Genomic DNA, 47,079 nt, shown 5'->3' on the forward strand with positions numbered 1-47,079 from the left:
ACCTTCACCGCGGGCGGCGCGGGCGACTACCGCCTCCGCCTGATCGACCCTGCGGGGAACACCCGCACATTCACCGGCGCAGTGCAGGCGGCGAAGACCGAGACGAACCGGTGGGACGGCAAGTCGGACGGCGGGGCGCCTCTGGCGGGCGTGGTGCGGGCGGTACTCGAGTACGACTCTACGGCCGACGGGAAGTTGTCCGGCCAGCTCACCGTCGCCACTCCCTATCTCGTGGGAGCGGCCCAGCGCGCGGCCTCCGCCACCGCGGGCTCGGTGGCCGCGGTGAACTCCTCGCTCACGACGTACGAGAGTCTGTCCAAGGCCGACACCGATGCGGCAGCGATGGAGGACGCGTACGTGCGGTATGCGCGGGAAGAGTTTGAGTGGAACCGCGTCGAGCCGCGCAAGGGATTCTTCGATTGGCCGAAGTTCGACCAGGCAGTCTCGGTCGCTCGTGCGCGCAACATCGACATCATCGGCAAGCTCGTCTACACGGCCGACTGGGCCACGAGTGCCCCTGCCGGCACTCCGAGTTCGTCCGCGCGGTACTACCCGCCCGCAGACTATGCGGATTATGTGAACTACGCCGTCGCGACCGTCGAGCGCTACAAGGATCGCGTGAAGGTATGGGAGATTTGGAACGAGCCGAACATCGAGCAGTACTGGAAGCCTTCGCCGGACGCGTCCGCCTACGCGCGTCTGTTGAAGGCGACGTACGCAGCGATCAAGGAGGCCGACCCGGATGCCATCGTGCTGACGGGCGGGCTCGCGGGATACTCCGAGCAGTACTTGAACAGCCTGCGGGACGCGGGGGCGATCGACTCCTTCGACGGAATCGGGTTGCACACCTACGTTCAAGGTGCACCGGAATCGAGCACGATCGATAGCTGGATCTCGGCCGCGCAGTCATGGATCGCTCGGAACGCCCCGGGACGGTCGTTGTGGATCACCGAGACGGGCTGGTCGACGTGCACGAGCTGCGGCTCCGGAGCGGGGGTGAGCGAGGCGGATCAGGCCGCGTACCTCAGCAGGTCGATGATCGACGCTGCCGCGCACGGGGTGGCGGCGTACGCCTGGTTCAACCTGGTCGAGATCGGGGGCAGCGCCAGCAGGCTCGACAACTACGGACTGATCGAGCAGTCCGGGAGGAAGAAGCCGGCATACTCTGCGCTCGCTCGGACCGGTGCCGGGATGGCCGGTTCCGTCGCCGCCGGCACCGCCTCACCGAGTACGGGCACATCTACGGTTCTCAGTGATCTCGCGAAGACGACCGACGTAAAGTCCAAGTCGCTGGGCACAGGCGCAACGTCGAAAGTGTCCGCCGTGACCACGCGCGTGGCAGGTTCGGGGGCGATCGCCTTGGACTACAACTACAAGGCCTCAACCGCGGAGGGCACCGCCCTCACCATGAACCTGCCCGTTTCGGGAAGGCCGAGTGCCGTGTCGGTCTGGACATACGGCGACAACAGCAATAGCTCGATCTACATGAAGATCACGGACGCCAAGGGCGAGATCTTCGAAGGCAAGGTGGGTAACGCGGGACCGGAGGGATGGTCTCGGCAGACACTCTACTTCGACGGGCTGAATCCCAGCTACAAGAGCTATGGATCCAATGTCGATAAGAAGATCGACTACCCCATCACCGTCACCGATGTGCACGTGTTCAAGTCGTCGACCTCCAAGACCAGCGGTCGCATCATCTTCGACGACGTGACTGCGCACTACGGCACCAGCACTCGCGGAGTGGTCTTCTACGGTCGGAACTTCGTGACCCAGGCCCTGTACCGACCGGACTTCTCCACGACGAGGGTTCCCGTCGCCAACACGACCGCATACATCTACGATCGCGGAGCCCTGCAAGCCGTGTCGGTGGACTCGTCTCTCGGCGCGGAAGTGACCGTCTCGTCGGCCCCGAAGTTCCTGGTGTCGTCGAACCGGGTCAATCCGTCGTCGGTGAAGCCCGGTAGTTCCGTCTCGCTCCGCCTCCTCACCGGGGATCGCACCACGATCACCGTCCAGATCTACACGAAGAGCGGCAAGCTCGTCCGAACCATCGTGGACTCCCGCTCCTACCTCTCCGGAGCGCGCGAGATCGCCTGGGACGGAAAGGTCACGGGAGGGGCCGTCGCGACCCCGGGGGACTACCGATTCCGGATCAGCGTGTCCGGACCGGACGGTCGGAGCGTCGCCTGGGGACGCCCCTTCACCATTGCCGGGTGACGCCCTTTCGGGCGACGACGGAGCCATCGGCTCGTTCCACGAGGTACGGACCGCCGTCGCCCGATTCGACCTGGTATGACGCCGTCCGCGCGCCCTCGACCTGGTTGTCCTGAACGATGATGTTCCGCGTGTTGTCCGACACGAAGACGCCGTAGATCATCTGCCCCGGCTCACCGGAGATCGTGTTGCCCTCGACGAGGACCGACTGCGCAGCCTGGTCCCGCAGCTTGCTGATCGCGACACCGCAGCGCCAGTAATCGGGGCTTCCCGAGCGCTGGGCGACGTCCGAGATCTTGTTCTCCCGCAGGACGACCTGCTGGACCCCCTCGATCTCGACGCCTGTCTTCCCTGTCGGACCGATGGTGTTCTGCGTCACCTGGACGTCGACGACGCCACCGCGTCGATCATGGAGATGGATGCCGAAGTCCCGCTTCGACGTGATCGTGTTCCCGGTGACGGTACCGGACCGGGCACCGCTGCCGAAGTAGATCCCGACCATGTCGGTCGACAGGGTGTTGTTCTGGATCGTGACGTCTGTGGCGTCGTCACCGGCCACCATCACGCCGGTGTCATAGGAACTCTTCACGGTGTTCCCCTGCACGAGGACGTCCTGGCCGCGTACGTAGATCGCGGACGGTGAGGGAGCCTGCCCTTTGGCGACCTTGTCGATGGTGTTGGAGGTGATCTTGATGTCCCGCGCGCCAGATTCGACCCGGACAGCGAAGTCGACGATGTCGTCGAACGTGCAGGAGTCGATGACGACGTTCGACGCCGAGCGCCCGGACTCGGCGTAGACCCGGACCGCGTGCTTCATGCGGATGAACGTGCACCCGCTGATCGTGACGCCGGAAGAGCTGTCGATCTGGAGCGAGACCCCTTGCGTGGACTGAACGCCGCCATCGAACGTGACGCCCGTCACCTTCACATTGTCCACGCCGTTCGCGAGGACGAAGGGAGCGTCCGTGCGGTCAGCGAGCTTCAGAGTCGATCCATCCGCGTGCCCGGCCAACTCGACACCGGGCCGCAGCCTGATCGTGGATCGGACGACCTGCGTTCCGGCCGGTAACTCGACCCGCCCTCCTTGAGGGGCGGAACGGAGGAGCTGATTGAGCTCGTCGGCGTAGTCCGGAGCGCCGTCATCCGGGTCGGGCGCGCACGACGCGAGGAAGACCGTGAAGGCCGCGACCCCGGCGAAGGCCAGGACGGCACGCCGCGGGACGCGGTGGCTCAGCGCGTCGGGTTCGTCGACCACACCGCACCCGCAAATCTCCGGAACCTCGCAGCCCGTGCCCTCATGGCCGCCCCCTTCTCGCCCGCCCGGCGTGCCTTCGCCCCGAGGAGAAGAGCCCGTGACCCGAGACCCGCCGAGAAGATGGCTCTCCAGAGGAAGCGGCGCACGGGCCCCGCGGAGAAACGCCAGACGTAGAAGTCGAAGGTGTTCTGCGCCCAGAGGGTGGAGACCGACGAGCCCGCAGCGTTGACGGAGGCGGCGATCTCATGGGTCGCGACGACATCCGCGTCCAGCACGACGCGGTAGCCCTGACGGAGCACTCGGTCCGCCAGCTCGATGTCCTCCCCGTACATGAACCACCGCTCGGAGAGGAACCCGACGGCCTCCCGCGCGTGGGGAGCGAGATACAGGGCGCATCCGGAGACCCACTCGACGTCCTGCGTGTACGAGTGGTGCCGGCGATACAGGTGGCGTCCACGGAGGAACGGCACACGGGGGAAGGCCCGCGCGAGCCCGGTGAAGTGAGTGAAGAGAGGCCACAGCCGGGGCTGCTTCCCCGCCGCTAGGGTCGGCACGTGCGGCCCGCTGTCGACGAGAGGAGCGATGATCCCGATCGTCGAGTCGGCTTCCGCGGCGCGCACGAGGCGGGCGAGGTCGGCACCCGTGATGCGGGCGTCGGGGTTCAAGAGGAAGATGCCACCGGCAGCCGCGGTCGCAATACCGCGGTTCACGGCACGCGCGAACCCGTCGTTCGTCTCGCTCTCGATGATGCGGGTCACCAGCCCCTCGGCCTCGAGGCCGCGCGCGATCGACACGGAGTCGTCCGAGGAGCGATTGTCGACGACCACCACCTCGACGTCGTCGGACGCGCCGAGCGTGCGAAGGCATCCCTCCAGGTCGTCGGCCGAGTTGTAGCTCACGAGGATCACCGTGGTCACGGACACGTCTGTCACTTCCTTCACTCTTCGTGCCCGGCGACACGGAAGATCTCTGCGGCGACCTGTGCGCGGTACTGCTCGCGGGAGAAGCGCTCGGAGACGCTCCGCCGCCCTTGGTCGATGAGCCGCTCGCGCAGTATGTCGTCGGTCCGCAGCATCTCGAGTCGGGATGCCAGCTCGTCGGGGTCGTCCGCCGGGACCACCAGCCCCTCGCGTCCATCGCCGACGATCTCGACCAGCCCCTGGACGTCGGAGACGATCACCGGAACACCCGCCGCCAGGCCCTCTGCAGCGACGGTCCCGAAGGGCTCCGCACGAGAAGGGACGACCAACGCGTCCGCCGTGGAGAACAACGGTGGGGCGTCGGCCACGAACCCGGTGAACGTCACCACGTCCGACCCCAGGGAGAGTTCACGACAAAGGTCGCGCAGCTCGGCTTCGTACCACTCGTACCCGGGGAAGACGGCCCCGGCGAGCGTCAGTCGCACATCGGTCCCGTCTCGACGCATCCGCGCCACGGCACGGACCGCGACGTCCGTACCCTTGCGGGGGCTCAGGCGACCGAGGTAGAGGATGCGGAACGTGCCCTCGGGGGAGGGCTCATGTCGGACCGCGTACGCGGACCAGTCCTTGCCGTTGTAGATCACGCTGGTCCGCGTGCGCACGGAGGGGCAGTCGAGGAAGATCTGGCGCGCCGTGAACTGGCTGTTGGCGATCACCGAGTGCGCCAGGCGCAGGGGAGACAGGAGCGCGCGCCGCACGAGTGCCGGCGGATCGACCTCCGCTTCGCGCACGTGGAAGACCACACGTTTCCGGAGAAGACGAGAAGCGAGTGCCCACCACGGCTGCACGATCGTGTTCACGTACACGAGGTCGGGTCGCACGCGACGGATGACCCTCACCATCCGCGGCCCTCGCCGCACCAGGTCGAAGACGAGCCGGGCGAAGCCGGACGGTTTCAACGCCGACTTCCGCAAGACGGGGACGTCGCGGACGAGGACGTCCGCCCCGGCCGCCTGGAGCTCGCCTCGAAGAGGACCGTCGACGGGGAGCACGACGGTGACATGGGCCCCGCGATCGCGCAGACCCACGACGGCTTCCAGCGCCATCCGATCGCTCCCGTAGAGCTCGGCTGACGGGTGGCAGAGCATTACGCGCATGTGGCCCCGATCCGACATATCGAGGCATCGGCCTCTCCGCGGGTCAGCTCGACGGCAGAACTCCGTGGCACTGAAAAGGAAATGGGATCCGACCCCCCATCGGCCTGTTCTTTTCGCACAAACACCCCTGAACGATTGATTGGACAGGCGCCCGTGCCTACGTCGATCGTATCGGAGAATGCAATGAAGGACCGGTCGAGCGCTTATCCTGGAGAAAGCACGATGCGCAGGGGTCTGGCTGATGCCCCCGGGGAAGGCACCACGGTGACTCGTTCGATTATCACTTCTGCCGCGGCAGCAGTGGTGCTCGTCGCGCTCGTTCTTTTCTTGGGCCCGATTCCGGTTCTCATCGGAATTCTGGGAATCACCGGCGTCATCGTGGTGCTGCGTTTCCCCCTCGCCGGGATCTACGCCCTGATCGTGCTCCTTCCTTTCAATGCGCTGGTGTCACAGGTCGCACCCGGCGTGGTCGGAACCGCCTACGGCGTCATCAAAGACGCCGTCATCGGCCTTCTCCTGATCGCCGCTCTCGTGAACAGGCGTTTCAACCGCGCGCCCACGAGCATCGCCGTCCTCGTCGGCCTCCTGGCCCTCCTGCCTCTCGTGAGCGGCACGTTCACCCCGTCGCTCGAGCAGGCTCTCTACGGATGGCGCAACGATTACGAGCCGCTGCTCCTGCTCGTGCTGGTGCCCGCGTTCGTCGAGGTGCGCCACGTGCGCCGGATGCTGATGACCATCATCGCGACCGCGCAGATCAGCGCCGCGCTCGCGGTCGCCACGTGGACGCAGGGGGTTCAGTGGCTGCTGGACATCGGTCGCCTGCCGGTGCCCGCGGGGCAGCGCTTCCCGACCTCCCTCTTCTCTTCCGGCAGCCTGACACCGCGAGCGTTCAGTCCGTACGTCGCGCCGAACGAGCTCGCAGCGGCGATGCTCATCTCCATCGCCGTGGTGTGGTGCGCGCCGGGCCTGCGTACCTCACGTCGCCTGTTGCTGACCCTGTTGCCCGCCGCCGCCGTTCTCCTCACCGAGTCCCGGAGCGGGTTGTTCGGCGCCGCCATCCTGGGAGCGGTGCTCCTGGCTCGTGCCCTCCGCAAGTCCTCGCATATCCTCTCCGTCGGCTTCCTGCTCGTCGCGGGCGTGGCGACCGTCGCCGCCGCGACGCTGTACATCGGCGGCGCCCTCGAGGAGGAGACCGACACGTCCTTCGGCGGTCACGCGGCCAGTCTGCAGGAGGGGCTCGCGCAACTCCTCGTCCACCCGCTCGGGATGGGCCTCGGAGTCGTCGGCCCCCGATCGCTGCAGTTCGAGACGAACTACCACGTGGAGAGCTACTGGCTCCTCATCGCGCTCGAGGCGGGGCCGCTCATCCTGGCGATCTTCCTCATCCTGCTCGGGGTTCTCGCCAGCCGCGCGGCGCGGTCCCGAAGCATCGTGGGGTTCCTCCCCGCCGCCGCGCTCAGCGGGACCCTCGTCTCCCAGATCGTGCTCCCGACCCTCCAGGAGAGCCCGGTCAGCTTCCTGCTCTGGATCTCCATCGGGCTCGCGACGGTCGTCCAGGTACAGGAGAAGGTGGACCCCGCGTTCACTCTGGGTGAGCACTCCCCCACCTTCGAGCCTCGGCGGCGTAAGGCGCTCTCCGCGCAGAAGAAGCCGCAATCGGTGTGACCGCCTCGCACAGACCCCGAGTGCGCGCACCTCGTCGTCCGAGAGAGAGAAGAACCCCGTGAAACTGTCCGTCGTCATTCCGACGATCGGCCGCCCCGAACTCGCGCGGGCCGTCCGAAGCGCTCTCGAGCAGACGACACCGGTGCACGAGGTCATCGTGGCCGCCGACACCGTGGATGAACTCACCCTTCCCGAGGATGACCGGGTACGCGTGGTTCGCGTCGGTCCGGGCGCCGGAGGGAACGTCGGGCGTCAAAGCGGCATCCGCGAAGCCACCGGGGATCTGATCGGTCTTCTCGACGACGACGACGAGTGGGCGCCGACGAAGGTCGAGGTCCTGACCCGCCTCGCCGCGCAGACGTCCGGGCCCTGGATCGCCACCTCCCGCGTGCGGATGAAGCGCACGAACGGTGCCGAGCTCATCCAGCCGGCCTTCCCCATCCGACCGGGCGAGGATCTCCGCGCGTACATGTTCGCGAAGCGGTCGCCGCGGAGCGGCCACGGATTCGTCCAGGCCTCCACTCTGATCTTCCCCCGGGAACTCGCCCTGGAGGTCCCCTTCGACGAGAACCTGAAATTCCATCAGGACGTCTCGTGGCTGACCTCCGTGGCCGCGGCCCATCCCGACCTGACGGTGTTGCAGTCCTGGGAGCCTCTGGCGAGCTACTACGCGACGGAGGGATCCGTCTCGAAGCGGATCGCTCCGGAGGGATCGATCGCCTGGGCCCGCCGCTTCCTCGCCGACCAGCCACGGCTGCTCGGCGACTTCATCCTCACCCAGTCCCTGGGTTTCGCCCGGCGTAACGGGTCGGTCGGCTCCATGGTCCGGACCGCCGTCTCCGGCATCCGTTTCGGACGCCCCGGCCCCGCGGCGATCGTCTACGCGATCGGCGCGACGGCCAAACAGACCCTCCAGAGCAAAGGCAAGTGAATGCGCCGCATCTATGTGCGAGGTACCGGCCAGGAAGACAACATCGGAGACGTCATCCTCCGTCGCGCCTTCTTCGACGAGCTCTCCCGTGCGGGAGAGCTTCACATCCTCCTCGGGGACGCGAGCGCAGACTTCCTGGCGGCGCTCGATCTGCGGGACTCCGATGTCGTCTATCGCGATGTCGATGACTGGCGACGGTCGGCCTACCGCTCGGTGCTCCGGCGGGACACATGGTGGGTGGACAAGCCCGGCGAACTGCTGCTCGAGGAGGACATCTACAAAGGACAGCGGCGTCTGCTCCCCCTCATCCTCGCCGTCCGCGCGCGAGGCGGACGCGCTCTGCGACTGGGGATCGGTCAGCGCAAGCCCAATCCCGCGGTGATCGAACGCTTCCGGCGCCTGTACCGCCTGTCCTCGATGGTGGCCTGGCGCGACGTCGACTCCCGCGAGCACTTCGGTCTCGGCGAAGTCATGCCCGACTGGGGATTCCTCCCGGGCGCCGATTCCGGAGCCCGGCGTCGGCATCGTCTGGTCGTGTCCTACCGGGGCGACCGCGAACCGCTGTCCGGCGAGACGATCACCGCCATCCGAGAATTCGCCTCGCGCGAGGGCCTCACCGTGACCGTGATCACCCAGGTGGCGAGAGACTCCGCTCGCAGCAAGGAACTCCACGCGCAGCTCGGCGGCGACCTCGTCGACTGGGAGACCGTCGACGGCCATCGCGCCCAGGAGGATCGCCTTCGCGACATCTATCTCGAGACCGCTGTCGCCCTCAGCGACCGCCTGCACGTCTTGATCGTCGCGGCCGCGGAAGGCGCCGTGCCGGTCAACCTGATCGCCGAGCCGGACACCAAGGTGGGGCGGCACTTCGACGCCATCGGATACCACGAGATGACGGTGGCATCCGCGAACCGCGGCTCTGCGGAGATCCTCGACGACCTCGTCGCTCAAGCGGCGCGCACCGACGAGGCCGTCGCCCAGGTGAGTGCAGCTCGCGCCCGGATCCGGGACGTCGCCCGCCGCGCTCTGGCGATCGCCCCTTGAGCTCTGGCCTTGGTCGACGCGCCCTCGGCGGCGCCGGCGCGACACTGCTGTGGCAGGGGGTTCGACTCGGACTGCTCGCCGTCTCGATCGTCGTCCTGGCGCGCCTTCTCGACCCGCAGGACTACGGGTACCTGGCGATGGTCACCGCCGTGATCGGTCTCGGCGAGCTCCTGCGCGACATGGGTCTGTCGATGGCGGCCGTCCAGGCGAAGACCCTCTCCGCTTCGGAGAAGAGCAATCTCTTCTGGCTCAACAGCGCGATTGGACTCGTCCTCGCCCTCGTCGTCTTCGCAAGCTCGTGGGGCATCGCCCTCATCTACGACGAGTCGGCACTCGTATCGATCACGCAGATGCTGTCGGTCACCTTCCTGCTCAACGGCGTCGCGGCGCAGTACAAGGCGCAGATCAACCGCGACATGCGGTTCATGACGCTGGGCCTGACCGAAGCGCTCCCCCAGGCGATCGCACTCGTCCTGGCCATCATGCTGGCGGTAAACGGTTTCGGGTACTGGGCTCTCGTGGCGCAGGCTCTGGCGGTAGCCCTGCTGGCACTCGTCCTGGACATGATGCTGGCTCGTTGGCATCCGTCCCTGCCGTCACGCACAACCTCGATTCGACGCTTCCTCCGCTTCGGTGGCGCACTCGCGGGGACCCAGGGCATCGCGTACGCCGCGAAGAACATCGATACGGTCGCCCTCGGCGTCCTCTTCGGGTCCAACGTCGTCGGCCTGTACAGCCGTGCCTTCCAGCTCGTCGTCCTGCCGCTGAATCAGCTCACCGCACCTCTCTCCCGTGTCGCGGTGCCGGTGCTCTCGCGGATCCAGGACGACCGCGCCCGGTTCATCGAGTACATCCGCACGGGTCAGCACTTCACGGTCACCCTCGCCAGCGTCTTCTACGCGGCCCTCGTCGGCTTCGCGGAGCCGATCGTGCTGCTGGTCCTCGGCGAACGATGGCTGGCCGTCGCTCCGATCCTCCAGGCCCTCGCCCTGGTGGGGGTGTTCCGGGCTCTCGGCCAGGTGCCCTACTGGATCTTCGTCTCGCTCGGGCTCACCGGCAAGCAGCTGAAGATCTACCTGGTCACGCAGCCGATCGTCGTCGTCTCGATCCTCGCGGGCGCCCCGTGGGGGCCCGTCGGCGTCGGTATCGGCGGTTCCGTCGGATACTTCCTGTTCTGGATCATCCAGATGTGGTGGGCGGGGCGGACATCGGGACTGCCCGCCTGGTCGCTCACCCGGTCGGGACTGCTCACCGCGCTGCTCTCGGGTGTCCCCGTCGCCGCGGCCGGTTACATCAGCACCGTCGTCTTCTCCGGGCCCGCGGCGCTGGCCATCGGCGTCACCGCGGCCGCAGCGTGGGTCGCCGGCATCAACCTCCTGATCCCGGCCAACCGGAACCGCCTGCGCACGATCAAGGCGCTGGTGCGCAAGCGCTGACGCCTCGACCGGGAGGAGAACCGCCGTCAGGATGTCGGTCGCTGGTACTCCTGCACGTGGCGTCCGCTCACGGCACCGATCCAGCCGAGACCCCGGGTGATCTGCGCGGTGTCGCGCAGTCGCAGCCCTTTCCCGGTCGCGAGGGCCACGGCTGTCTTCGCCGTTCCCACGAGGATGTGACCGACGGCGCGCACCGCGAGCTTCCACGCGGGTGTCGAGCGGAGCATCAGGCGCCCGGAGACGTTGTTGATGCGGATGTAGCGGCGCATGATCCATCGGAAGCGCAACCGGTCGGGTGGAACGAGTTCGGTCACCTCGGCGGACGGCGCCCAAGCGACCTTCGCGCCGGACGAGGCGATGAGCCGGGTGAAGAAGTCGGTGTCACTCCCTCCCGTGGCGGAGAAGCTCTCGTCGAAACGCGGCGATCCCGCACGCCGGTAGGCATCGAGCGAAAGCAGGGTGTTGTTCGTGGCGGGAGTGCGCGACGTCAGTCCCTCCGCCTCCGGTGAGCGCTGGATGTATCCTCCGCGCTCGATCCAGCGGGGCGCTTGCGGCGGGAAGATCGTGCGGACCGGTCCGCAGACGATCTCCGCCCCGTACCGGTCCGCCACCTCGAACAGGGAGCTCATCCACCCCGCGGGGACGACCTCGTCGTCATCGACGAAGACGATGTGCGTGGCATCCGGCGGCAAGTGGTCCAGGCTCGCGTTGCGAGCGGCCGCGATCCCCGGCTTCTCCTCGATGACGTAGTCGACGTTCAGGCGACTTGCCCGCGCGACATTGCCCGCTGATCCGCTCGCGTCGTTGTCGACGACGATGACCCGCAGATCGTGAGCACCTTCCAGGGCCTCGATCGACGTCAACAGGGCCTCGAGGTCGTCGGGCCGCTTGTAGCTGGCGATCGCGACGGCGATACGGATCGGGGGGACGGACACGTCTACTCCTCGGGCGGTCGGGTTCGGCGCAGAGACCGGGGCGGGGTCAGGCCACGCTCAGTCGACGAAGCGCGTCGAGGTAGGCGCCGTTGACGCCCTGCCAGGTATAGGACTCACCCGCGCGACGTGCCGCCTGCGTCGACGCCGCCTGCTGCTGCTCCGGTTCGGCCATGAGCGCGCAGACCGCCTCGGCGATGGATGCCGCGTTCGGTTCGCAGAAGTGGGCGCCGTTGCCGAGCACCTCGCGGTTGTAGACCGTCGCCCGGGCCACGATCGGGGTGCCGGTCGCCATCGCCTGCACGAGGGTCGGGTTGGTGCCGCCCACACTGTGCCCGTGGAAGTAGACACCCGCGTGCTGCCAGAGAGCCAGGAGACGTGCGTCGTCGCTTATGTGGCCCAGGGCGTGGACGTTCGGGTTGCGTTCCGCGAGGAGACGCGCCTGCTCGTCGAGAGGACCGCCGTAGCCGGATGATCCCACGATCACGACCGGGTACTTCTCGGCGATCACCTCGGCGGCGTCGAGGAACTCGGGGATCGTGTTCTCCGGGACGAACCGGGCCACCGCGAGCACGTATCCGCGATGCGTCAGCCCCGGCTCGACGGGCAGGTCGGGCGGAACGTCTCCGCCGTAGGGGATGAACACGCCCTCACGCCGGAACTCCGTGTTCCAGCGCCGTTCGATCTCTCGCGAGTCGAAGACCAGGTCGTCGGCGAACCAGGCCGTCATGCGCGCGCCCGTCTTGAAGATGAACTTCGCGAGACGGCCCCACTTCGCGCGGTCCCACTCGATGCCGTCCACGTTCACGAGGGTCTTGATACCGCGCGCCTTGAGCAGGGGAAGGAAGAAGCCGTTCGCGACGTTCATGACCAGGGCCACGTCGGGCTTCGTCCGTGCGGCGTGGATGCTCGCCGTGAGCCCATACGACAGAGTGCTGAGCGACTTGCTCTCGATACCGCGGGTGACCTCGGTCCGGACCCGCGCGTCGCGCTCCGGGTCGTCGGTTTTCGTCGAACCGGAACGACCGTAGACGGTCACGTCCCATCCCTCGCCCGCGAGGAACGGAGCCAGCTTCCGCACCGCCGTCTCGAAACCGCCGTAGTAGCTCGGATAGCCACGCGTCCCGATGATTGCGACTGATGAAGCCATAGGCGTGCGCGCTCCCGCTCGTCTGAAAGGATCTTCTTCCGATATCGGAAAGGTCCATTCAGCCTATCGCTAGGAATCCGGACTAGCGGGCATCGCTCGGGCGAGGCGCGACATTGTTCCGGAGAGAGAATCGCCCTCCGTAACAACCGCCGGTTTCATTCCGGAAAACCCGCGAGGAAGGCATCGCATGAGGCGTCGATCGAGACGGAAGTGTCATTCGCCGTCGGGGTGTGACGCAGGTCGAGCGGTCCCAGCGGCCCCGACGGGAGCTGCACCGTGTAGGACACTGTGCGATTCTCGTCCTGGCCGAGCGTCACCATGCGGCTCTCCCCGATGTTGTTGTTCTCGACCCCGCTGCGGGAAAGCGAAGTAATGTCGCCGTCGCCGGGGTCCATCGCCGTGATCGTCGCCCCCGGAGGGGCGAAGAAGAGCGTGTTCAGCATCATCGTGGTCTTCGGGAGTCCGTAATCGCTGTTGCGGAAACCGAGAGTGTACGCATTCGTGATGTCGTCCGTGATGCCGTTGTGCATGTTCATCGACACATTCACCGTGCGATCGGCCGCATTGCACGTGGCCGACACCGCGGTGGTCAAGTGGTACTCCAGCTTGCCGATCGAGAAATCGTTCAGGTAGATCCCCACCTGCGTCGACGCCGCATTGTCCGACCGCAGACCACCGTCGAGCCCCACCTCGGTCACGAGGGCCTGAGCCTGCTCGTCGGTGAACCACAGATTGATGCGCTGCTCCTGAGCGCTGCGCGTGAGCTGGTCGAACATCGCGATCGGGTTCCATTGGCCACCGGCAAGGCGGGAGAACACGGTCGAGGACACCGTGGCGAAGAACTCGTCCGACGAGCGACCGTTGTCGCCGGCGTCGCCGAAGCGCTGGTACGCGTCGCTCAACAGCAGCTTGACGGCGTTCTCGGAGGTGATCTGCTCTCCCGACGGGAGATCCACCGGCCCGAGGACCTCGAGCATGTGCGCGAGCACCACCGGGTCGATAGACATGACCCCGTCAAACTGCGAGCCGTCGGTGCGGTTCCAGAGCGATTCGAACAGGCGCGCGGTCGTGGGGAAGTCCGGGGTGAAGGTGTAGTCCTGCGAGTAGCGCGTGAACGTGTCCGGGTAGAGGGCCAGGGTGCTCTCGGGCAGGTCGAGTACCGAGCGACCCGCCTGACCTGCGGCGTAGAACGCCATCGAATCGGACTGCTCCTTGAGCTCGATACGGCCGTTGTCCACGACCATGACGCTCGACGCGGCCGGGTTGCCGCCCGTCGCGCGGATCTCGGCGTTGTTCTGGAACACGACCAGGTAGGTCTTCGGGCCGTCCCCACCGGCGGCCGCGAGCAAGGAGGGGAGGTACTTCTGGACGAGGGTCAGCGAGGGAGCCGCCTGGTCGACGATCTGCGCGACCTGGTCGAGCGGCTCGGTGACGATGGGGAGCAGGTTTGTCCGGTCGATGCCGTCCGTGACGACCTTGGCATCCGTGAAGGCGCTCGTGATCTCGGGAAGAGCGCCCTCCGCTTGGCGGAAGGGCTCGAGGTTGATCCCCCCGCCCTCGACGGCGAGCGAGGAGAAGTCGGATGCCGAGAGGAGGGCAACCGTCGGGGGCAGAGCCCGACCGGTCAGCTCCCGCGTCATCGCGGTGAGCTCCTGCACCGCCTGGGTGTTGTCCTTGACGAGGGGGACCGAGGAGGCGAGATCCCACAGCGGCCCCGCCGAACCGGCATCCGCTCGTTCGGTCATCTGGAGCACTTCGCCCGAGACCTGATTGAGCCCGTCGATGTCGCGATTGGCCACGATCTGGGGGACGAAGGACAGTTTCGTCTGCGCGCCCAGCAGATCGGTACGCACGACACCCGCCTGCTGCATGAACGCCAGCGCCACGACGCCGACCGCGCAGGCGGCGAATCCGAGGACGCCCAACGTCCATCCGACGATCGCGCCGGCGACCCTCCCTCGACCGGACGTGCCCGGCTCCACGGATTCCCGACGTCGGCCGCGACGCGTGTCATCCTCGGGCGCTGCCGTCATGCGCTACCACCTTCGATCGGAGTGGTCGGGTCGGGGTTGGGAATGGACGGCTCCGTCGGTTCCGGGTCCGGGGTCGGCTCGGGCTGCGTGGGCTCCGGCGACGGCTCGGGGTCCGGCGAGGGAGCAGGCTGAGACGGCTCCGGCGAGGGGGTGCCCGGGTCGGAGGAGTCCGAGTCGGGGTCGCGGCCGTTGTCGGTACCGCCGTTCGGGTTGCTCGGACGGTTCGGCGTGGCCTCCCGTTCCGCCTCCTCGAGGGCGACGATGCGCGCGTTCTCGGCGCGCAGAGCGTCGACCGCCACGGCGTACGCCGGCATGTCGGAGAGGCCGTCGCCGCCCGCCTGCTGTGCGCTCACGATCCGTGCGGCAGCATCGGTGACCGCTGCACGGAAGGCGGATCCCGCCGAGTCGTTCGCGGCGACCAGCTTCGCCGCCTCGGACTGGATCGCCGCCCCCAGCGAGCCCAGCGCCGTGCGGTAATCGGACAGGGCCGTGACGACCGACGACCGTGCGTCGCGCGCCTCGGAGATCAGGGGCGGAAGCGTCTCGCGCGCCAGACGCACGTCGTCGATCGCCTGCCCGACATCGTCGAGCGACTTCTCATCGATCGAGTCCCGCTGATACGCGGGAACCGAGACGGAGACCGCGGCCTGAGCCTTCTGCGCCAGGACGGCTCGCGCGTTCTCCGCCGCTGCCAGGGCGGCGCCGTCGACTCGCCCCTGGAGGGCGGCCAGCACAGGGGCGCTGGTCTCGGCGAGCGAGGCGGCCTCCGATGTCGATCCCGCGTAGAGGTCGACGGCGGTCTGGAGGACCTTGGTCTCGTTGGCGAGTTCGGCTTCGCGCTCACGCAGGCTGACCATGGCGTCGTCGGCGGGATTGGCCGTCGCGCGTAGGAACACCGCGAACGACGCGGTCCCGACCAGTGCCACCACCGCGATCGCCGCGACCGCGACGCTGAGGTAGTTGACGGGGCCCGCTTTACGCCGCCCGCCGAAGAGGGGGCGCTTCCCGGCCTGTGCCAGGTCGGGCGCGCGCCAACCGGCGTCGTCGAGCTTCTCCGCGGACCGCGAGCCGACCATCGCCGACAGGTCCGCCGCCGACGACGACGCGACGGCGCGCTCGGCACCGCCGACGAGCGCGGTCAGGTCGGAGGACGAGGACGACGGGGTGCCGTCATCGGGTCGCGCGCCCACGAGTGCCGCCAGATCGGAGGACGCGGTCGCGGATCGCGGACGCGGCGGACCCGCGAGTCGAGAGAGGTCGCCGGCCGACGTCGCCGAGACAGCGGTCGATGCACCCACCAAGTCACGAAGGCCGGCCGAAGACGTGGGCGCGGACGATCCCACGGGACCGGCTCCCACGAGAGCCCGCAACGCCGCAGAACTCTTCGACGAACCCTGATTCTCGCTTTCCGTGCTTTCGCGTTCCTCGGTCGGCCCGAACAGCGTTCGCAGATCGTTCATGGCGTCTCCTCGGCGCCATTTCCGGCGCCGTTCTTCGGATGTCGTAGGCTAGTCGAGGGGGCGCCGTGATGGCGCGGAGTGCCTCGGGAAAGAATAGCCCGAGAATCTGCGCGATCTCGCCGGGCACCCGCTCACCTTCTTACTGGCGAATGGACGAGGCTTGGAACTGCGCGATTATCTCCGGATCCTTCACCGCAATTGGATCCTCATCCTTGCGATGACGATTCTCGGCGGAGCAGGAGCCTTCGGGTACTCGCTGCTCCAGACCCCGACCTATGAGGCGAGCAGTCAGCTCTATGTGTCCGTGCGTTCGGACAGCTCGGGGATCAGCGAATTGGCGCAGGGTACGAGCTTCGCGCGCCAGGCGGTGGTGAGCTTCGTCGACGTCGTCGACAGCGCCGTCGTCCTCGACCGGGTGATCGACGACCTCGATCTCGACACGACCGCACAGAAATTGGCCGGATCCATCTCGGCCTCGTCACCGCAGAATTCGGTCATCATCACAATTCGCGCCACCGCGGCGGATGCGGATATGGCCGCGGCCATCGCCAATTCGGTGGGCACCAATTTCGCCGACGTCGTGGTGAACCGCCTCGAGAAGCCCGAAGGAGAGGCCGCCAGCCTCGTTCGCGTGGAGACCATCGCCCCGGCGCTCGTGCCGACCTCGCCCTCGTCGCCCCACACCCCCCTGAACGTCGCTCTCGGATTGATCGTCGGCTTGGCGGCCGGCCTCGGTATCGCCGTCCTCCGCTCTGTCCTGGACACCCGCATCCACTCGCTGCACGACATCGAGGCGGCCACGGAAGCGCCGGTCCTCGGTGGTATCGCGCTGGATCCCGACGCGAAGAAGCGTCCTCTGATCGTTCACGCCGACCCGCGCAATCCCCGAGCCGAGTCGTTCCGAAGCCTGCGCACGAACCTGCAGTTCGTCGACGTCGACGGCGCCTCGCGCTCCTTCGTGGTCTCGAGCGCCGGCCCCGGCGAGGGAAAGTCCACGACGACGGCCAACCTCGCCATCGCCCTCGCCGAGACGGGTGCCCGCGTCGTGCTCGTCGACGGCGACCTCCGCCTCCCCCGCGTGGCCGACTACATGGGTGTCGAAGGCGGCGTGGGTCTGACCGACGTCCTCATCGGCCGCGCCGAACTCGTCGACGTCCTCCAGCAGTGGGGAACGGGCAAGCTCTTTGTCCTGCCGTCGGGGCGGACGCCCCCCAACCCGTCCGAGCTGCTCGGCAGCCAGGCGATGCAGAGGACGCTCGCGGCGCTGTCGGATGCCTTCGACTATGTGCTCGTCGATGCTCCCCCGCTCCTTCTGGTCACCGACGCGGCGGTCATCTCGCGCTTCACGAGTGGCGTGCTCATGGTCGCCGCCTCCGGGACGACGAAGAAGCCTCAGCTGACCGCCGCCGTCGAGAAGCTGCAGGCCATCGGCAGCCGCCTCTTCGGAGTGATCGTGACGATGCTGCCGTCCAAGGGCCCCGACAGCTACGGCTACGGCGCCTACTCGTACAGCGCACCTGAGGAGGCCACCTCCTCTCGCGGGGGCGGCGAGCGTCGTTCGCGGCGCGACCGGACGGACGAGAAGTGACGTTCTCCATCCTGTCTATCTGCACCGGCAACATCTGCCGATCGCCCATCGCGGAACTCCTGCTCGCGCAGTCCTTGGCGCCGTTCGGTGACGTTCGCGTCGCCAGCGCCGGCACCGGCGCCCTCGTCGGCAGCGGCGTGCCGGAGCAGGCACAGCGTCTGGCGGCCGTGGAGGGGATCGACGCCACCGCGCACCAGGCTCGTCAGATCGACACGGCGATGATCCGCGAGGCCGACCTGATCGTGACGATGGCTCGGGATCACCGGCGCCTCGTCGTCGAGTCGCTGCCGGCCGCCATGCGGCGCGCCTTCACCCTGCGAGAGCTTGCACGGATCGCGGATGCCATCGAGCCGCGCGTGCCGCAGGCGGTCGCCGACGCCGGGGCTTCCACGCCGGAAGAGGGCATGCGTGCCGCCGTCGGGCTGGCCGCCGCGCTCCGCGGTACGGTCGAGCCCCCGGCCAGCCCCGACGAGTTCGACATCGTCGACCCGTACCGACGCTCCGACGAGACCTATGCGCGGTCCTTCGAGGAGCTGCGGCCTGCGGCTTACCGGGTCGCCGAGTTCCTGACGAAAGCCGCTCGCGCAGCATCCGTGTGATTCGGTGATTCCGTCACGCCACCAGGAGGGCGTCACGGGCTCACTCAGCTGGAATCTTCCATAGGCGACAGATAGAGTCGCGGAGGGTGACGGCGGGGGCCGCACCCGGAACACCGACTTGGGGGCCACGGAATGACGACACCGGTGCGTGCACGGATCGACTGGGTAGATCGTGCGCGGGCGCTTTCCATCCTGATGGTCGTTCTGCTCCACGCGCGTATCGAGCTCGCGTTCCTCGGAGCCTCGTCGCCGACGGTCGAATTCATCGTGAACTTCGCCTCGACGATGCGCATGCCGCTTTTCTTCGCGGCATCCGGGCTCTTCGCCGTGTCCTGGGTGGAGCGCCGCTCCTGGCGAGAGGTGTTCTCCAAGAAGCTCATCCTCCTGCTGTGGGTGTTCCTCATCTGGCAGCCCGTCGTCTTCGCGTACAAGGTCGCGGAGATGCTCTTTCTGCCCGACCAACCGGACAACACTCTCGGGACGCAGTTCGCCAAAGTCGTCCTCTCGCCTCTGCGACCTAACGGAGAGTTGTGGTTCCTGTGGGCGCTGGCGCTGTTCTTCGTCCTCGCCAAACTGACTGCCCGCGCGCCGATCTGGGTGCGCGTCGGCCTTCCTGCGCTGTTCTCCGTGGTGTGGATGAGCGTCGCCTCGTCCGTGCCGGAGGGGACCCTCCGCATCATCGGTGACGGCTGGGAGGGCGCTCTTAAGTACTACGTCTTCTTCGCCGCGGCGGTCGCCTTCTCGCCGCGCATCCTGCGCTTCTACAACGAAGCGCGGCTCACGACGCTTCTCGTCCTCCTCACGGCGTGGGTGACCGTGGGAGGCCTCACCTCTCTGGGCATCATCACCATGCATTTCCCGGGTGGGCGCTTCGCGCTCTGCCTCCTCGGGGTGATCGGCGGGTTCGCGCTCGCACGCCTCCTCCGCGGGGTCCCGGGACTCTCGCGCATCGGGTCGAACACGCTCCCGATCTACGTCGCGCACATCCCGATCATCGTCGCCTGCACGGTGCCGCTCTGGCTGCTCGGTGCCGCGCCCGCGATCAGGGGCGCGGCGGGGCTGTCCGTCCTGCTCCTCGCCGCTGTCGCCGTCGCCGGCGCGTGGTGGTTGCACCGCGGTCTCATCCGGACCCGCGCCGGCTCCCTGATGTACGCTCCGCCCGCGCGCCTGGTCCGGTGGGCTTCCCGCACGCGGAACGAGGCTGCGCAGCCCTCCTGACGCCTGCTCGCTGGGTGCGGGCGCGTCGGGTCATCCCCGGCGGGCGGACCGCCGACGGGCGAGCCGCCGACGGAGGGGGACGGGGCGACCGGGCATCCGTGCTTCGTAGCGCTTCCGGAGTCGTCCGAGCGGCTTCTCGACACCGACGTACATCAGTTGCGCCGCCGCCACGGTGACCGCGAGGGAGAGCAGATCTGCCACAGGGGCGGCGGACACGATGCCACCGACGAGATGCAGGACGAGTCGATGCAGCAGGTAGACCGAGAAGGACAGCACTCCGACGTGCGCGATCCAGCGCTGGTTCAGGACGCGCCCGGTCGCACCGTCGGGGTGGACGATGACGAGCCAGAAGAGAGGGATGAGCGCGAGGTACATCGCGGAGTCGGCGATGGTGAGTCGGAACGGGTCCGGAGCGAATGCGGCAGCGACGAAGACCACACCGGCGATGGGCGCGATCCCGTACCGCATCGCGCGATCCGAGAGGCCGAACGGCGATCGGTCACCGAGAGCGGGGTTCCACAGCAGCGCCATCGCCGCTCCGGCGAGAAGACCGTCGAATCGTGTGTCGCTCGCGATGTACAAACGGTAGAAATCCTGCGTCGTCGCCTCGAGGAAGAGGCGCCATCCGACGGCGAGAACGCAGGCGAACACGAGGATGTAACCGATCCGGCGGTAATTCAACCGGCGCCGGAGCATCAGAATCAAGGCGGCCGGGAAGATCAGGTAGAAATGCTCCTCGACGGCGAGAGACCACAGCATGCTGGTCTCGGGCGGGAGCCCTGTGTGCACGTCTCCAGTCGAATTGTTCGCCCAGATCATGTAGTAGTTCGTGACGTTGAAGAGTTCGGCGAGGACACCCCACGGGTTCTGCGTCGACGGGAGCCATCCGAGGACCCCCACGACCACCGCGAGCGCGATGGTGATGTAGGCGGGGGGAAGGATTCTCACGGCACGTCGCAGATAGAACTTGCCCAGGGCGATCCGCCCCGTGCCGTCGTGCTCGCGTCGCAGGAGCGTCGTGATCAGGTACCCGCTGAGGAAGAAGAAGATCGTCACACCCACGTGCCCGGGCCACGGGCCGCCGAAAGTGAAGCCGTGGCCGACGAAGACGATCATCACGGCGATCGCGCGAATCCCGTCGAGAGAAGGAATGGTAAAAGCACCGTGGACGCTTTTGGCGGGGCCGGCAGGCATACTTCTCCTCATTGTCGGTCTCGGCTTCGACGCTATCGCGTTCCTCCGCGCAGCCCGCATCGCGCAGCTCTCCCCCGCGGCGAAGCTATGATCGGTCGAGGTTCATAGGGTGGGGGAAATCCGTGACGCTGCGTTCACGTTCTTTATGGAAAACGGCGGGCTTCGGCTTTCTTGCGATGGTCCTGGTCGTTCAGGGCGTCATTGATTGGCGTTCGTCGACGGAGGCGTTTCCGACGATCAGCATGCCCACGTTCGGGCAGGCGCCGGATCGAGAGGGCCACCGTCGGATCGACACGGTTCGCATCGACGTCGACTACGACGACGGCACCACCCTGACCGTCGAGCCGGAGGATCTGTTCGAGCAGTTCCACTATTCGAGCGCCCGCTTCGCGATGACGAACGTCATTAGATCAGGCGAAGACCTGACGGACGACACCCGGGAGTGGCTCGAAGCGCAGGCCCGTCGCGTGGGCGACGGTCGCACCGCGCAGAGCGTCACGTTCACCTGGCAGCCGGTCGACATGGACATCGTCGAGGTCTCGGCCCGTCCCGTCGGCGAACCCACCGTCCGCAAGGTCGACCTGTGAGGGATCGGGTCGCGACCGCCATCGAGTGGATCTGCCGGGGCTATCAGCCCAGTCCGCGAGCGTTCGCGGCGCTGCGAATCGTGTTCGCACTGAAGGTCCTGGTGTTCCCCGGCGACCTCCTGTGGATCGCGGAGGTTCCCGCGCAGTTCTACTCTCCGCCACCCGGACCGTTCTTGCTGTTGAGCGGGCAGCCCAGCCCCGGCGCGCTCATCGCGCTCACCGTCGTCCGGGCTCTGGCGGCGATCTGGCTTCTCCTCGGCTGGAAGACGCTATGGGCGTCGGCCACCATGACGGTGGTGCTGCTTCTCGCCGCCGGACTCAGCTATTCCTTCGGCAAGGTCGACCATTTCATCCTGTTCGACCTCGCCCCGCTCGCGTGCGGTCTGGCCGGTTGGGGCGCGGCGTGGTCTCTCGACGCGCGGCGCCGAGCTCAGACGACGTCGGGCTATCCGCTCTTCCTCTTCGCCGCCGTGGTCGGTTTCGCCATGTTCACGGCTGCCGTTCCGAAGGCGGCGGCGGGCTGGCTGGACCCGGCGCGGGAGGCGACGCGCTACTTCGTGGCCCGCGACGAAGTAGCCGGGCCGATCCCGGGCCCGTTGGGTGCCTTCGCCCTGTCCATCGACAGCAGCCTCTTCTGGAAGGCGCTGGACTGGGTCACCGTCTTCGCCGAAGGCTGGCTCGTCTTCGTCGTCTTCCTCCCGGGGCTGTTCCGTCTCGGGCTCCTGCTCATCATCACCTTCCATGTGGGCGTCTTCCTGATGATGGGCATCGACTTCTTCGACAACCTCTACGCCTACGCGGCGTTCCTCTGCCTCCCGTTCAGCCGATGGTTCCCCGAGCTGAACCTTCTGCGCACGCTCACGCGTCGATCCCGAGAGCCGGAGGCGGTGACCTGAACGTGTCGTGCAACGCGGCCCGCGCCGCGTAGTAGCCCGACAACCCGTGCACGCCCGTCGCCGGCGGGGTCGATGACGAGGCGAGGTACATCCCCCGGGCGGGAGTGCGCCAGGGAACGGTGGAGAGCACCGGTCGCTTCACCATCTGCAGCATCGAGAGCGCGCCGGAGGAGATGTCGCCCCCGACGAAGTTCGGACTCCACGACGGAAGGTCGCGCGCGGTGATCGCGTGCGAAGCGAGGACGAGGTCACGGAAACCCGGGGCTTCCTCCTCGATCGTCGCGGTCACCTGCTCGGTGGGATCGAAGGTGGATCCCTTCGGGACGTGGACGTAGGCCCACAGCACATGCTTCCCCGCCGGTGCGCGACTGTCGTCGAGGACCGTCGGCTGCGCAACCAGGACGTAGGGTCGGGCGGGGATCCTTCCTGCCGCAACGTCCGCCTCCGCGAGGCGGATGCTGGTCGCGGTTCCCCCCAGGTGCACCGTTCCCGTGCGGCGCGTCGCCTCGTTCAGCCACGGAACGGGTCCGTCGAGCGCGAAGTCGACTTTGGCGATGCCGTCGCCGTATCGGAACCGCTGAAGGGTGCGGACATAGGACCGCGGCAGCTCGGCCTCCGCGATCCGGGCGAGCGCCTGCGCCGAGACGTCGAAGAGACGGATCGGTGCTCGGACGTCACGGGAGTCCGCGACGTCGACGCCGGTCTCAATGCGGCCTCCGTGGGCGAGGAAGTCGTCGCGCATCGCGTCGATGATGGATTGCGTGCCCCCGCGCGGAATCGGCCATCCACGGGCGTGCGCATGCGTGGCGAGGACCAGACCCGCCCCCGCCGAGGCGAGGGACGGCATCCGACCGATCGAGTGGGCCATGACGCCGGAGAGCATGGCGGGAGCAACATCGCCGGCGAAGCGGACGTCGCCGACCGGAGACCCTTGCTCGAGCACCCGGAGGCCGAAGCGGACCGCCGTGATCGGATCGTGCGGCACACGGAGCAACTGCGACGCCGTGAAGTCGCTGAGCCCGTTGACGTGCGCGACCAGAGGGCCGAAGAGCCGACGCCAGGCGGGGCCATCCGCCCCGAGATCCTCCGCGGTGCGCAGCAGGTCACGGTAGGCGACACCCGCTCGTCCGCTCCCGAGCGGGTGCGTGTACGAGATCTCGGGCACCGCGAACCGGATGCGCTCCGAGAGCTGGAACGCGCGGAAGAACGACGACGCCAGCCCCATAGGGTGGACGGCGGCGCCGAGATCGTGACGGAATCCCGGGAGCGTGAGCTCCAGGGTGCGCGCTCCACCGCCCAGAGTGTCGTTGCGCTCGAGGAGCACGACATCGAGCCCCGCGCGCGCGAGGGTGACCGCCGCCGCGAGCCCGTTCGGACCGCTGCCCACCACTGCCGCATCGGCCATGCTGTCTCCCGTCGTTCGTGAACCGCTCAGTCCGTACCGCGTGGGCGCGCGTCGCCGCGTCATCCCGCGTTCCGGCGCCAGAATCGGAAGCCCACGATCTCACCCTCGAGCTGGTACGACGACGCGACGAACGGAGCGAGGCCCTCGAAGTGCGCCCTGTCCGGAGGGCATTCGATCGAGATGCCGCACGACCCGGGCGACTCGACGATGAGCGCGGGAGGGAACGCCGTCACGTCGGCGAGGTACTGAGCGGGAAGTCCGCCGTAGCCCTGTTCGACGGGGAGCGAATAGGTGATCGAGGTGGGCGAGAGCCGTCCGGATGCCGCGAGGATCCACGTCTCGGCTCCGTGCACCAGCACCCGGTCGTTCGGGTTCGTCTCGGCGACGACCCGGTCGACGAGTTGGGCCTGGTACGACCCCGCCACGAACACCCCCGATCCCGTCGCGATGCGCGCCCACTGCAGTGCGCTGGACGATGAGGCGGCGAGGACAAGAACGACCGCTCCCCCGGCGACGATCGCCCGCGGCAGACCTCGAAGCCGTTCGGACAGCGTGGTCGCACGCACGCCGAGAGGGCCGAGACGCGACGCGAGCACGACTCCCGCAACGGCGAACCCGGCCATCGCGACGACGAGATAGTGCGGATAGGGCCGACCGGACACCATCTGGGACAGCGCGTCCAGTCCGCCGACGGCGAAGAACATCGCCGCGACGAAGGACGGTGTGCCGTCGGCATCCGCTTTCCGCCCCCGGGCGAGCCAGGCCCCGGCGAGAAGGAGAACGGCCACCACCACAGCACCGGAGGCGAGCAGCTGCGCGAGGGTGCCGAACGCCGAGAGACGGTCCGAGGCCGTCGTCCCGCTCGAATAGAAGAGGTTGTACCGCACGTACTGATCGATGCCGGCCCGGAGCGCGTTGCCCGTCCAGAGCCAGAGGGCGAGGACTGCCGCCACCGCGACGACCGCGGCGACCACTGCGGCGGCGAAGAGCAGACGGCGACGCAGGAGGACCACGCCGAGCACCACGACGAGGACGAGTCCGACGACGTTGTTCATACGGGTGAACAGTCCCGTGGCGAGCGCGATGCCGAGCAGCAGTCCCACGGCCGCGGTCCCACGGGCGGTCGCCTCGCGTCCGGACCGGAGCCCGACGTACGCCGCGGCGGAGTAGGCCACGAGCTGGACGGGGAAGAGCCAGGTCTCGGTGAAGTTGCCTCCCTCGAAGACCCCGAGATACGTGACTCCGACGACGAGGACCGCCGGCACGGCCAAATACCCGATCAGCCGGGACCAGAGGATACCGGCGACGGCGAGGCCGATGAACAGCACGACACCCTCGAGGATCGGAGCACCCGCGATCCCCCCGCCGAGACGCCACGCGACGGCCTCGATCGCCGCCAGCAGAGGGCCTTTGTGATCCCACGAGTCGACGTACGGCATACCGCCCCGCGAGACCACCATGCCCGTATAGAGGAAGACCCCCGAATCGCGAGTCAGATGACCGCTGAAGACCATCGGAAGGGAGGCGAGAGCGCTGACGAGGAAAGCGGATGCCGTGGCAGCGAGGCCGGGCCGGGACAGGAATCGGTTCATGCGTGCGGCTCTCTCACGCCGATGACGTTCTTCTCCCGCCATGTGCGGATGACGCGCCGATCTCGGACGTGGACGGCGACGACGACCAGTGCGGCGACGGCGATGCCGGCCCAGCCGCCGATCGAGTTCGCGATGACGTCGTTGACGGTGGCGAAGCGGGCCGGCAGGACGAAGTACTGAACCATCTCGAGAGTTCCCGAGATCGCCGGGATGAGCGGCAGGGCCACCCAGAGGAACCGTGTCGGGAAGACGAGCGCGAGGAAGAACCCGAGAGGGACGAACATCGCCACGTTCGCGGAGAACTCGAACCAGCGGTATCCGAACCAGTCCGGCACGCCGTTGCGGTGGAGGACCGAGAGGACCCGTTCGATCGCGGATTCATATCCCTGATCGATCGGGGTGGGCGACAGCGTCGCGAGGAGGACGACCACCACGCACATCCCCAGTCCGACGGCCGCGACGAGCAGGCGCATGGTCAGCCGCGCACGGTCGCGACGGAGCGCGGCGAGCGTCGCGCACCGGCGATGTCGATGCGCCAGAGCTCCGCGAGCGCGCGGCCCGCGAAACGGACGAGACGGCGAGGAGGCAGGAGCACGCGGGATTGTCCCGTCCCCCACATCGTGCCCTGGACCACCGTCCCACGGCGGGGGATGCTCTCGACGGCGACGTAGCGGACACGGAGTCTCTTGCGTGCCTCGGCGATAGAGAAGTGCACGTGGGGGACGAGAGCGTCGGAGGGCACGCCGCCGACCAGGCGCGCGAGCGTGTCCGGGTGGTACGCGCGCAGCGGGGTGTTCACGTCGGGGACGGAACGACCGCAGAGGAGGAGGACGGCGAAGCGGACGAGCGCGCTGAGGCACCGACGGAACCAGGGATCCGTGCGCCCGCGGCGCACCCCGTGGACGACGTCGGAGTCAGACCGGTCCAGGGCGACGGCGACGCGGACGATGTCGTCGCCGTAGAACTGCCCGTCGCCGTCGACGTGCACGATGACGCCGGCTCCGCTGCGCAGACCCTCGGCGTAGGCGGACAGGGCCGTCGGACCGTGCCCGCGGTTGACGGGGGAACGCACGACGTCGGCGAGATCGGCGGCCGCCTCGGTGGTGCGGTCGGTGGAGGCGTCGTCGATGACGATGAGCGACACGGTCCGCCCGGCCGCCGCGAAGGAGGTACGGATCTCCGCCAAGAACGTCGGCAGCGCCTCGGCCTCGTTGAAGGCCGGTATCACGACTGCGACATGGTCTTGCGCCTGCACCCTGGCATCCCCACTTCTCCCCGAGCTCATTTCACCCGGCATCTCCCCCGAACCTGTAGCGTATGACACTCGTGGGGCGCACCAGGAATCTCCGTCGCGCGGGCGCTCTGTCCGTGCGCTTCCTCATCGTGGGAGCGGTCAGCACGGGGATCGAGATCGCGGCCTTCAATCTGCTGATGCTCGCGGGGGTCGGCCCGGTCGCCGCCAAGGTGATCGCCTCGCTCATCGCCCTCGTCAACGCCTATTTCGGCAACAGGGAGTGGGCCTTCCGTTCCCGCTCGCGGACCGGAGCCGGTCGACAGATGGTGCGTTTCCTCTTCGTGAACGCCGTCTGCACGGGTGCCGGCGCCGCGGGCGTCTGGGGCGGAGATCGTGCGCTGGAGGCGATCTACGGGGAGGCGGGACCCGTGGGCTTGAACGTCGTCAATCTCGTGTCGATCGCCTTCGTCACGGTGCTGCGCTTCGCGCTCTACCACTTCTTCGTGTTCCCACCGGCCCGCCCGATTCCGGCCGCGGAACAGCCCTCGGGTAGGCTCGGCCCGTGAAGACCGCCCCCCGAGTCCTCGGAACCCTGTCGCTGCTCGCCGCCCTGGCATCCCTCGGCATCCAGCTGATCGTGGTGGCGCGCCTGTGGGCTGTCTTCGTCGAGACCCTCCCCCTGACCAGCACGCTGGCCCTCGGCGCCGCCGGGGCTTTCCTCGGGCTCGCTCTCGCCGTGGTGGCGGTCATCGTGCGCCGCGGCTTCGGCATCCTGGCACCCATCGCGGGCCTCATGAACGTCGGGCTGCTCGCGGGCTACGCGTACGTCTTCGCCGTCCTCTGACCCCCGCGCCGACCGGGGGCGGTGAGACCCGTGCGGGCGACACCGGTGCGCCGCCCGTCCCGTGTGTGCTCTGCGGACCCGCGGAGACGACAGCGTCGGTGGGCGCGGCCGCGCCGGTGTGCGGGCGGTGGTCCCACCCGCACGTGCCGACTCAGTTGCCGCAGGGGACCTCGACGACCGTCGACGTCACGGGGTTCACCATCGGGGTGTGCACGAGGGCGACGTCATCGCTGTCGCCCGGGTGGCCCTCGAACTTGACGGCGAGAGTGTGCACGGTCTGGGGCGGGTTCACCACCCACATACGACCGACCGGTCGTCCGAGGTGCTCTCCCGTGGTGATGGCCACGTCGACGCCGTCGATCACGGCATTCACGAAGGTCGCACCCGTCGGGCCGTAGAACTGCAGGTCCGTGCCGATCGTGCCCTTGGGGTAGTGCGCGCCCGCGTTGACGTAGCGGACAAGTCCGTTCGATGTCTCCTCGTCGAGGCCGTTCTCGAAGGTCACGATGGTCGTGTAGGTCGGAACCGCCGAGCAGCGGTCGACGAGCACCTCCGTGCTCATGTTCGTGTAGTAACTGAGCTTCGCCTCGGTGAGGTCGTTCACGAACACACCGACCGTGGTCTTCTGCGCGTCATCCGACGCCGGAAGGGGGCCGGAGAGACGGGACCCGTCGAAGGCCGCCTCCGTCGCCTCGTCGAAGGAATGGAAGTAGACCCGGTTCTCATCGACCGCCTGGACGATCGCCGCCGCGAAGGGAACGGGGGCGAAGTCCCCCGAGGAGATCGCGTCGAAGATCTCCACCGCTGCGGACGCGAAGAACAGATCCTGGTTCTTGTTGTCGGGGTAGCGGGCGTAGACGTCGCTCAGGAGGATCTTCACCGCATCCGAGGACGTCAGCTTGTCACCGGTCGCCAAGGTGATGGGGCCGGTCGCCTTCAGGATGTACGAGAGCGCGACGGGATCGATGGAGATCACCCCGTCCACCGGCGTGCCGAATCGCTCGGTCCAATACGCCTGCGCGAGATTCGCCGACAGGGTGAAATCGGGCGTCGAGGTCATGTCCTGCGACCATCGACCGATCTTGTCGTCGTACAGCGTGACGACCTGCGGGTCGAGCGGGAGGATCGGGGTGGCGCGCTCATTCGCGAAGTCGGAACTGGATGCCTGCTGGACGATGTCCATCTTCCCGTTCTCGAGCCGCAGCTCGACGACCGAGGCCGGGATACCCCCCGTTCCGCGGGCTTCGGCATTGTTCTGCACGAGCAGGAGGTAATTCTTCGGCCCGTTCCGCCCCATCATCGACGGCACCTGGGGCAGCAGCGCGTTCGCTCGCGACAGCGCAGGCTGCAACGCCCCCACCGCGCCCGTCAGTTGCGACAGCGGACCGCGGAGCGCTCCCGGGGTGTCGCGCAGATCGACACCGGACAGGGCGTCGGCGGCGCGCTCGCCCGAGGCGGCCGCCTCCGACACCGGTCCGGCGAGCTGCGAGATGGCCGCGATGTCGAAGGCCCCGCCGTTCGGACGCAGCAGCGCGGGATCCACGTCGATCAGGGCCGGCAGCACGCCGTGAGCGAGTTCGTCCACCGCCACCGTCGATTCGCGGACGGCGTGCAGAGACGGGCCGATGAACGGCGCCTGCTCGGCGATCCACCAGAGGGGGGTGTCGGCCGCCCCGCGCGCGGCGGCGGCGTGCCCCTGCAGCTCGGTCATCGACGCCGCGAGGTCGGAGCGATCGTCCGAATCGAACTGGTCCTGCATCTTGGACACGACGGGCACGGCCGCGCGCAGTTCCTTCTGCGCGACGAAACCACCGATCGCCACCGCCGCGGCGAGCGCCACGAGCACGGCGCTCAGAGCACCGAGGGAGATCCAGGCGATCGAGCGAGGTCGAAGGCGACGGGTGGGCTTACGTGACATTTTCATCCGATCACGCCGCGAGTCGGTCATCCGGCGTCGGGCGCGACGGGCACCTGCCGCGCGATCGGTATGCTACCTGAGTCGGTTCAAAGCATTCCGGGAACGAGCCATTCCAGCCGGGAGGAACGGGGGACGCGACGCGATGAGGATCGCTTTCCTGCCCCCGCCCCGGACGGGCGTTCTCGGGAACATCCCAGATTTCCCCGGCGATTCCGGGGATACTTCACAGGGGGGCTCGACAGGGAGCGTCGCGCGGCGTTCCGTGTTCGGTCCGAATGAACGACCGGTTCCGGTGCGACGTTTCAGCCTCCGTCCTCGCCCGCATTGCAAAAGGACTCGCTGAACAATGGGAATTCTGCACAAGATCGTCGGCGAACAGCGCGAGCGACTGCGCGAGGTCGGCAGCGATCGGTGGCAGATTGTGAGCGCGCAGCTCGCCGCGAAGGTCGGTCCCATGGCCCTGCGCGGCGCAGCTCTTCGCCCGCGCCTCGGCTCGGCACGAGGTCTCCCTCTCATCGGGCGTGGCGTGCGCGTGCGCAACGCGCACCTCGTTCACGCCGGCACGGACCTCATCGTCGAGGACTTCGCCGAGATCCAGGGCCTGAGCCGGGACGGCATCCGCTTCGGTGACCGCGTCTCGATCGGCACCGGAACGCTCATCCGCCCGAGCAGCTACTACTCGCGCGCGATCGGGGTCGGACTCGTCATGGGGGACGGCAGCAGCCTTTCGCCCGGCTGCTACATCGGGTGTTCCGGCGGGGTCACGATCGGCGAGAAGACCATGCTCGGTCCCGGGGTCCGCGTGTTCGCGGAGGACCACGTCATGAGCGACCCTTCGCGAGATGTGAAGTCCCAGGGCGTGGAGTGGGCGCCGATCACGATCGGCTCCGGGTGCTGGATCGCGAGCGGGGTCACGATCACCTCCGGCGTGACCATCGGCGACGGTGCAGTGGTCGCTGCCGGAGCGGTGGTGACTCGCGACGTGCCGGCGGGAGCCGTCTACGGCGGCATCCCGGCCCGCGAGCTCAAGAAGAGGGTCACCTCGTGAGTCGTCGCCGCGCGATCGTCGTGCACCCCTCCGACGAGATGTACGGCGCCGACCGGGTGCTCCTCGAAGTCCTACGCACGGTCCCCGACGATCTCGACCTCGAGGTGTGGCTGCCGACCGACCTCGACTACCCGGAACGCGAACTCTCGCGCCGGCTCGCCGAGCAGGGCATCCGGGTTCGGCATCTCCCCCTCCCGATCATGCGTCGCGCCTACCTGCGTCCGTCACGTCTTCTCGGACTCGCCCGCCGCGCCATGGCGACCGGCATGCGACTGATCGCCGCGCGTCCGGCCCTGGTCTACGTCAACACCGCCGCCGCCGCGCTGACCGCCCCGCCCGCTCGACTGGCCGGCGCCCGTGTGGTCCTCCACCTTCACGAGCACATCGGGTCGAGCTCACGCACCGTGATCCCGTTCCTGCGATACGCCCATCACATCATCGCGGTCAGCTCCGCGGTGGCCAGGGCGCTCCCCTCGCACCTGCGCGGGCGCACGACGGTCGTCCACAACGGCTTCGACAACGCCCCGCCAGCCGATCTCCCGTCGTTCGCGAACGGCATCCGCGTCGTGATCGCGAGCCGCTGGAACGCGTGGAAGGGTCATCGCGTCTTCCTGGACGCGTGGAACCGCATGGCGCGGACGGACCTTCATCTCGAGATCCTCGGCGACGCCCCGCCCATCGGTGAGGCGGTGGACGTGCGGGCTCTCGTCGAGGCATCGCCGCGACGGTCGCAGATCGACGTGATCGGTCGCACAACGGACGTCCGCGCCCACCTCGACGCCGCACATGTCGTCGTGGTTCCCAGCGTGCTACCCGACCCGTTGCCGACGATCGCGATCGAAGCGCTCGGTGCGGGTCGCGCCCTGCTCGTCAGCGATGCCGGCGGACTCCGCGAGATCGTGGGCGAGAGCCCGCTGCTCGTCACTCCCGGCGACGCGGACGCCTGGGCGAAGGCCCTCGATGCGCTGGACGAGGGCGCGATCCGTGCGGCCGCCGCCGCCGCACGAGAGAGATTCGATCGGCTTTTCGCGAGAGACACCTTCGACCGCCGCATCCGCGCCGAGCTCTGGGACCTGGTGCCCCGATCGTGAGCCTCTTCACCGCCTCCACGGCCTACGCGCGACCGAGTCTCACCGCCCGGACGCGCCTGATCACGCTCGGGCTGATCGCCGCGGTCGTGGTGAGTTCGTTCCTCGGACGTTACGACGCCGAGATCGTCGGCTTCCGGGTGCGGGTGGAACAGGTCGTGCCCCTGCTCCTGGCCGGCTGGATGCTCGTGCACCCCGTCCTGCGGGGAGCGTTCTTCCGTGCGCTGCGGCATCCCGTCCCGCTCGTGTATGCGGCCTTCGTCTTATGGAATGTCGTCACGACTCTGCTCTTCTCGCCGAGCCTGACCTGGAGTGCGTCGATCCTCATCTGGCTCGTCATCGACCTGCTCATGCTGGTGTCGATGATGGCGCTGGCCGAAGGCGCGGATCTCGCCGCGCGGCTCGGTCGTCTGTCCGTGGCGCCGTGGGCCCTGGTCGGCTTCGCGGCTTACGCCGTGGCGAACCTCACGCGCGGGCAGGTCGCGCTCGGCACCGACTTCGACTACCTCTACGAGGTGTACGTCGCGCGGGTGACCGCGATCGAGGCGAACATCTACGCGTCGGTCCTCATCTTCTGGACCCTTCTCACGATCACCCGCAGGGGTATCGGCCGGTGGGAGATCGCCGCCGTCGCGGTGGCGGTGCCGCTGGGGCTCGTCGCCTCTCAGACGCGGACCGCCGTGTTCAGCCTCGTTCTGGGGCTGGGCATCTTCGCCGTCTTCACGCTTTTCTCGCTGCGTTCCTCGTGGCGAGAGCGCATCACGCGCATCCTCCCCGCGGGAATCCTCATCGCGACGCTCGTGGTCACGTACGGAATCATCGCCGCAATGGGAGGCACCGCGCCCGCCGACCGCACCCTTCCCGCGACGGCGAGCCCGTCGGCATCCGTCTCCACATCCCCGACAGGGACCGCGCCGTCACCCGCGCCCACGCGGGAGCCCGACCCGACGAACCCCGAGCAGCAGAACAAGATCGGCGACGTCGACTTCGTGGGCGGCACGATCGGGTTCCGGCTCGAGGTCGCGGGGCTCGCCGCCCAGGAGATGAAGGGCATCAACCTCTGGCTCGGCAACGGAACGAACACGTTCGGCCTTCGCCACGAGCAGCCCGGCACGCCGGGGATCAGCGGGCACATCATCATGCTGCCCGTCCAGGTGCTCTACGACGGCGGGATCGTCGGCCTCGGGTTGCTGGTCCTCTTCTTCGTAACGGTGTTCGTCTGCGTGCCCCGGAAGCGGAAGCCCGTCGCAGCCGGCCTCCTCGCGTCGTACCTGCTCTCGGCGACCTTGACGAGCATGTTCTGGTTCGCCGTCACCTGGATCCTGATCGCGGTGCTGCTGCGGCCCCTCACCGAGGACGAACGTGACCTCGACCGCGTCTGACGCACCGCGCCCGCACCGTGCCCGGAGTGTCGCGCTGCTGACGGCCGTCTCGGCGGTGTCAGCGATCTCGCCCCTCATCGCGCTGCCGCTCATCACCCGCGCGGCCGGGCCCGACGGCTTCGCCGAGATCGCGATCGGCCAGGCGCTCGGCACCCTGGCGGCCACGATCATCACGTTCGGATGGGCCGTCCGAGGCCCCGTCGAAGCCGCGCGCTCGTCGCACCCCGCCCGGGTCTTTCGCGCCAGTATCGTCGTCCGAGGCGCCAACAGTCTGCTCGTCCTGCCGCTCGTCGCCGTCGTCGCCGCCTTCGCGAGTCACGCCGACGACCACGCGTTGGCGATCGTGTCCGCGCTCGCCTTCTCGCTGCAGGGACTGTCGCTCAGCTGGTACGCGGTGGGCGTCGGCCGACCGTTGCTCTCCCTGATCTTCGACGCCGTGCCGCGCATCGTCCTCAACCTCGCCGGGGCGCTCGCCGCGCTCCTCACGGCCACACCGCTGCTGTACCCCGCGATCCTGCTCGTCGGCACTCTCGCGGCCTTCCTCGCCGCGACCTGGTTCATCGGCCTCCGGGAACGGTTCTCCGTGCGAGCGGCCCTCGCCGACGCGCGCGGCGCCTACCGGGGCGGCTGGCGTACCGCACTGGCCGCGGGACTCCTCACTTTCTCCGAGACGGCTCCCCTCTCCACGCTCGGCGTGGCGAGCTCTCCGGCCGCCATCGGATTCGCCCCGTTCGACCGCGTGCTCAAGTACGGCTACATCGGCGTCTACATGATCACCGGCTCTTTTCAGGGCTGGGTGTCGTCGGCCTCCGGTGACGCGAGCCTCCGACGCATGCGCCGGGCCGTCGGCATCCACGTCGTCCTCGCCGTCGCCCTCGGCGCGGGGTTCGCCCTGGTCGTGCCTTGGGCGACGCCCGTGGTGCTGGGACCCGGCTTCGAGATCTCGACGCTCACGGCCCTCTTCGGTGGAATCGCGCTGGCTGCGATGACGCTGGCCACCGCCCTGGGGATGTGCGTGGTCCTCCCCGCGGGCCGCGACGGCGCCTACCTGACCGCCGTCTGCGTCGGAGCGCTGCTCATCGTTCCGGCGGTGCTCGTGGGCTCTTCGCTCGCCGGCGTCGCCGGGGCGGCGGGCGGGGTCGCCGCGGTTCAGCTGCTCGTGATGACGGTCTTCGCCGTCACGGCGCTGCCGGTTCTGCGCAAGCGCTGACCAGGCACGTGGGGGTGTCGCGAACCCTCGCTCAGGCGAGGACGAACCCCGCGATCGAGAGCATCACCCACACGCTCGTGAAGACCAGGCCCATCAGGAGCGGTCCCCAGAAGCGGCGCGACAGAGCGACGAACACGGATGCCGCGATCCCCAGCCCGACGGGGAGGGCGAACGGCATACCCGAGACGTTTCCCGCGAAGACGATCGGGATGACGGCGAAAGCGACGGCCGAGACCGCGCCCGAGACGACACGGGCGATGGTCGGCGAGAAGCGCGTCGACGCGTAGGCGAGAGCCGCCGGATAGACGAAACCGATGGCGAAGAACGTGAGCATCATCACGACGAGGAACGGCGCCGCGACCCCCAGGATCAACCACCGCAGCGACAGCGCCTCGAAGGCGGGCCACCCACGCGAGACCGCGCCGATCCCGGCGATGAAGGGCATGATCGCCCCGAGGACGAGCCCCCACAGCACGTCGAGGCCGCGCACCCGGAAGAATCCGGCGGGACGCGTGCGCGTCATCAGGCCCAGCCCGGTGCCGCCGACGACGATGGATGCCAACACGCTGCCCGCGCTGCGACCGGCAGCGCCGTCGAAAGCCACCGTCACGATCAGCCCGACGACCACCGCCACGACCAGCGCGGCTGCTGCCGCGACGAGCGGCTTCCACGTGCCGAAGAAGCCCCCGGACGACCGCTCCACCGCCCGCGACCCGGGCCGCGTTTCGGTCTCGGCGCGCGAAGAGCGCGTCTGCTCAGTGGGGGCATCACCGTCATCGACACCGATGATTCGGTCTGTCGTGGGGGTGTCGACGGCCGCTCGGGCCTCGCGACGGGAGCGCCGACTCGGCTCGAAGGGGGTGTCACTCACCCGTTCAGCTTACGGGTTTCACCCGATCGGCCCCACTTCCCGGGCATCAGCTCCCACGCACCGCCGTCTGGCTCAGGAGCCGAAGCCGTGCGACGTGCTCCTCTCGCGGCGCCCCGGGGTCCCGGCATCCGGCGCTGCACCCGGTAGCGGCGTGAAGGACCGGCATCCGGGAACGACATCCGGGAACGACGAAGGGCCGGGCCCGAAGGCCCGGCCCTTGCCGAGTGAAGTCTGGAAAGACTTACTTGAGGATCTTGGTGACGGTACCGGCACCGACGGTGCGGCCACCCTCACGGATCGCGTAGCCGAGGCCCTCTTCCATGGCGATCGGCTGGATGAGCTCGACCGACATCTCGGTGGTGTCACCGGGCATGACCATCTCGGTGCCCTCGGGCAGCGTGATGACGCCGGTCACGTCCGTGGTACGGAAGTAGAACTGCGGGCGGTAGTTCGTGAAGAACGGGTTGTGGCGGCCGCCCTCTTCCTTGGACAGGATGTACGCCGTGCCCTCGAAGTTGGTGTGCGGGGTGACCGAACCGGGCTTCACGACGACCTGGCCGCGCTCGACGTCGTCACGCTTGGTGCCGCGGAGGAGCAGACCACAGTTCTCGCCGGCCCAGGCCTCGTCGAGCTGCTTGTGGAACATCTCGATACCCGTGACCGTGGTCTTCTGCGTCGGGCGGATGCCGACGATCTCGACCTCGGAGTTGATCGCGAGGGTACCGCGCTCGGCGCGGCCCGTGACGACCGTTCCACGACCGGTGATGGTGAAGACGTCCTCGATGGGCATGAGGAACGGCTTGTCCTTGTCACGCACCGGGTCGGGGATCGACTCGTCGACGGCTTCCATGAGCTCGACGATCGAGTTGACCCACTGCTCGTCGCCCTCGAGAGCCTTGAGGCCCGAGACGCGGACGACGGGGGCGTTGTCGCCGTCGAAGTCCTGCGACGACAGCAGCTCGCGAACCTCGAGCTCGACGAGCTCCAGGATCTCCTCGTCGTCGACCATGTCGCTCTTGTTCAGCGCGACGAGCAGGTAGGGAACGCCGACCTGCTTGGCGAGCAGAACGTGCTCACGGGTCTGAGCCATCGGGCCGTCGGTGGCGGCGACCACGAGGATCGCGCCGTCCATCTGAGCGGCACCGGTGATCATGTTCTTGATGTAGTCGGCGTGGCCGGGCGCGTCGACGTGAGCGTAGTGACGCTTCGGGGTCTCGTACTCGACGTGCGAGATGTTGATGGTGATACCGCGCTGACGCTCTTCCGGCGCCGAGTCGATCGACGCGAAGTCACGCTGGACGTTGGTGGCCGACGGGAACTTGTCGGCGAGCACCTTCGAGATGGCAGCGGTGAGCGTGGTCTTGCCGTGGTCGACGTGACCGATCGTTCCGATGTTCACGTGCGGCTTGGTCCGCTCGAACTTGGCCTTAGCCACTGGGTCCTCCTCAGGACGTAGTTGCGAAGTCTCGGGCGCTGGATTGCGACCGATTCTCCACGGGGATGGTTCTCAGGTTACTAGAGAGTCGGTATTGAGTTTGAGTGGATGCCGGGAACCCGAGCAGGAACCCGAGTTCCCGGCATCCGGAGAGCGGTGTTACTCGCCCTTGTTCTTCTGGATGATCTCGTCAGCCACGGCCTTCGGGACGTCGGCGTAGCTGTCGAACTCCATCGAGTAGACGGCGCGACCCGAGGTCTTCGAGCGCAGGTCGCCGATGTAGCCGAACATCTCGGACAGCGGCACGTTGGCCCGGACGACCTTGACGCCGGCGGCGTCTTCCATCGACTGGATCTGGCCACGACGCGAGTTCAGGTCGCCGATGACGTCGCCCATGTACTCCTCGGGAGTACGCACCTCGACGGCCATGATCGGCTCGAGGATGGTGGGGTTCGCCTTGCGGACGGCCTCCTTGAAGCCCATCGAGCCGGCGATCTTGAACGCCATTTCCGACGAGTCGACGTCGTGCGAGGCACCGTCGAGGAGGATCGCCTTGACACCCACCATGGGGTAGCCGGCGAGCACGCCGACGTTCATGGCGTCCTGGAAGCCCTGGTCGGTCGGCGAGATGTACTCGCGCGGGATACGACCACCGGTGACCTTGTTCTCGAACTCGTAGGTCTTGTCGGCCGTGACCTCGAGGGGCTCGATCGCGAACTGGATCTTCGCGAACTGACCCGAACCACCGGTCTGCTTCTTGTGGGTGTAGTCGTGACGCTCGACCGACTTGCGGATGGTCTCGCGGTACGCCACCTGGGGCTTGCCGACGTTGGCCTCGACCTTGAACTCACGCTTCATGCGGTCGACCAGGATGTCGAGGTGGAGCTCGCCCATGCCCTTGATGACGGTCTGGCCGGTCTCGGCGTTCTGCTCGACGCGGAACGTCGGGTCTTCCTCAGCGAGCTTCTGGATGGCGACACCCAGCTTCTCCTGGTCGGCCTTCGTCTTGGGCTCGATCGCGACCTCGATGACCGGCTCCGGGAACGTCATCGACTCGAGGACGACCTGGTTGGCCGGGTCGCACAGGGTGTCACCGGTGGTGGTGTCCTTGAGGCCGATGACGGCGTAGATGTGGCCCGCGGTGACCGACTCGACCGGCATCTCCTTGTTGGCGTGCATCTGGAAGATCTTCCCGATGCGCTCCTTCTTGCCCTTGGTCGCGTTGACGACCTGGGCGCCGGAGTCGAGGTGACCCGAGTAGACGCGGATGTAGGTGAGGCGACCGAAGAACGGGTGCGTCACGATCTTGAACGCGAGGGCCGCGAAGGGCTCGTCGCGGTCGGCGTGGCGCTCGATGACGACCTCTTCGTCCTTGGGGTCGTGCGCCTCGATGGCGGGCACGTCCAGGGGCGAGGGCAGGTAGTCGACGACCGCGTCGAGCATGGGCTGCACACCGCGGTTCTTGAACGCCGAGCCGCACAGCACGGGGTAGACCTCGCTGGCGATCGTCATCTTGCGGATGGCGCCCTTGATCTCCTCGTGGGTGAGCTCTTCGCCACCGAAGTACTTCTCGAGCAGCGCGTCGTCGGACTCGGCGACGGTCTCGAGGAGCTTCTCGCGGTACTCCTGCGCCTTCTCGACGAGGTCGGCCGGGATCTCCTGGATCTCGTACTTGGCGCCCATGGTGACATCACCCTTGGCGTCGCCGGGCCAGACCAGGGCACGCATGTAGACCAGGTCGACGACGCCGACGAAGTCGTTCTCGGCACCGATCGGGAGCTGGATGACGAGGGGCTTGGCCTTCAGACGGTTGACGATGGTGTCGACCGTGAAGTAGAAGTCGGCGCCCAGCTTGTCCATCTTGTTGACGAAGCAGATGCGGGGGACGTCGTACTTGTCGGCCTGACGCCACACGGTCTCGGACTGGGGCTCGACGCCCTCCTTGCCGTCGAAGACGGCGACGGCACCGTCGAGGACGCGGAGCGAGCGCTCCACCTCGACCGTGAAGTCGACGTGACCGGGGGTGTCGATGATGTTGATCTGGTTCTTTTCCCAGAAGCAGGTCACAGCAGCGGAGGTGATCGTGATGCCACGCTCCTGCTCCTGCTCCATCCAGTCGGTGGTCGCCGCACCATCGTGCGTCTCACCGATCTTGTGGTTGACGCCCGTGTAGAACAGGATGCGCTCGGTCGTCGTGGTCTTGCCGGCATCGATGTGCGCCATGATGCCGATGTTGCGGACCTTGTGCAGGTCGGTGAGCACGTCTTGTGCCACGGGTGTCTTCCTTACCTGTTGGGAGGTTGGTGCCGGGCCCATCGGAGGGTCCGCGACCGGGTTCGGTCACAGACCCTCCGCGGGTTTTACCAGCGGTAGTGCGCGAAGGCGCGGTTCGACTCGGCCATCTTGTGGGTGTCTTCGCGGCGCTTGACCGCGGCACCGAGGCCGTTCGAGGCGTCGAGGATCTCGTTCTGCAGACGCTCGGTCATCGTCTTCTCACGACGACCCTTCGCGTAGCTCACGAGCCAGCGCAGCGCGAGGGTGTTCGCACGGTGCGGCTTGACCTCGACGGGAACCTGGTAGGTCGAGCCACCGACGCGGCGGCTCTTGACCTCGAGGGTGGGACGGACGTTGTCGAGCGCCTTCTTGAGCGTGGCGACGGCGTCCTGGCTGTTCTTCGCCTCGACGCCGCGGAGGGCGTCGTAGACGATCGCCTCGGCGATGGACTTCTTGCCGTCGACGAGGATCTTGTTGACCAGCTGGGTGACGACGGGAGCGCCGTAAACCGGGTCGTTGACGACGGGACGCTTCGGGGCGGGACCCTTACGAGGCATGGTTCTCAGCCCTTCTTCGCGCCGTAGCGGCTACGAGCCTGCTTACGGTTCTTGACAGCCTGGGTGTCGAGCGCACCGCGGACGATCTTGTAACGGACACCGGGGAGGTCCTTGACGCGACCACCGCGGACGAGCACGAGCGAGTGCTCCTGCAGGTTGTGGCCCTCGCCGGGGATGTAGGCGGTGACCTCGGTGCCGTTGCGCAGCTTCACGCGGGCGACCTTGCGCATGGCCGAGTTCGGCTTCTTGGGGGTCGTGGTGTACACGCGGGTGCACACGCCGGCCTGCTGGGGGTTCGACTTCAGCGCGGGAGCCTTGGTCTTCGAGACCTTCGGCGAGCGGCCCTTGCGAACCAACTGCTGAATGGTTGGCACGTTCTCTCCTTGTTTGGCCGGGCGGTTCCTCTCGGACCGTCCGGGGTGCTGCACGGTGACAGCGGTCGTGTCTCCCCCGACACTTCGCGCATCTTGCGATTCGTGACGTGTCGGGCTCACGTGTGATCCACCGCACGTCAGAATGATCGGACGCGGTTTGTGGTGGATATGCCGTGGGGGCGACCTGTTCGCAGATCGATCCCTGAGATGGTGCGAGCGTTGATCCGCACCCCCTGCCCGAAGGCATGACGCACGGCGCGCGTGAACGCACACCCGATCAATGATACGTGGTGTTCGGGGGTGCGGGCAAACGTGAGGCGATCTCGCAGCACACGGTGCGCGACCGTCCGCGAGATCGCTGCGCTCAGCGGACGAGCGCGATGAAGACAGCCAGGGCTCCCGCGATCACGGCGACGGTCGCTCCGCCGATGAGGAGCGGGGCGAGGGCGCCGCGACGCGAGGATCGGGCGCGCACGAGCGCGGGATCGCGCTCGGGGCCACCCCTCGGTGCGGGCGCGCTGCGCGGCACGCGAACGGCGTCGTCGATGCGAGGCCGGTACGTCTCGGCAGCGTCGGGGTCGAGGACCCGCGCGGGTCGCGGGGCGGTCTGCGCTTCGTCGACCGCGGCGGCGAGCGGGCGCGAGGGAGCGGCTCGCGACGGGATGGCCTCGCGTGATCCGCGGGCGCCGGGCGCGGTGTCGTCATCGCCCTGCACGGGCCGGGGCGAGCGCACGGTCTCGGCGACGGAGGCGCGAGAGCGCGGGGCGGTGTCGTCATCCGCGGACGAGCCGCGTTCGGAGCGGACCGTCTCCTCGACGACCGCGCGGGAACCCGGCGCGGTGTCGTCGATCACCTCCGCGACGGGGGGCGTTCCCTCGCGCCGCCGGGCGTGATCCGCGCAAACGGTGTCGTCGTCTCCGCGGCGCCGGGCGATCAGGGTGTCGTCGTCGGCGCCCCCGGAACGGCGGCGACGGGCGACGACCGTCTCGTCGGCGTCATCCTCCTCGGAGGTGCCATCCTCCTCGGGGTCGACGGGCGACGTCGGCCAGGACCGGAGTCGGCCCGCCCAGAGCGTCACCTCGTCCGGGTCGTCCGGCTTGTCGTAGGGACCGCTCACGCGTCCCTCCGGGAAAGTCGCACCTCCGCGTCACCCAGGAAGAACCGCTCACCGGCTTCGATCTCCTCCCCCGGAGGCGCCTCGATCTCGGTGCCCATGAGGGTGGCGAACAGGACTCCGTTCGTCGAGTCCAGGTCGGTGACGAACCACGTGTCACCGCGGAGTTGGAGTCGCGCGTGGGTCTTAGACACCGTGCGTGTCTCATCGGTGATCGCCACGAGCTGTGCGTCGGGGAACGCGATGTCGGCGGCGGGGCGGCGGCCCACGATGACCACGGACGACGTGAGGTCGATCGGGTCTCCGCTGGGCGGGACGAGCGCCCACGGGATGCGGCGTCGACGAGCCACGACCGTGCGATCCAGGGCGTCGAGGTCGTCGTCGCCGACCGGGTCGGCGGCGAACTCCGGCTGCGTGTACAGCGCGGCGACCGAGGTGCGCGCGGAGCGGGGGGCTCCGGCATCCGGAGCACCGGAGACCGCCGAGACCGCCTCGGACAGCTCGGGGAACTCGTCCGGGATCGCCTCGGCGTCGGAGGCGGGCGACTCGGACTCCGGCGACGCCTCGGGGGCGGGACGCGTGAGCGGAGAATCGGCCGCCGGGGTATCGACATCCTCTGCCCGGCGCGGCGGCGCCCACGGCTCCGGCTGCGGGAACGTCTGCGCGGCGCGCGGCGCGGGCTCGACCTCGGGCTCCGTCGGCGCGGGGGGCACCGCGGCGGCGCCCCGCCCGCGGAAGGGCAGACCCGGGGTCAGGGGGACCGTGGGCTGGAAGCCGTTGTCGTCGGGGTCGGACGAGGCGGGCGCCGCATCGGCGGTGCTGCGACGCGAAGCGGGCTCGCTCGCGTCGGCGCGAAGGGCATCGAGGACGTCGAACACGGACGTCGGGGGCGCGGCATCCGGAGCACGGTCCTGCGCGCGGGACGAGGCGGGGCGCTCGGACAGCGGGGCTTCGTCGTCCCGGCGGGACGGCGCCCAATCCACGGCCGAGAGCACGGCGTCCGACAGGGAGCCGGAGGGGGCGGCGAAGGGGAGCACGACGGGCTCGGAGCGGGGTGAGTCGTCGTCGGTGGCCGTGGCGGGCGGCTCGGGCGTCCAGCCTCCGACGAGGGGCACGTAGGGACCGGCGAAGTCCTGGCCGCGTCGCGACGGGGCGGAGTTCTCGTCGATCGCGGACGAGCGGATCGCCTCGTGCCCGTACCAGCGCGCGGAGCCGAACCCGAGAACACTCGCCCACACGACCTGCACGAGAACGCCGAGCACGGTCGTCCCCGCCCCGCGGTCGAATCCGACGCTGATGCGGTGCACCGCGACGATGAAGACGATCACGAACGCGATCCCGCCGAACAGCGGCACAAGGTTCAGGAGGACGAGCCAGGGCGAGAAGCCGCCGAGCTTCAGGATCGTGGCGAGGTTCACCACCGGGACCCAGGCCTTCCACGACGGCTCGCCGGTCTTGGCGAACATCGCCGACAGCGCCAGGGCGTACCAGACGTAGACGATGACGAACAGGACGGCGGTGGACAGCCCGAGGATGGCGCCGGTGGAATCGTTCATGTCGTGTCGCGCCGCCGTGGGGCGGGGCGCTTCCCCCTCTCGTCGCGGTGCGGCGGCCGTCGGCGCGTGGGGCGCGGGGCGAGGAACCGCAGGAACGATCTCAACGATACGGCCGCGAGCAGCCGCCGCCATCCGCCGCGCTGACGCGTGAGCGCGCGGCGTTCGGCATCGACGATCCTCCAGAACGCCGTGGCCTCGTCGGCTGTGACGGTCCGGGACGAGAAGACCGCGCGGTCGGCCTCGTCCGCGAGACGTTCGCCCCCGGCCGTGCCCCACGCCGAGACGAGCTCTCGGCGAGTGGATGCCGGCGGGAGTTCGCGACCCGCGTCCACACCGGCATCGACGTACTCGTCCCACCCGCCGGCGATCGCCGCTCGCGGGTCGGGATCGCGACGGCGGCCGCGACGACGGATCACCTTCGCGATCACCACCGCGAGGAACGGGCCGAACAGCACCAGGACGACGAGAAGCGAAAGCCCGGTGACCCGCAGGATCGGCCACAGCCAGGCGAGATCGAGACCGTCGTCCGCACGGTTCTCATCGTTGAGGGTGTTGTCCTCCTGCAACGGAGCCGGCGGAACGACATCGTCGACCGTGTCGGGGCGCACCTCGGTCACGTTCTCGGGGTCGCGCTGCTCGGTGACCTCGAGGCTCGGCGATTGCTCCCGCTGCGGGGTGACGTCGATCGCCGCCCACTGTCCGTCGGTGCCCTGCACCTCGGTCCACGCGCTGAGGTCTTCGGCGCGACATGTTCCGGCGTCGCACGTCGGGAGCGCGGGATCGGCGGACGTCAGGCGTGCGCCGACCACGACGCGCGCGGGGAAACCCAGCTCGTGGGCGATCAGGGCGACGGCGACGGCGAACTGCTCGTCGTCGCCGACGGCGGCGACATAGTTTCCGGATGCCGTGGCCCGAGGGTCGTCCTCCCGGTCGAGCAGGCGCTGGAACATCGTCTCGATGCGGGCCAGGGAATGGCCGGACGCGCTCGGCTGCACCTGATAGCCCGAGAGATCGGCCGCCCATTTCGGGGGTGCGGAGCCGGCGGCCGGTGCCAGTCCGTGGCTGAGGTACCCGCGCTCCCGCAGCAGCTGCACGAGGGAAGCGAGAGCCGTCCCGTCGTCGCCGGTCGCGTGCTCGTCGACCCACCGGCGTAGGTTCTCGCCGCCCGAGACACCGCCGGGAGCACCGGGAGGGGTGAGGCTCGCGATGTCGACCGCGGCCGTCTCGGTCCCCGTCACCCGGTAGCGGTCGCCCGGCTCGAGCCCGCCGTCGGCGATCTGCACGCCCGCCTCTGCGGCGGAACTGTAGTAGAACCGGTCGGCCAGCTGGTTCGCCCGGTCGCCGGCGAAGGTGGCTTGGACGAGGCTTCCCGCCGTCGGCATCCAGATTCCGCCGAGGTCGCCGATCTCGATCTCGGCGTCGATCGGACGCCCCTCCCCCGCCGGCAGTCGCGACGGGACGCGGACGAAACGCCCCTCGCCCGTGCCCGAGGAGCGGAAGATCTCGCCGTCGTAGGAGTCGAGGGTCGCGACGCGGATGCGGTCGGGCAGAGCGCCGTCGCCGATCACCTGGAACAGCACGTCGTCGACCCGGGCGTCCGAGAACATCGCCCGGTACGAGGAGAGCGGACTCACCGCCTCTGCGATCTGACGCTCGGGACCCGTGGCCGACCGCAGGACGCGCCGGTCGGCGTTGGCAGCCGCCCACGGGACCACGGCGACGGTCGCGAGAGCGGCGACGAGGATCATGCCCGCCCCGGTGAGGGCGCGACGCCGATCCGTGCGCGATCGCCGCGTGCTCGGCGCGACCGTCGCCAAAGCGGTGGCGCGACGGAGTGACCGGACCCGCTCGTCGTGGGCCCGCCACGCGAGCCAGAGCACCGCGGAGAGCAGCGCCGCCAGCCCCACCGCGGTCTCGATCGGCGCCGGCAGCGACAGCGGCCCCCACACGAGGGGGGAGCTCGGGGACGTCCGGCCGAAGAACAGACCGAACCCGGTCATGAGCAACCCGCTCACGACGGCGCCCGTCGATCGCCGATCGGTCCGCACGGCGAGGGAGAGCGTGAGCACCGTGCCGACGAGGAAGACCACGAGGGCGGGAACGAGCAGGTTGCGGTAGTCGCCCACCGGGAGGTCGACGGTGACCAGGTCCTTCCAGGCCACGAGGACGCCCGCGGATGCCTCGCCGATCCCCCGCAGGATCTCGAGTGGCGCCCCGAGCCGCGACGGGACGGCGAGCGGCACGCACAGCACGAGGAACGCGACGACCGTCGCGGCCGCCGTGATCCACCCACCGCCTCGGCGCCAGGTCACGAACGCGACGATCAGCGCCGCCGCGAACGCGGACACGACCACGAGCACGAGGAAGGACCACGAGGCGTAGACCGGCCAGGCGGCGACGGCGGCGAGCGCGACCGTCACGAGCGTGTAGAGCGCGGCGGCGACGACGCGCCCCGGATGCCGGGCGGCGGTCACGAGGTCGCTCCCCGCACGAGGAGCCCGGAGAGATCGTCGAGGGTGCCGATGGTCAGGACGGTCAGGCCGGCGATGCTCTGCATGCGCGGGTGCGCACGTTCGTCGCACACGACGGCCGCGACTGCGGTGTCGGCGGGGAAGGCCAGCGCGGCCTGACGCAGGTGCGCGACGGGAACGCGGGAGCCGACGACGACGAATGCGATCGAAAGACGCTCGTTCGATTCGGATGCCAGGCGGCAGACGTCGGAGACCGGCATGGTGTTGTCATAGCGCTCGAGGGCGCTGAATCCGTCGAGCATCTGTCGCGGAGTGACCGTCGCCACGTGACGGATCGCGCGCAGACGGCCCTTGACGACGCGCGGGATCTCGGAGCCCGTGACGATGTCGATGTCGCGGGCGTCGCGGACGGCGCGGAGCCCGAGCGACGCCGCGGCGGCCACGGCGAGCTCGTACTCGTCGGCGTCGAGGTACTCCTGCGAGGCGGCGCCGAGAACGACGGCCATGCGGGAGCGGCGCGATTCCTCGTACTGACGGACCATCAGTCGGCCGGTCTTGGCCGTGGACTTCCAGTGGACCTGCCGCTGCGAGTCGCCCGGCGCGTACTCGCGGATGGCGTGGAACGACATGTCGGCGTCGACGAGGCGACGGGTCGCGTTGCCCTCGAGGTCGCGCACGAGACCGGCGCTCGTGGAGGGAAGGGCGACCGTGCGGGGGTGGACGAACAACTCGTGCGCGTCGTCGAAGTCGTGCTCTCGGCGCAGGAGCCCGACGGGATCGCTGCGGACGGTCGTGACCGGACCGACACGGACGATGCCGCGCGGCAGCGGCGGGATCTCGAGCGCCTCGGTGACGCTCTGCCCCGGACGAAGGAGCGGGACCCCGAACTCCACGAGGCCCTGCCCGACGGGGATGTCGAGGCGCCCGGGGAGCGCGACACGCGAGCTCTCGTTGCGCACGACGATCTCGCCCGTCACACCGTGACCGGCCACGACGCGCTCACGCGCGAGGGTCAGATCGACGGCGTACGCGCGGGCGCCGAAGAGGAACGGCACGCTCATGAGCAGCAGAAGGAATGCGGCACTGCCAGCGACCATCCACTCGACCCAGCCGAAGACGACGCCGAGCAGCAGTCCCCCCGTCGCGGCGAGCGTCACGACGGCGCCCGCCGGGCGCACGGTGCGCCCCGCCCATCGCGTCGCCGTGACGGCGGCATCCGTCGTGACGCGCCACGCCTCGGCGACGCGCACGACGGCGCGCACGATCCGCCGCTCGCGCCGCGTCGAGGTGGACGTGATCGAGGTGCGCGAGCCGGTGACGGCCGTGCCGGCGGACGTGCGCGTCAACCGCGACTCGGTGAGGTTCACCTCCGGCATGGGCGAATTCCCCTCGGAAGGGAGGTCATCGCGCGCGCTCGCTCTCGCGCTGCGTGGGCGGTGCGACGTCGAGGAGCACCTGCCCGATGACCGCCTCCGCGGTCACCCCGTCGAACTCAGCCTCGGGGTGCAGGATGAGCCGGTGCGAGAGCACCGCCACGGCGAGCGCCTTCACATCGTCGGGGGTCGCGTACGTGCGGCCCTGCGCGGCGGCGCGGGTACGGGTGGCCCGGGTGAGGGCCAACGCCCCGCGGATGCTGACGCCGAGACGCACCTCGTCGGCGGAGCGCGTGGCATCCACGAGCCGGGCGATGTAGTCGAGGACGAGGGCGTCCACGTACACGGTGGCCGCGAGGTCGGCCATTCCGACGAGAGCCTGCGGGGTGACGATCGGGCGGAGGTCTGCCGTCGAGACCGCGGCTCCGTCGAGGATGCGCACGGTGGCGGCGTGATCGGGGTAACCGAGCGAGGTCCGCAGGAGGAAGCGGTCGAGCTGCGCCTCGGGGAGGCGATACGTGCCCGCCTGCTCGACCGGGTTCTGCGTCGCGAGGACGAGGAAGGGCACGCCGACCTCGCGCGACACTCCGTCGATGGTGACGCGCCCCTCTTCCATGACCTCGAGCAGGGCCGACTGCGTCTTCGGGCTCGCCCGGTTGATCTCGTCGGCGAGCACGATGTTGGCGAAGACGGGCCCGGCGTGGAACTCGAATCGCCCCGTCTTCTGGTCGTACACCGTGATGCCGGTGATGTCGCCCGGCAGCAGGTCGGGTGTGAACTGGATGCGGGTGTTCGTCCCCTGCACCGACTGGGCGACCGCGCGCGCGAGCGAGGTCTTCCCGGTACCCGGCACGTCCTCGAGGAGGACATGCCCGTCGCTCAGCATCGCGGTCAGCACGAGCTCGACCACGTGCCTCTTACCGAGCACGGCGCGCTCGACGTTGTCGGCGATCTGCGAGAACGTCTGCGCGAACCAGGTCGCCTGCTCCTGGGTGATCGTCATGTCGGTGGGTCTCTCTCTGGGGGATGGATGCCGGGGGCGGGGCTACGC

Annotated in this window: 39 protein-coding genes; 16 read left to right on the plus strand and 23 right to left on the minus strand. The window is 68.6% G+C overall.

Going from position 1 to position 47,079, the window contains the following annotated elements; genetic code table 11:
* A partial coding sequence (locus NS283_RS02940; RefSeq protein WP_153003267.1) for a FlgD immunoglobulin-like domain containing protein occupies positions 1-2,220 on the plus strand: 2,220 nt, incomplete at its 5' end.
* On the opposite strand, the gene NS283_RS02945 is transcribed toward NS283_RS02940, so the two are convergent.
* The 3 genes from NS283_RS02945 to NS283_RS02955 are packed head-to-tail and all read right to left on the minus strand — an operon-like array spanning position 2,204 to position 5,498.
* On the minus strand, positions 2,204-3,472 hold the full coding sequence (locus tag NS283_RS02945) for a right-handed parallel beta-helix repeat-containing protein (RefSeq protein WP_058595396.1): 1,269 nt from the start codon (positions 3,470-3,472) through the stop codon (positions 2,204-2,206). The genes NS283_RS02940 and NS283_RS02945 overlap by 17 nt on opposite strands.
* A complete protein-coding gene (locus NS283_RS02950; protein WP_193751216.1) occupies positions 3,448-4,404 on the minus strand; it encodes a glycosyltransferase in 957 nt (318 codons plus the stop codon). Before NS283_RS02950 ends, NS283_RS02945 begins: the two co-directional genes overlap by 25 nt.
* Positions 4,405-4,409: 5 nt before the next feature.
* Complete coding sequence (locus NS283_RS02955) at positions 4,410-5,498, minus strand: glycosyltransferase family 4 protein (protein ID WP_193751217.1); 1,089 nt, start codon at positions 5,496-5,498, stop codon at positions 4,410-4,412.
* Between the two features lie 315 nt (positions 5,499-5,813).
* On the opposite strand from NS283_RS02955, the gene NS283_RS18565 reads away from it, so the two are divergent.
* The 4 genes from NS283_RS18565 to NS283_RS18315 are packed head-to-tail and all read left to right on the plus strand — an operon-like array spanning position 5,814 to position 10,625.
* Positions 5,814-7,214 carry an O-antigen ligase family protein gene (locus NS283_RS18565; RefSeq protein WP_153001231.1) on the plus strand — a complete coding sequence of 467 codons (1,401 nt, stop codon included), beginning with the start codon at positions 5,814-5,816 and terminating at the stop codon, positions 7,212-7,214.
* A gap of 58 nt (positions 7,215-7,272) precedes the next feature.
* Positions 7,273-8,145: a glycosyltransferase family 2 protein gene (locus tag NS283_RS18310; protein ID WP_058595400.1), complete on the plus strand. Its 873-nt coding sequence runs from the start codon at positions 7,273-7,275 to the stop codon at positions 8,143-8,145.
* Positions 8,146-9,189, plus strand: a complete 1,044-nt coding sequence (locus NS283_RS18570; protein ID WP_058595401.1) for a polysaccharide pyruvyl transferase family protein — start codon at positions 8,146-8,148, stop codon at positions 9,187-9,189.
* Complete coding sequence (locus NS283_RS18315) at positions 9,186-10,625, plus strand: lipopolysaccharide biosynthesis protein (protein WP_058595402.1); 1,440 nt, start codon at positions 9,186-9,188, stop codon at positions 10,623-10,625. Before NS283_RS18570 ends, NS283_RS18315 begins: the two co-directional genes overlap by 4 nt.
* A gap of 26 nt (positions 10,626-10,651) precedes the next feature.
* Here NS283_RS18315 and NS283_RS02980 read toward each other — a convergent pair whose 3' ends face one another.
* From NS283_RS02980 to NS283_RS18835, 4 genes are all read right to left on the minus strand, one after another.
* Positions 10,652-11,560 (minus strand): glycosyltransferase family 2 protein, encoded by a 909-nt coding sequence (locus NS283_RS02980; RefSeq protein ID WP_058595403.1) that lies wholly within the window; start codon positions 11,558-11,560, stop codon positions 10,652-10,654.
* 46 nt (positions 11,561-11,606) lie between these two features.
* Entirely contained in the window at positions 11,607-12,707 is a 1,101-nt protein-coding gene (locus NS283_RS02985) for a glycosyltransferase (protein ID WP_058595404.1), read from the minus strand.
* A gap of 155 nt (positions 12,708-12,862) precedes the next feature.
* A complete protein-coding gene (locus NS283_RS02990) occupies positions 12,863-14,740 on the minus strand; it encodes a DUF4012 domain-containing protein (RefSeq protein ID WP_081317228.1) in 1,878 nt (625 codons plus the stop codon).
* Positions 14,737-16,038: a hypothetical protein gene (locus NS283_RS18835; RefSeq protein WP_193751218.1), complete on the minus strand. Its 1,302-nt coding sequence runs from the start codon at positions 16,036-16,038 to the stop codon at positions 14,737-14,739. The genes NS283_RS02990 and NS283_RS18835 overlap by 4 nt, the downstream gene beginning before the upstream one ends.
* A 322-nt stretch (positions 16,039-16,360) precedes the next feature.
* Between NS283_RS18835 and NS283_RS03000 the strand changes: the two genes are divergently transcribed.
* From NS283_RS03000 to NS283_RS03010, 3 genes are all read left to right on the plus strand, one after another.
* Positions 16,361-17,788: a polysaccharide biosynthesis tyrosine autokinase gene (locus NS283_RS03000; protein ID WP_058595407.1), complete on the plus strand. Its 1,428-nt coding sequence runs from the start codon at positions 16,361-16,363 to the stop codon at positions 17,786-17,788.
* Positions 17,785-18,387, plus strand: coding sequence for an arsenate reductase/protein-tyrosine-phosphatase family protein (locus tag NS283_RS03005; RefSeq protein WP_058595408.1), 603 nt, complete (start codon positions 17,785-17,787; stop codon positions 18,385-18,387). The genes NS283_RS03000 and NS283_RS03005 overlap by 4 nt, the downstream gene beginning before the upstream one ends.
* A gap of 132 nt (positions 18,388-18,519) precedes the next feature.
* On the plus strand, positions 18,520-19,605 hold the full coding sequence (locus tag NS283_RS03010) for an acyltransferase family protein (protein ID WP_058595409.1): 1,086 nt from the start codon (positions 18,520-18,522) through the stop codon (positions 19,603-19,605).
* 30 nt (positions 19,606-19,635) lie between these two features.
* Here the strand turns inward: NS283_RS03010 and NS283_RS03015 are convergent, their stop codons facing one another.
* Positions 19,636-20,859, minus strand: a complete 1,224-nt coding sequence (locus NS283_RS03015; protein WP_081317229.1) for an acyltransferase family protein — start codon at positions 20,857-20,859, stop codon at positions 19,636-19,638.
* 116 nt (positions 20,860-20,975) lie between these two features.
* Here NS283_RS03015 and NS283_RS03020 point away from each other — a divergent pair, with 116 nt between their 5' ends.
* On the plus strand, positions 20,976-21,386 hold the full coding sequence (locus NS283_RS03020) for a hypothetical protein (protein WP_058595411.1): 411 nt from the start codon (positions 20,976-20,978) through the stop codon (positions 21,384-21,386).
* Complete coding sequence (locus tag NS283_RS03025) at positions 21,383-22,282, plus strand: hypothetical protein (protein WP_058595412.1); 900 nt, start codon at positions 21,383-21,385, stop codon at positions 22,280-22,282. Before NS283_RS03020 ends, NS283_RS03025 begins: the two co-directional genes overlap by 4 nt.
* Here the strand turns inward: NS283_RS03025 and NS283_RS03030 are convergent.
* Genes NS283_RS03030 through NS283_RS03045 form a run of 4 tightly spaced genes read right to left on the minus strand, consistent with a single transcriptional unit; the run spans position 22,245 to position 26,534 of the window.
* Positions 22,245-23,687, minus strand: coding sequence for a phytoene desaturase family protein (locus tag NS283_RS03030; RefSeq protein WP_058595413.1), 1,443 nt, complete (start codon positions 23,685-23,687; stop codon positions 22,245-22,247). The genes NS283_RS03025 and NS283_RS03030 overlap by 38 nt on opposite strands.
* 59 nt (positions 23,688-23,746) lie before the next feature.
* Complete coding sequence (locus NS283_RS03035; RefSeq protein ID WP_058595414.1) at positions 23,747-25,279, minus strand: hypothetical protein; 1,533 nt, start codon at positions 25,277-25,279, stop codon at positions 23,747-23,749.
* A complete protein-coding gene (locus tag NS283_RS03040) occupies positions 25,276-25,752 on the minus strand; it encodes a VanZ family protein (protein ID WP_058595415.1) in 477 nt (158 codons plus the stop codon). The genes NS283_RS03035 and NS283_RS03040 overlap by 4 nt, the downstream gene beginning before the upstream one ends.
* 2 nt (positions 25,753-25,754) lie before the next feature.
* Complete coding sequence (locus NS283_RS03045) at positions 25,755-26,534, minus strand: glycosyltransferase family 2 protein (protein ID WP_058595416.1); 780 nt, start codon at positions 26,532-26,534, stop codon at positions 25,755-25,757.
* A 62-nt stretch (positions 26,535-26,596) separates the two neighbouring features.
* On the opposite strand from NS283_RS03045, the gene NS283_RS03050 reads away from it, so the two are divergent.
* Positions 26,597-27,079, plus strand: coding sequence for a GtrA family protein (locus tag NS283_RS03050; protein ID WP_058595417.1), 483 nt, complete (start codon positions 26,597-26,599; stop codon positions 27,077-27,079).
* Entirely contained in the window at positions 27,076-27,357 is a 282-nt protein-coding gene (locus tag NS283_RS03055; protein ID WP_058595418.1) for a hypothetical protein, read from the plus strand. The genes NS283_RS03050 and NS283_RS03055 overlap by 4 nt, the downstream gene beginning before the upstream one ends.
* Before the next feature lie 151 nt (positions 27,358-27,508).
* Here the strand turns inward: NS283_RS03055 and NS283_RS03060 are convergent, their stop codons facing one another.
* The gene (locus NS283_RS03060) at positions 27,509-29,275 is read right to left on the minus strand and encodes a DUF4012 domain-containing protein (RefSeq protein WP_058595419.1); all 1,767 of its coding nucleotides are present in this window, start codon (positions 29,273-29,275) and stop codon (positions 27,509-27,511) included.
* Between the two features lie 346 nt (positions 29,276-29,621).
* Between NS283_RS03060 and NS283_RS19165 the strand changes: the two genes are divergently transcribed.
* The 4 genes from NS283_RS19165 to NS283_RS03080 are packed head-to-tail and all read left to right on the plus strand — an operon-like array spanning position 29,622 to position 34,003.
* Positions 29,622-30,323 (plus strand): acyltransferase, encoded by a 702-nt coding sequence (locus NS283_RS19165; protein WP_058595420.1) that lies wholly within the window; start codon positions 29,622-29,624, stop codon positions 30,321-30,323.
* Positions 30,320-31,414, plus strand: a complete 1,095-nt coding sequence (locus NS283_RS03070; protein ID WP_058595421.1) for a glycosyltransferase family 4 protein — start codon at positions 30,320-30,322, stop codon at positions 31,412-31,414. Before NS283_RS19165 ends, NS283_RS03070 begins: the two co-directional genes overlap by 4 nt.
* Entirely contained in the window at positions 31,411-32,793 is a 1,383-nt protein-coding gene (locus tag NS283_RS03075; RefSeq protein ID WP_058595422.1) for an O-antigen ligase family protein, read from the plus strand. Before NS283_RS03070 ends, NS283_RS03075 begins: the two co-directional genes overlap by 4 nt.
* Positions 32,774-34,003, plus strand: coding sequence for a hypothetical protein (locus NS283_RS03080; RefSeq protein WP_058595423.1), 1,230 nt, complete (start codon positions 32,774-32,776; stop codon positions 34,001-34,003). The genes NS283_RS03075 and NS283_RS03080 overlap by 20 nt, the downstream gene beginning before the upstream one ends.
* Before the next feature lie 31 nt (positions 34,004-34,034).
* Here the strand turns inward: NS283_RS03080 and NS283_RS03085 are convergent, their stop codons facing one another.
* The 10 genes from NS283_RS03085 to NS283_RS03130 form a co-directional block, all read right to left on the minus strand.
* Positions 34,035-34,874 carry a hypothetical protein gene (locus tag NS283_RS03085; RefSeq protein WP_058595424.1) on the minus strand — a complete coding sequence of 280 codons (840 nt, stop codon included), beginning with the start codon at positions 34,872-34,874 and terminating at the stop codon, positions 34,035-34,037.
* A 241-nt stretch (positions 34,875-35,115) separates the two neighbouring features.
* Positions 35,116-36,309 carry an elongation factor Tu gene (gene tuf / locus NS283_RS03090; RefSeq protein ID WP_058595425.1) on the minus strand — a complete coding sequence of 398 codons (1,194 nt, stop codon included), beginning with the start codon at positions 36,307-36,309 and terminating at the stop codon, positions 35,116-35,118.
* A gap of 159 nt (positions 36,310-36,468) precedes the next feature.
* The gene (gene fusA / locus NS283_RS03095) at positions 36,469-38,583 is read right to left on the minus strand and encodes an elongation factor G (protein WP_058595426.1); all 2,115 of its coding nucleotides are present in this window, start codon (positions 38,581-38,583) and stop codon (positions 36,469-36,471) included.
* Positions 38,584-38,669: 86 nt separating this feature from the next.
* Positions 38,670-39,140 (minus strand): 30S ribosomal protein S7, encoded by a 471-nt coding sequence (rpsG, locus tag NS283_RS03100; RefSeq protein WP_058595427.1) that lies wholly within the window; start codon positions 39,138-39,140, stop codon positions 38,670-38,672.
* Positions 39,141-39,145: 5 nt separating this feature from the next.
* Positions 39,146-39,514: a 30S ribosomal protein S12 gene (rpsL, locus tag NS283_RS03105; protein ID WP_013584051.1), complete on the minus strand. Its 369-nt coding sequence runs from the start codon at positions 39,512-39,514 to the stop codon at positions 39,146-39,148.
* A gap of 364 nt (positions 39,515-39,878) precedes the next feature.
* Positions 39,879-40,631, minus strand: coding sequence for a hypothetical protein (locus NS283_RS03110; protein WP_058595428.1), 753 nt, complete (start codon positions 40,629-40,631; stop codon positions 39,879-39,881).
* On the minus strand, positions 40,628-42,184 hold the full coding sequence (locus NS283_RS03115) for a DUF5684 domain-containing protein (protein ID WP_058595429.1): 1,557 nt from the start codon (positions 42,182-42,184) through the stop codon (positions 40,628-40,630). Before NS283_RS03115 ends, NS283_RS03110 begins: the two co-directional genes overlap by 4 nt.
* Positions 42,181-44,658, minus strand: a complete 2,478-nt coding sequence (locus tag NS283_RS03120) for a transglutaminaseTgpA domain-containing protein (protein WP_058595430.1) — start codon at positions 44,656-44,658, stop codon at positions 42,181-42,183. Before NS283_RS03120 ends, NS283_RS03115 begins: the two co-directional genes overlap by 4 nt.
* Positions 44,655-46,031, minus strand: coding sequence for a DUF58 domain-containing protein (locus NS283_RS03125; RefSeq protein WP_058595431.1), 1,377 nt, complete (start codon positions 46,029-46,031; stop codon positions 44,655-44,657). Before NS283_RS03125 ends, NS283_RS03120 begins: the two co-directional genes overlap by 4 nt.
* A 25-nt stretch (positions 46,032-46,056) precedes the next feature.
* Positions 46,057-47,031, minus strand: coding sequence for an AAA family ATPase (locus NS283_RS03130; RefSeq protein ID WP_058595432.1), 975 nt, complete (start codon positions 47,029-47,031; stop codon positions 46,057-46,059).
* Between the last annotated feature and the right edge of the window lie 48 nt (positions 47,032-47,079).

Source organism: Microbacterium testaceum (assembly GCF_001476285.1).
Lineage (GTDB): Bacteria > Actinomycetota > Actinomycetes > Actinomycetales > Microbacteriaceae > Microbacterium > Microbacterium testaceum_B.

Coding starts and splice junctions, on each gene's coding strand:
- NS283_RS03030 (WP_058595413.1), bottom strand. CDS start 23,687: ATGGCCGATGCGGCAGTGGTGGGCAGCGGTCCGAACGGGCTCGCGGCG.
- NS283_RS02985 (WP_058595404.1), bottom strand. CDS start 12,707: ATGGCTTCATCAGTCGCAATCATCGGGACGCGTGGCTATCCGAGCTAC.
- NS283_RS03060 (WP_058595419.1), bottom strand. CDS start 29,275: ATGTCACGTAAGCCCACCCGTCGCCTTCGACCTCGCTCGATCGCCTGG.
- NS283_RS03130 (WP_058595432.1), bottom strand. CDS start 47,031: ATGACGATCACCCAGGAGCAGGCGACCTGGTTCGCGCAGACGTTCTCG.
- NS283_RS03015 (WP_081317229.1), bottom strand. CDS start 20,859: ATGCGGGCTGCGCGGAGGAACGCGATAGCGTCGAAGCCGAGACCGACA.
- NS283_RS03050 (WP_058595417.1), top strand. CDS start 26,597: ATGACACTCGTGGGGCGCACCAGGAATCTCCGTCGCGCGGGCGCTCTG.
- NS283_RS02990 (WP_081317228.1), bottom strand. CDS start 14,740: ATGACGGCAGCGCCCGAGGATGACACGCGTCGCGGCCGACGTCGGGAA.
- NS283_RS03035 (WP_058595414.1), bottom strand. CDS start 25,279: ATGAACCGATTCCTGTCCCGGCCCGGCCTCGCTGCCACGGCATCCGCT.
- NS283_RS02955 (WP_193751217.1), bottom strand. CDS start 5,498: ATGGCGCTGGAAGCCGTCGTGGGTCTGCGCGATCGCGGGGCCCATGTC.
- NS283_RS03010 (WP_058595409.1), top strand. CDS start 18,520: ATGACGACACCGGTGCGTGCACGGATCGACTGGGTAGATCGTGCGCGG.
- NS283_RS18570 (WP_058595401.1), top strand. CDS start 8,146: ATGCGCCGCATCTATGTGCGAGGTACCGGCCAGGAAGACAACATCGGA.
- NS283_RS03115 (WP_058595429.1), bottom strand. CDS start 42,184: ATGAACGATTCCACCGGCGCCATCCTCGGGCTGTCCACCGCCGTCCTG.
- rpsG (WP_058595427.1), bottom strand. CDS start 39,140: ATGCCTCGTAAGGGTCCCGCCCCGAAGCGTCCCGTCGTCAACGACCCG.
- NS283_RS03125 (WP_058595431.1), bottom strand. CDS start 46,031: ATGCCGGAGGTGAACCTCACCGAGTCGCGGTTGACGCGCACGTCCGCC.
- NS283_RS19165 (WP_058595420.1), top strand. CDS start 29,622: ATGGGAATTCTGCACAAGATCGTCGGCGAACAGCGCGAGCGACTGCGC.
- NS283_RS03040 (WP_058595415.1), bottom strand. CDS start 25,752: ATGCGCCTGCTCGTCGCGGCCGTCGGACTGGGGATGTGCGTGGTGGTC.
- NS283_RS03020 (WP_058595411.1), top strand. CDS start 20,976: ATGGTCCTGGTCGTTCAGGGCGTCATTGATTGGCGTTCGTCGACGGAG.